45 protein-coding genes and 1 pseudogene (2 of these 46 cut by a window edge) are annotated in these 57,671 nt (G+C 56.0%); 10 read left to right on the top strand and 36 right to left on the bottom strand.

Features of this window, described 5'->3' with window-relative positions; genetic code table 11:
• The 5 genes in view from FLT43_RS06715 to FLT43_RS06735 are tightly spaced (at most 34 nt apart) and all read right to left on the bottom strand, a layout consistent with a single transcriptional unit that may run on beyond the window.
• A protein-coding gene (locus FLT43_RS06715; RefSeq protein ID WP_087442438.1) for a non-ribosomal peptide synthetase crosses the window boundary here: on the bottom strand, window positions 1–4,899 show its 5' portion. 864 nt of this gene lie to the left of the window's left edge; only the first 4,899 of its 5,763 coding nucleotides appear in the window; the start codon lies at window positions 4,897–4,899; the stop codon falls past the left edge of the window.
• Between the two features lie 26 nt (window positions 4,900–4,925).
• On the bottom strand, window positions 4,926–7,940 hold the full coding sequence (locus FLT43_RS06720) for a type I polyketide synthase (protein WP_087442437.1): 3,015 nt from the start codon (window positions 7,938–7,940) through the stop codon (window positions 4,926–4,928).
• A complete protein-coding gene (locus tag FLT43_RS06725) occupies window positions 7,937–14,515 on the bottom strand; it encodes a non-ribosomal peptide synthetase (protein WP_087442662.1) in 6,579 nt (2,192 codons plus the stop codon). Before FLT43_RS06725 ends, FLT43_RS06720 begins: the two co-directional genes overlap by 4 nt.
• A gap of 34 nt (window positions 14,516–14,549) precedes the next feature.
• On the bottom strand, window positions 14,550–17,924 hold the full coding sequence (locus tag FLT43_RS06730; RefSeq protein ID WP_087442436.1) for a type I polyketide synthase: 3,375 nt from the start codon (window positions 17,922–17,924) through the stop codon (window positions 14,550–14,552).
• Window positions 17,884–19,626, bottom strand: coding sequence for a fatty acyl-AMP ligase (locus FLT43_RS06735; RefSeq protein WP_244194195.1), 1,743 nt, complete (start codon window positions 19,624–19,626; stop codon window positions 17,884–17,886). Before FLT43_RS06735 ends, FLT43_RS06730 begins: the two co-directional genes overlap by 41 nt.
• A gap of 989 nt (window positions 19,627–20,615) precedes the next feature.
• Between FLT43_RS06735 and FLT43_RS30010 the strand changes: the two genes are divergently transcribed.
• Window positions 20,616–21,443, top strand: a complete 828-nt coding sequence (locus FLT43_RS30010; protein WP_244194184.1) for a helix-turn-helix transcriptional regulator — start codon at window positions 20,616–20,618, stop codon at window positions 21,441–21,443.
• On the opposite strand, the gene FLT43_RS06750 is transcribed toward FLT43_RS30010, so the two are convergent.
• From FLT43_RS06750 to FLT43_RS06770, 5 genes are all read right to left on the bottom strand, one after another.
• Window positions 21,380–22,618: an MFS transporter gene (locus tag FLT43_RS06750; RefSeq protein WP_087442434.1), complete on the bottom strand. Its 1,239-nt coding sequence runs from the start codon at window positions 22,616–22,618 to the stop codon at window positions 21,380–21,382. The two genes, FLT43_RS30010 and FLT43_RS06750, sit on opposite strands and share 64 nt — an antisense overlap.
• A gap of 97 nt (window positions 22,619–22,715) precedes the next feature.
• Window positions 22,716–23,462, bottom strand: a complete 747-nt coding sequence (locus FLT43_RS06755) for a hypothetical protein (protein WP_127510899.1) — start codon at window positions 23,460–23,462, stop codon at window positions 22,716–22,718.
• Between the two features lie 17 nt (window positions 23,463–23,479).
• Window positions 23,480–24,223 (bottom strand): fluoroquinolone export ABC transporter permease subunit, encoded by a 744-nt coding sequence (locus FLT43_RS06760; RefSeq protein ID WP_087442432.1) that lies wholly within the window; start codon window positions 24,221–24,223, stop codon window positions 23,480–23,482.
• The gene (locus FLT43_RS06765; protein ID WP_087442431.1) at window positions 24,220–25,074 is read right to left on the bottom strand and encodes an ABC transporter ATP-binding protein; all 855 of its coding nucleotides are present in this window, start codon (window positions 25,072–25,074) and stop codon (window positions 24,220–24,222) included. Before FLT43_RS06765 ends, FLT43_RS06760 begins: the two co-directional genes overlap by 4 nt.
• On the bottom strand, window positions 25,071–25,694 hold the full coding sequence (locus FLT43_RS06770) for a TetR/AcrR family transcriptional regulator (RefSeq protein WP_087442430.1): 624 nt from the start codon (window positions 25,692–25,694) through the stop codon (window positions 25,071–25,073). Before FLT43_RS06770 ends, FLT43_RS06765 begins: the two co-directional genes overlap by 4 nt.
• 329 nt (window positions 25,695–26,023) lie before the next feature.
• On the opposite strand from FLT43_RS06770, the gene FLT43_RS06775 reads away from it, so the two are divergent.
• Window positions 26,024–26,521 carry a copper amine oxidase N-terminal domain-containing protein gene (locus tag FLT43_RS06775; RefSeq protein ID WP_087442429.1) on the top strand — a complete coding sequence of 166 codons (498 nt, stop codon included), beginning with the start codon at window positions 26,024–26,026 and terminating at the stop codon, window positions 26,519–26,521.
• Window positions 26,522–26,830: 309 nt separating this feature from the next.
• Entirely contained in the window at window positions 26,831–28,537 is a 1,707-nt protein-coding gene (locus FLT43_RS06780; protein WP_164776254.1) for a peptide ABC transporter substrate-binding protein, read from the top strand.
• Here the strand turns inward: FLT43_RS06780 and FLT43_RS29255 are convergent.
• Window positions 28,513–28,656 carry a hypothetical protein gene (locus FLT43_RS29255; RefSeq protein WP_164776257.1) on the bottom strand — a complete coding sequence of 48 codons (144 nt, stop codon included), beginning with the start codon at window positions 28,654–28,656 and terminating at the stop codon, window positions 28,513–28,515. The two genes, FLT43_RS06780 and FLT43_RS29255, sit on opposite strands and share 25 nt — an antisense overlap.
• Between FLT43_RS29255 and FLT43_RS06785 the strand changes: the two genes are divergently transcribed.
• The 4 genes from FLT43_RS06785 to FLT43_RS06800 are packed head-to-tail and all read left to right on the top strand — an operon-like array spanning window position 28,655 to window position 32,505.
• Window positions 28,655–29,593, top strand: a complete 939-nt coding sequence (locus FLT43_RS06785; protein ID WP_087442427.1) for an ABC transporter permease — start codon at window positions 28,655–28,657, stop codon at window positions 29,591–29,593. The two genes, FLT43_RS29255 and FLT43_RS06785, sit on opposite strands and share 2 nt — an antisense overlap.
• Window positions 29,590–30,537, top strand: a complete 948-nt coding sequence (locus FLT43_RS06790; protein WP_087442426.1) for an ABC transporter permease — start codon at window positions 29,590–29,592, stop codon at window positions 30,535–30,537. The genes FLT43_RS06785 and FLT43_RS06790 overlap by 4 nt, the downstream gene beginning before the upstream one ends.
• Window positions 30,538–30,556: 19 nt before the next feature.
• The gene (locus FLT43_RS06795) at window positions 30,557–31,549 is read left to right on the top strand and encodes an ABC transporter ATP-binding protein (RefSeq protein WP_087442425.1); all 993 of its coding nucleotides are present in this window, start codon (window positions 30,557–30,559) and stop codon (window positions 31,547–31,549) included.
• Window positions 31,546–32,505 carry an ABC transporter ATP-binding protein gene (locus FLT43_RS06800; protein ID WP_087442424.1) on the top strand — a complete coding sequence of 320 codons (960 nt, stop codon included), beginning with the start codon at window positions 31,546–31,548 and terminating at the stop codon, window positions 32,503–32,505. Before FLT43_RS06795 ends, FLT43_RS06800 begins: the two co-directional genes overlap by 4 nt.
• A 112-nt stretch (window positions 32,506–32,617) precedes the next feature.
• On the opposite strand, the gene FLT43_RS06805 is transcribed toward FLT43_RS06800, so the two are convergent.
• Window positions 32,618–32,815: a hypothetical protein gene (locus tag FLT43_RS06805; protein ID WP_127510900.1), complete on the bottom strand. Its 198-nt coding sequence runs from the start codon at window positions 32,813–32,815 to the stop codon at window positions 32,618–32,620.
• 15 nt (window positions 32,816–32,830) lie between these two features.
• Window positions 32,831–33,517 carry an HAD family hydrolase gene (locus tag FLT43_RS06810; protein WP_087442423.1) on the bottom strand — a complete coding sequence of 229 codons (687 nt, stop codon included), beginning with the start codon at window positions 33,515–33,517 and terminating at the stop codon, window positions 32,831–32,833.
• A 475-nt stretch (window positions 33,518–33,992) separates the two neighbouring features.
• On the opposite strand from FLT43_RS06810, the gene FLT43_RS06815 reads away from it, so the two are divergent.
• Genes FLT43_RS06815 through FLT43_RS06825 form a run of 3 tightly spaced genes read left to right on the top strand, consistent with a single transcriptional unit; the run spans window position 33,993 to window position 35,582 of the window.
• The gene (locus tag FLT43_RS06815) at window positions 33,993–35,018 is read left to right on the top strand and encodes a polysaccharide pyruvyl transferase family protein (protein ID WP_244194183.1); all 1,026 of its coding nucleotides are present in this window, start codon (window positions 33,993–33,995) and stop codon (window positions 35,016–35,018) included.
• A 43-nt stretch (window positions 35,019–35,061) separates the two neighbouring features.
• The gene (locus FLT43_RS06820) at window positions 35,062–35,349 is read left to right on the top strand and encodes a hypothetical protein (RefSeq protein ID WP_087442421.1); all 288 of its coding nucleotides are present in this window, start codon (window positions 35,062–35,064) and stop codon (window positions 35,347–35,349) included.
• A 26-nt stretch (window positions 35,350–35,375) separates the two neighbouring features.
• Window positions 35,376–35,582, top strand: a complete 207-nt coding sequence (locus FLT43_RS06825) for a hypothetical protein (protein WP_087442420.1) — start codon at window positions 35,376–35,378, stop codon at window positions 35,580–35,582.
• A gap of 117 nt (window positions 35,583–35,699) precedes the next feature.
• On the opposite strand, the gene FLT43_RS06830 is transcribed toward FLT43_RS06825, so the two are convergent.
• From FLT43_RS06830 to FLT43_RS06940, 23 genes and pseudogenes are all read right to left on the bottom strand, one after another.
• Window positions 35,700–35,954 carry a DUF2164 domain-containing protein gene (locus FLT43_RS06830; protein WP_087442419.1) on the bottom strand — a complete coding sequence of 85 codons (255 nt, stop codon included), beginning with the start codon at window positions 35,952–35,954 and terminating at the stop codon, window positions 35,700–35,702.
• 55 nt (window positions 35,955–36,009) lie between these two features.
• Window positions 36,010–36,201 (bottom strand): hypothetical protein, encoded by a 192-nt coding sequence (locus FLT43_RS06835; protein ID WP_087442418.1) that lies wholly within the window; start codon window positions 36,199–36,201, stop codon window positions 36,010–36,012.
• Window positions 36,202–36,276: 75 nt separating this feature from the next.
• A complete protein-coding gene (locus tag FLT43_RS06840; RefSeq protein WP_244194182.1) occupies window positions 36,277–36,765 on the bottom strand; it encodes a ribonuclease FAU-1 family protein in 489 nt (162 codons plus the stop codon).
• Between the two features lie 209 nt (window positions 36,766–36,974).
• Window positions 36,975–37,799: a hypothetical protein gene (locus FLT43_RS06845; RefSeq protein WP_087442417.1), complete on the bottom strand. Its 825-nt coding sequence runs from the start codon at window positions 37,797–37,799 to the stop codon at window positions 36,975–36,977.
• Window positions 37,800–37,816: 17 nt separating this feature from the next.
• On the bottom strand, window positions 37,817–38,569 hold the full coding sequence (locus tag FLT43_RS06850; protein WP_087442416.1) for a vWA domain-containing protein: 753 nt from the start codon (window positions 38,567–38,569) through the stop codon (window positions 37,817–37,819).
• Window positions 38,570–38,616: 47 nt separating this feature from the next.
• Window positions 38,617–40,569: a serine/threonine-protein kinase gene (locus tag FLT43_RS06855; RefSeq protein WP_087442415.1), complete on the bottom strand. Its 1,953-nt coding sequence runs from the start codon at window positions 40,567–40,569 to the stop codon at window positions 38,617–38,619.
• A 127-nt stretch (window positions 40,570–40,696) separates the two neighbouring features.
• Window positions 40,697–40,972, bottom strand: a complete 276-nt coding sequence (locus FLT43_RS06860; RefSeq protein WP_087442414.1) for a WXG100 family type VII secretion target — start codon at window positions 40,970–40,972, stop codon at window positions 40,697–40,699.
• Between the two features lie 107 nt (window positions 40,973–41,079).
• Entirely contained in the window at window positions 41,080–41,382 is a 303-nt protein-coding gene (locus FLT43_RS06865; RefSeq protein WP_087442413.1) for a DUF4176 domain-containing protein, read from the bottom strand.
• 42 nt (window positions 41,383–41,424) lie between these two features.
• Entirely contained in the window at window positions 41,425–42,618 is a 1,194-nt protein-coding gene (locus FLT43_RS06870) for a WXG100 family type VII secretion target (RefSeq protein WP_087442412.1), read from the bottom strand.
• A gap of 5 nt (window positions 42,619–42,623) precedes the next feature.
• A complete protein-coding gene (locus FLT43_RS06875) occupies window positions 42,624–43,469 on the bottom strand; it encodes a hypothetical protein (RefSeq protein ID WP_087442411.1) in 846 nt (281 codons plus the stop codon).
• Between the two features lie 18 nt (window positions 43,470–43,487).
• Window positions 43,488–47,486 carry a type VII secretion protein EssC gene (gene essC, locus FLT43_RS06880; protein ID WP_087442410.1) on the bottom strand — a complete coding sequence of 1,333 codons (3,999 nt, stop codon included), beginning with the start codon at window positions 47,484–47,486 and terminating at the stop codon, window positions 43,488–43,490.
• A gap of 25 nt (window positions 47,487–47,511) precedes the next feature.
• Complete coding sequence (locus FLT43_RS06885; RefSeq protein ID WP_087442409.1) at window positions 47,512–47,844, bottom strand: hypothetical protein; 333 nt, start codon at window positions 47,842–47,844, stop codon at window positions 47,512–47,514.
• Between the two features lie 1,327 nt (window positions 47,845–49,171).
• The gene (locus FLT43_RS06890) at window positions 49,172–49,534 is read right to left on the bottom strand and encodes a DnaJ family domain-containing protein (protein WP_087442407.1); all 363 of its coding nucleotides are present in this window, start codon (window positions 49,532–49,534) and stop codon (window positions 49,172–49,174) included.
• Window positions 49,535–49,623: 89 nt separating this feature from the next.
• Window positions 49,624–50,574, bottom strand: a complete 951-nt coding sequence (locus FLT43_RS06895) for a phosphotransferase enzyme family protein (RefSeq protein ID WP_164776259.1) — start codon at window positions 50,572–50,574, stop codon at window positions 49,624–49,626.
• Between the two features lie 89 nt (window positions 50,575–50,663).
• Window positions 50,664–51,668, bottom strand: a complete 1,005-nt coding sequence (locus tag FLT43_RS06900; protein ID WP_087442405.1) for a BadF/BadG/BcrA/BcrD ATPase family protein — start codon at window positions 51,666–51,668, stop codon at window positions 50,664–50,666.
• A gap of 42 nt (window positions 51,669–51,710) precedes the next feature.
• Window positions 51,711–52,310: an HD domain-containing protein gene (locus FLT43_RS06905; protein ID WP_087442404.1), complete on the bottom strand. Its 600-nt coding sequence runs from the start codon at window positions 52,308–52,310 to the stop codon at window positions 51,711–51,713.
• Window positions 52,311–52,408: 98 nt separating this feature from the next.
• Window positions 52,409–53,047 carry a class I SAM-dependent methyltransferase gene (locus FLT43_RS06910; RefSeq protein WP_164776261.1) on the bottom strand — a complete coding sequence of 213 codons (639 nt, stop codon included), beginning with the start codon at window positions 53,045–53,047 and terminating at the stop codon, window positions 52,409–52,411.
• A gap of 414 nt (window positions 53,048–53,461) precedes the next feature.
• Window positions 53,462–53,761 (bottom strand): annotated as a pseudogene (locus tag FLT43_RS06915) (GNAT family N-acetyltransferase); the annotation flags it as partial.
• A 98-nt stretch (window positions 53,762–53,859) separates the two neighbouring features.
• Window positions 53,860–54,825 (bottom strand): alpha/beta hydrolase, encoded by a 966-nt coding sequence (locus FLT43_RS06920; RefSeq protein WP_087442401.1) that lies wholly within the window; start codon window positions 54,823–54,825, stop codon window positions 53,860–53,862.
• Between the two features lie 64 nt (window positions 54,826–54,889).
• Window positions 54,890–55,267, bottom strand: coding sequence for a DUF2500 domain-containing protein (locus FLT43_RS06925; RefSeq protein WP_164776262.1), 378 nt, complete (start codon window positions 55,265–55,267; stop codon window positions 54,890–54,892).
• A 158-nt stretch (window positions 55,268–55,425) separates the two neighbouring features.
• Entirely contained in the window at window positions 55,426–56,598 is a 1,173-nt protein-coding gene (locus FLT43_RS06930; RefSeq protein WP_087442399.1) for a GNAT family N-acetyltransferase, read from the bottom strand.
• Window positions 56,599–56,628: 30 nt separating this feature from the next.
• Complete coding sequence (locus FLT43_RS06935; protein ID WP_087442398.1) at window positions 56,629–57,153, bottom strand: DUF2569 domain-containing protein; 525 nt, start codon at window positions 57,151–57,153, stop codon at window positions 56,629–56,631.
• Window positions 57,154–57,275: 122 nt separating this feature from the next.
• On the bottom strand, window positions 57,276–57,671 hold the 3' portion of the coding sequence (locus tag FLT43_RS06940) for a DUF2569 domain-containing protein (RefSeq protein ID WP_087442397.1). The gene runs 132 nt beyond the window's last position; the window shows 396 of its 528 coding nt (coding positions 133–528); the start codon falls outside the window, past its right edge; it ends in the stop codon at window positions 57,276–57,278.

Below are 57,671 nucleotides of genomic sequence, written 5' to 3' on the forward strand. Positions count from 1 at the left end.
GAATTCGTATGCCTTCTCGTCCAGCCCTAGACGCGCTGCACCCAAATCTCCGATTACCGCCGTAACCCGCGTCTCGTACTCGTCCTTCCATAGCCCATACTTTCTCATCCCCTCGGCGATCCTGCGCATGCCTGTCTCCCGATCCGCAGCGCGTACCAGACAATAGACGTGCCTAGCGGAATCGGGCTGCAATAACTCATGCAGCAGGAACGCCCCGAAGAATCCCGTGCTTCCCGTCAGAAGCACGGCTTCATCCTGTGCCATGCTCACCGCCTGCGGGATGTCCGCAGCCTGAATGGCCGGATCGAGCACGATCCTGCTTGCCAAGTCCAGTCCTTCCCCAGTTTCTTCCTGCGCCAACACCCTATCGATTTGCGAGGCAATGCTCTTGATCGTCGGCTCTTGCATCAACTGTACTAGCGGAATCTGCACCTGGAACTGCTTCCGAATCTGGAACATCATCCGGCTGATTAGCAGCGAGTGGCCGCCCATATCGAAAAAGCTATCCTCTAATCCGACATGCTCCACATCAAGCAAGCCTAGCCACATCTCGCGCAGCGCCTGCTCCGTATCCGTGAAGTGCTGCGCAACATCTGACGCCGTCTCTTTATCCGCCAAGTGCCTGCCGGGCTTCAGCTCGCGCAATTTTGCGCGCTCGATCTTGCTGTTGGCCGTAAGCGGGAATTGCTCCAGTACCACGAATTGGGACGGAATCATAAAGTCCGGCAGCCTTTGCTTCAGCTCTTCTCGAATGCTGGCGGCCAGCCTTCCTTCCACCTCCTGCTGCATCGGAATGCTTGCCAGCTCCAATGAAGCCTTGTGTGCACCCGTGTATCTGCAAGGCGTCAGCTTCTCCTCCCCGTAAGGCATGAAGATCGCGTCCAAGCCTTTCTCATCATCGGACAACAGAAGTTCCACACGATGGCTCTGTCCGCCCCATTGCAGAATGTCCGCCGGATCTGTCCATTGCCATGAGGGCGACTCCTGCATGAGATGCCTGCGGTAATCCGCGATCGTGTCCGCCGGATCGGCCTGGCGCCGCCAGCGCATGAATTCCCACTCCTCCGCAAGGCGTCCATTCGGGATTCCCGTCACGAGGAAGCAGGCGGACGAATGTTCGGCGCACAACTTGCCTTCACGCAGCTGCCGCTTGATATCGGGACTCCATTCATAGAGAGCATCGGTCTCCCATACCGGTTTATCGCCGACATGCAGCACCGCATCGTATCGGAATTTGTTCATCTCATTGCGATAGATGCCCTTTTTATAGAGCACTTCAACCGTTCGGATGGAGGTCAGTTCCCGCTGCAATTGCGCGAAATAGCCGGTATCCAGCATCAGTTCGCTGTGCTGCTTCATTTTGCGAAGCACGCGCCGGTCGAACTCCGGCAGTGAAAGCCGCTCGTCCACGCCATTCAGCACGACGGAGCAATGGAACGCTTCTCTGAACATAAGGCCGCAAATGTCGCCGAGAAAAATGCATCCTCCCGGCTTCAATTTGCCGGCAACATGCTGCAGAACCTCATTCAGATACGAGACATCCGGGAAATACTGCACCACCGAGTTCAATATGACCATATCGACCTGCTCCACGTCGGGAAGCTCGTGGGCATTGCATTTGAACAGCGAAACCTTATGGCGATTCTCTCCCAGCAGGTGCAGATGCGAACTGACATATTCGATCGCGTTCTCGGATAAATCGGTGCCGATATAGGACTCGCACGACGGGGCGATCCGGAACAGCAGCAAGCCGGTACCGCATCCGATTTCCAGCACCCGTTTTGGCCTGTACTTCAGAATCCGTTCGACCGTTTCGCTGGTCCATTCCTCCATCTCGACCGCCGGTATGGGCAGCCCCGTATAGGTGTCATTCCATCCGACGATATGGAATGTCTTGTCGTCATGTTCATTGCCTTTGGCGTAATAACTGTCGAATACCGTTTCCCATCGATCGACCAGTTCGCCTTTGAACTGCCGAAGCGTGCCGTGCGCATGCAGTTCATTTTTGTGCGGGATCAAATAACATGTTAATTTGGCATCTCCGTGCTCATTCCGTTCGGCAACGACCACGCTTTGGGACACCAGCTCGTGATCGCTCACAGCGCTCTCGATCTCGCCAAGCTCAATGCGATAGCCGCGAACCTTCACCTGCTCGTCACGGCGGCCCAAATATTCGATCTCTCCCGCCGCCGTCCATCTGGCCAAGTCCCCGGATCGGTACAGGCGAGCCCGGGGTCCATTCGCCGATACGGAAGCGAACGGATTCGCGATGAACCGCTCCCTGGTCAGCTCTTCGCGCTTCCAGTATCCGCGGGCTACGCCTCTCCCGCCAATATACAGCTCCCCCGGAACCCCCAAGGGAACCGGCTGGCCATGCTCGTCGAGTATGTACGCTTCCAGATCCGGCAGCGGCACGCCGATGACACTGCCCGCCCCGGCATCCAGATCCTCCAGCGTAATCGGACGGAACGTCGCGTGTACCGTAATTTCGGTAATGCCGTACATATTGATCAACTGAGGCCGACGATCTCCATGCAGCCGGAACCAAGGTCGCAGCGACTGCAGCTCCAGCGCTTCCCCGCCGAAAATAATGTAGCGCAGCGACAGTTCCCCAGCCTCCTCGAACCCGTCATGCTGCTCGACATGGATCAATTGCTTGAAGGCAGACGGCGTCTGATTCAGTACCGTTACCCGCTCGCGCACGAGAAGCCGATAGAAGTCCTCGAAGGAACGCGTCACGCCGGCAGGCACAATCACAAGGCTTCCTCCATGCAGCAGTGCCCCCCATATTTCCCAGACAGAAAAATCGAAGGCGCATGAGTGATACAGCGTCCATACATCTTGCGCATGGAAGCCGAACAATCGCCGCGTCGCTGCGAACAATCGGTTCACGCTGCCATGCTCGACAAGCACTCCCTTAGGCTTCCCTGTGGATCCTGACGTGTAGATCATGTAGGCCAATTCGGATTCATTGACGAATACAGACAGATCGCTCGCAGAATCGCTTGCCGGATCCTCCTGCAGCGCCGATGCATTAATACGCGTGCAAGAACGGACTGCCATCAAGTCCCGGGTCTCTTCATCCACCAGCAGCAGCGCGCATCCCGAGTCGCTCAGCATCCAGCGGATGCGTTCTTCGGGATACGCCGGATCGAGAGGTACATATGCGCAGCCGGCTTTTAAGATGGCCAGGATTCCGGCAATCAGATAAGGGGAGCGGTTCATGCACAAACCGATGAATTGCCCGGGCTCAGCCCCCGACTGCAGCAGATGGCGGGCAAGCCGGTTCGCATAAGCGTTGAGCTCCCGGTATGTCCAAACCGCTTCATTCCACTTCAACGCTGCATTGTTCGGATACAGGGCCGCATTGCGCTCGAATTGCCGATGAATGCCTTCCGATGCCGTCGCAATTGCCTCTATTGCACCGGAGCGCTGCAGCATGCTCTCCCGCTCGCCCTCCTCCATCAAGTCCAGCCGGTCAATAGGCCGATCAGGCGCAGACAGCGCCGATCGAATGAACTGAATAAAGTGATTGACGAAGTTCCGCATCGACTGCGGAACGAACAGATTGGCGTTATATTCAAGCCGCCCGGTGATTTTTCCTTGCAATTCCGCCATCGACAGCAGCACATCCGACTTCGACGTGCCGTTAAACAGTCTGATGCTCTCCGCTCGCGCTTTCGGAAGCTGGATATCGACGGCCGGCGTATTTTGATAGACGAACAGATTTCGAACTAGCGGGATGGCCCATCCTTGGCGATCCGGCTGCAGTTCCTCAACGATGCGGTCGAAAGGGAAATCCTGATGATCGTATGCTTCGGCCGCCGTTGCTGCCACTTGTCGCAGCAGTTCGCGGAATGTCATGTCCGCGCTTATGTCCACGCGAAGCGGCAATAAATTGACGAAGTAACCGATGAGACCTTCGATTTCGGTATCGTTGCGATTGGCAACAGGCGTCCCGACCACGAGCGTGCGCTCATGAGTATAGCGGTAGAGCAAGCCCCCGAACAGGGCGATCAGCGCCATGAACATTGTCGCGTCTGCTTCGGCGCAAAATGCTTTGAGTGCATGAGCCAGATCGTCCGGGAGTTCAAAGGACACCTCTCCGCCCCGGTTTCCGGCCCAATCCGTCATTTTTTTGTCCGGTGCGAGCGCAATGCTCGGGCAATGCTCCAATCTGTCCTTCCAATAACGCAAATGCTTCTCCCATGCCCCCGAATTTAGCTGCTCCGTCTGCCAATGCGCGAAATCGCGATACTGAATCGGCAAGGAAGCAAGGGCGGGCGTATTGCCTTCTGAATAAGATCGGTAACACGCCACCCATTCCTTTGCCAGCACGCCCATGGACCAGCCGTCGGAAATAATATGGTGCAGGCATATCGCGAGCATATGCTCCCGCTCCTTCAACCGGATGACCTGCGCACGCATCAGAAGCCCTCTCTCCAGATCGAAAGGCGAAGAAATGACGCGCTGGATCACCGCGTTCGCTTCAGCTTCAGCTTCTGTCCCATGCCGTCCGCTAACATCTTCGATGGGCAATTCCAGCGTGAAATGCTCCATCCGCCGCAGTTGCGGCCGACCGCCGGAATTGATGAAATTGATGCGCAGTGACTCATGGCGGTCGATAATATGCTGCAGCGCCCGGCGGGCTGCCTCTATGTCCAGCTCTCCGCGGAACCTCACGGCAAAATACATGTTGTAAGCAGACTTATCCGCCAGCATTTGATCCATGAACCAAAGCCTTTTCTGAGCCGGAGACAGCACCAGGCCATCTTCTTCCGGTCTGGGAACAATCCGCGGTTGCTTCCTGCCTCGTCCCAGCTTCCACTGCTCAAGCAGCTCGCGCTGCTTGTCCGACAAAAGTGAACGTCGCGTTTCCAATTCATTTTTGTTCGTCATAAGCACCCACCGTTCCACCGGAATTTTTATCGCTGATCATTGCCTGCCAAATGCTCAATCATCTGCAGTTCCAATTGCTCGGCAATCTCCTCAATCGTCGGATACTTGAAAATGCGCTCCAACTTGATGTCTATGTCCGGCAGCAGATTCCGCACGCGCGATATGAGCTGGGTCGCCATCAAGGAATGGCCTCCCAGTTCAAAGAAATTATCCTTGATGCCGATCGGGCGTACGCCAAGCACCTGCTCCCATATCTCAACCAGATTTTCCTGCAACCCGTCCGCAGGAGGGACGTACATCGTTGACAGGTGCGCCCTTTCGTCCTCCAATCGCCCATGGCCCGCGCCTACTGGCGCAGCGGATTCTTCATGGCCCGCGCTTGCTTGGCTTTCCCGCCTGTCGCCGAACCAGCATCTCGTCCCCTCGAACGGATACGCAGGCAGCGGCACGCGTCCGGGCTGTCCATCATGAGTATGCTTCCAATGGATATCTGCTCCGGATAGCCAGCATTGCGCCAAGCCTTTCCATAACGCGGCAACGTCGGATTCCTCCTCCTTGCCATGCCGCATCAAGTTGATCGCATGAACCTTGCGCAATTCATCGTCACGCTGCCGCACCAATTGGGCCAAGCCTCTCCCTGGTCCCACCTCCAGCCAGATGGCATCATCTCCGAAGCTCCGCATAAGCGTGGACACCCCTCCTCCGAAGTTGACAGGCTCCCTCATATGGGCGCTCCAGTACGCGGCGCTCCTGGCCTGGGCCTCCGATATGTAATCACCGCTTACATTGGAGATGAAAGGGATGGAAGGGGCTGACAGCTCGTACTGGCGAAGCAAGCGTTCGAATTGCTCCGCGGCCGGCTCCATGAACGGGCTGTGGAACGCATGCGATACGGGCAGAAGCTTGTGGCCGATACCGCCGGATTCCAATCGCGCCGCCAAGTCAGCGATGGCTTCGCGCTCGCCCGCAACCGTGCATGAATCGGGGCTGTTGACGGCCGACAAGTACACGGCTTCGTCCGCTAAGCTCCGGATCTGCTCATAGGATGAAGATACGGCCATCATGCCGCCGGCTGGGCTCTGCTGCATGACCGCCCCCCTTAGAACGATGATCGCAAGCGCCTCTTCAAGCCGGATGACGCCCGCGAGGCAGGCGGCGACATATTCGCCGAGGCTGTGTCCGATCATGGCACTGGGCCTCAGTCCCCAATCCATCAAGCAGCGGGCAAGCGCATATTCGACAATGAACAGCAGCGGCTGCGCTATAGCGGTCTGCTCCAACGTTTGCGGTTCTCCGGCTCCGTTCGTACGGAACATCGCCTGCGATATCTCGGTGCGCATGCTCCCGTTCAGGACGGCAATGCACTTGTCCGCCCAACTGCGGAACAAAGGGATCTGTTCATACAATCCGGCCGTCATGTTCAAGTACTGGCTTCCTTGTCCCGGAAACATAAAAATGATGCTGGCCTTGTCCTTGCTCGCAATGCCCCTGCCAATGACTTGCAGACTGCCGTCCCTGCCGGATATTGCCGCATAACGATAAGGGAATGCCTTCCTGCCGACTTGAAGCGTATATGCGACCTTGTCCATGGAAGCGTCCGGGTGATGCCGGAAATACCTATCCAGAGCATCCTCCATTGAACCGAGAGCGCTAGCCGTTCGCGCAGACAGAAGCAGCGCCTGCTCTCTCTGCTCCTTCCGGCATCCCGCGGCGCATTCCGCAGGTATTGGAGCCTCCTGCAAGATGAGATGCGCGTTCGTTCCGCCAATCCCGAACGAGCTTACCCCGGCGCGACGGGGATGATCCGAGGCCGGCCAATCCCGCAAGGCCGTATTGACATAGAAATGACTGGCCGTGAAGTCAATGGCCGGGTTGGAATCCTCATAATGCAGGCTCGGCGGAATTTGCCGGTGATGCAGCATCAATGTCGTCTTGATCAACCCCGCAATGCCCGCGGCAGCGTTCAAGTGGCCGATATTCGTCTTCACGGAGCCGATCGCGCAGCGCTGCCTGGCGCTGTCTTCGCCAGTCTCGCCGAATGCCTCTTGAAGCGCGGCTATCTCGATCGGATCGCCCAGCGCCGTGCCTGTCCCATGTGCTTCGATATAGTCGATTGTCTGCGGTTCTGCCCCCGCCATCATGAGCGCCTCCGCCACGACGCGGCGCTGGCCTTCGATGCTTGGCGCCGTGTACCCCACCTTGGCGGCACCGTCATTATTCACGGCGCTGCCAAGAATAAGGGCATAGATATGATCGCGATCGGCCAGAGCGTCCTCCAGGCGCTTAAGCGCCACGATCCCCGCTCCGCTGCCGAAGAGCGTCCCCTGCGCCTTAGCGTCAAACGCCCGGCAATGCCCGTCCGGGGAGAAAATCCCCCCTTCCTGGTACATGTATCCTTCCTGCTGCGGAACCCGGATGGAGGCGCCGCCTGCAAGAGCCAGATCCGACTGATACATGAGAAGGCTCTGGCAGGCATAATGGACGGCAACGAGCGATGTCGAGCACGCCGTCTGAATCGTGACGCTCGTTCCGCGCAAATTCAGCTTGTAGGAGATTCTGGTGCTTCCATAATCGTTGCTGTTCGCCTGCAGCACCATTTGCAGCTCCTCCTCCGAAAGTTCATCGCGACGCGGCAATATTTCGTTCACCAAGTAACTGTTGAATCCGCATCCGGCAAACAGACTGACCAAGCCCTGGTACGACTCCGCGACATAGCCCGCATCCTCAAGCGCTTCCCATGCGCACATCAGCAGCAGGCGGTGCTGCGGATCGAGCAGGTCAGCCTCGCGCTTGCTCATGCCGAAAAATTGATAATCGAACTTGTCGATGCCATCCAGGAGCGGGGAAGCCTTCACATAGTTCGGGCTGCGCAACTTCTCCTCTGCAATGCCGGATTCTCGCAGCATGTCATCGGTGAAAAAGGTGATCGTCTCCCTGCCATGCTTCAAGTTATCCCAATACTGCCCCATATGGCTGGCTCCCGGGAATCTCCCGCTCATCCCGATAATGGCTATCGTGTTCTCTGCCTCGCTCGCCGTCATTGACGCTCCCCCTTTCGCCGTAATTTTTGCGCTTGTTGCGCGGCTCGCTGCTTGCTTTTGCGCTGTTCGTCAACACCAACGCCGCGTTGCGCCTCCGTTCCGTTTCCGTTTCCTTCGAGATAGTGCGCCAACAAGGAAATGGTCGGATATTTGAACAGATCGACAACATGGATCGGCCTTGCCAATTCCGCTTCGAGTCCTTGCTGGACGCGAAGCAGGAGCAGAGAGTGGCCGCCCGCATCGAAAAAGTTATCGTGAATGCCCACTTCCTCTACCTTCAAATGGCGCTTCCATACCTCCGCAATTTGCCGCTGCAGCATCGTCTCCGGCAGTACCGTGCCCTGTCGGCTCTCCCTGAAGTTGAACGCCCCCGGCTCAGGCAGTCTGGCCGTATCTGCCTTCCCGTTGCGGGTCAGCGGAATCTGATCCAGCTCCACATACGCCGCAGGCAGCATATATTCCGGCAGGCGGTCTCTCAGATGAAGCTGCATGCCGGTCGGGTCGAACGACTTCTCGGCCGGAACCACATAAGCAATGATCCGGTCGTCCCTGTCCGCTTGGCATACCGTTAAGCAATCGGCGATCGCGGAGTGCCGCAGAATCGCCTCTTGAATTTCGCGCAGCTCCACCCGATAGCCGCGAATTTTGACAAAGTCCCCCCGCCTGCCGATGAATTCAACGTTGCCGTCCGGCAAGTACCTCCCTAAGTCGCCCGTCCTGTATATTCGATCATGCTCCATGGATGTATAAGGATTGGGGACAAACGCGGGGCGACCTTGTTCCGCTTCCGCGTTCCCGATATAACCGGAAGCCAGATAAGGCGAGCGAATGCAGATTTCGCCCGTTTCTCCAATCCCCTTCATGCCCAGATCCGAATCCATCACGAGCAATTGCACGCCTTCTCTCCCTTTGCCGATCGGGATCGACGGCCCTGGATCCGCGGGAACGGAATAGATCCCCATAATTTGCGGCGTCTCCGTCGCCCCATACCCGTTCAGACAGCGAACCTGCGGAGCGATCGCCCGGATATTCTCAATGTGGGACGGCATCAGCACATCACCGCCAAAAAAGGCATACCGCCATGCCCCCAGGTCGCACCTCTTTTGCCCAGAGCTGTCTCCGCCCGCGATCACCATGCCCATCGCAGGGGTTACATGGGTAATCGTTATCCGGCGGCGTTCCATCCATTCCGTCACATATTCGGGAATAATCATCCGGCTTCCGTCCGGAATGCAGATCGCGGCCCCGATGGACAGCGGCACGAATATGTCCCGCAGCAATGGATCGTGTCCCAAGCCGGAGAACATGCTGAACCGGTCCCGCCAATCAAGCCGGAATTCATTCACATGCCAGCGAATGAAGTTGGCAAGCGGCTCGTGCGTGCATTGAACTCCCTTCGGCGCTCCCGTCGTGCCCGAGGTAAACAGCACATAGGCCGGATCCTCCAAGGAGCATCCCTTCTCGAGCTGCGCCAGCATCGCTCGGACTGAGTCTTCTTCATCAGCTGCATCATCGCCGTTGATGCCGTAAATGCAGAACGATACATGCCTTGCCCATTCATCGAGCAACCCGCCCAGTCTCTCCCGCTCCGCGCTGAGAAAGACGATGCCGTCCGCCTTGGACGCCTTGAGCAACTCTGTCGCCCGGATCGCCGGCTGCGCCGGATCAATCACCGCAAATGCCGAGCCGCTCTTGAGCACGGCGAGCATGGCGACGATAAGAGACGCGCTTCGTTCACCGTATATGGCTATCACTCCTCGCCGCTGGCGGGCGAAGCGAATCAACTTCGCGGCCAGTCTGTCGCTGCGTTCCTCCAGATCGCGATACGTGTATTCGGCATCATCGCTATCGATGACCGCAATAGCCTCTGGACATTGCGCCGCCTTGTGCCTGAACATCACATGAACCGGCTGCAGAAGCGGATCGCGCGCCTCCCTTAGCGGCATGCCCGGATCGGGCAGAACCGCGGCCGAGCGTTCGGTGAGGAGCGAATACCGCTCAATCGGCCAATCGGGATCATTCACGATCTGGCGGCACAGACATTCGAATTGAGCCAGCATTTCGGTTGCCCTTTCCTCCTGGAACAGGTTGGAGGCATACGTCATCGTTAGTTGAATCCCTTCGGCTTGCTCCAGTGCGTACAGCGTCAGCTCGCATTTGGAATCGGGCTCGTCCAGCTCGATGATCTGCGTAGTCAGTCCGCTCAACTGAGCCGTAACCGGCGGAATGTTAAGCATATTGAACATGACCTGGAACATGGAGGAGCGGCTGAGATCCCGATCCGGTCTTGCCATCTCCACCAGCTTATCGAAAGGCATGTCCTGATGCGCATAAGCATTGATGGCTGCGTCCCTTGCAGACAACAGCAGCTGGTTAAAATCAGGATTGCCGGATAAATCAAGCCGGAGGAGCAGCGTGTTCACGAATAACCCGACGACTTGATCCAAATGACGGTGATGGCGGTTCGCAACCGGAACGCCGACGGCGATGTCGGAGGTTCCGCTCAATCGGTACAGCAGCGCATTGAAAACAGTGACTAGCGTCATGAACAGCGTGCAATTGTGCCGTTGCCCCAGCTCTTTCAACTCCTCGCTGAGCGCTTGCGGAAGCTTCAAGCTGACCTGCTTGCCCCGATAGCTCGACGCAAGCGTCCGAGGGCTGTCGGTCGGCAGCAGCAGGGGCGGAATCGGCTGCTGCAGCACGCCTGCCCAATATTGAAGCTGCTTGCAATAGGAGTCGCTTCCTATCCATTCTTGCTCCCAGCGGGCATAATCGGAATACGTCAGCGGCGGATTCGGCACAGTCTGCCGGGATTGCCCGACCCGGATCGCATAGAGCTGCCGAAGCTCGTTCAGGAGTATGCCTGTCGACCAGCCGTCCGTGATAATATGGTGCAGCACTAGCACCAAGTAGTGGCGGCGTTCTCCCGTGCGGAGCAGCGTCATCCGGTACAGCTCGCTATCCGACACCCGAATCGGACGACGGCACTCCTCTCTTATCCATTGCTGTGCCGCTTCCTCCGTGCATGTCTTGATTGCCAGCCGGAACGCCTTTTCCTCCCTGACTAAGGAGAAGGGGATACCTCCCTCTTGATGAATGGTCGTCCGGAGAGAATCATGCCTGCGAATCAGCTCTTGCAGAGCTTGCTCAAGAGCCTCCACGTCCAGCGGTCCGTCAAGAGACAACGTGCCGGGCAGCAAATAAGCCGTCTGATCCTCATCCAGCTTCTGCAGGAACCACATTCTCTGCTGGGCGCTCGTGAGCGGAGCCCGGTAATCCCCGGCCAGCTTCAGCGGAACGATGTCCGCCTTGTCCGTTCCGCCCTCCGCCTTCTGCAGCATTCGGCGGATTTCGTATGCCATATCGCGCAGGGCGGGCTTGGCGAAGACCGTGCCGATCGGCAATTCGATGCCGAACACGTCATGAATGGCCGTGATGAGCCGGGTTGCCAGCAAGGAGTGGCCGCCAGCCTCGAAGAATTGCTCTTCTGGATGCACCTGCTTTTTCCCAAGCAATTGCTTCCATATTTGTATCATCACTTCTTCGACCATATCACTGCCGAAGCTGTTATCTTCCGGCGCGTCATGCATCCCGTAAGCCTCTTCGGCCTCCTCTGCAAGCAAGGAGCACAATGCTTTGCGATCCACCTTGCCATTGGGCGTCAAAGGCATGTCGCCTAGTACCACAAAGCGGGACGGAATGTAATGGCCCGGCATGCGTTCTTGCAGAAATTTCCTTACATCCGTCTCCTCCCACGCTGATTGCGGCTTCATGACGACAAAAGCGACGAGCGAAGCCTGATCGGGAGCCTCTCCGGCGACAATGACGGCACAGTGGGCAATGTCCGCACGCTCTGACAAGTGGGATTCGATTTCGCCGAGATGAAGTCTTACCCCCCTGACCTTGACTTGATCGTCCCGTCTGCCAACGAACTGGAGCCTTCCGTCGGGCAGGCATCTTACCAAATCGCCTGTTCGATATAAGCGCCCCGGCTCGTGTCCATCGCCGGCCGAAGGCGCAATGAATTTGGCCTCCGTCAATTCGGCATCGTTACAATACCCGCGGGCAAGCCCGATTCCGCCGACGTACAATTCGCCAATGCCCCCAGGCAATGGGCGCTGCATGTAGTCATTGAACACGTGCACCTCCACATTCGGGATCGCTTCTCCGAGATCGATGATCGATTCATCTGAACCGCATTCCTTGACCGTTACCCAGACGGTTGCTTCTGAAGGACCGTATGCGTTGTAAAAACGCCTTCCCGGAGCCCAGCGTGCCACGATATCGCGGGTGCACGCTTCGCCCGCCGATATGAGAACCTCCAATTCCGGCAAGTCCGCATTCGGAATCAGGGTTAGAACAGATGGAGGAAGCACCGCATGAGAAATCCGCTTTTCCCTCATCCACCGTGCCATTGCCGCGCCGGGCATCAGCGTATCCCTGTCGGCCATGCACAGCGTTCCCCCGCTGCGAAATGCCATCACGACCTCAAACACCCAGGCATCGAAGCTGAAGGATGCGAACTGGAGCACCTTGCTTCTATCGCTAAGATTGAAATATTGACGCTGCGCCTCTGCCATGTTCCATATGCCGCAGTGCTCAATCATGACAGCCTTCGGCTTGCCAGTGGATCCGGACGTGAAGATGACATAAGCCAGGTCGCGGATTCCGACGTCCAGCCCGGTCGGCCTCGAGCTCTGGCCAGCAATGTCCGCCTCGTCCCGATCGAGCAGCGCCAGTTCGATGCCTTCTCCGAACGAACCCAGGCCGATCGGCGAAGTGCTGATGATGACCCTCATCTCGACCTTGTTCGCCATATAGGCGATGCGCTGCGGCGGATATGAGGGATCGATCGGCACAAAGACCGCGCCGAGCTTCAAGACGGCAAATACCGCTGCGACCATGTCCGGCGAACGACGCAAGCACACTCCTACAAATTGGCCCTTCCGTACGCCTTTGCCGGACAGCCACCAAGCGATGCGATTCGCCCTATGCTCCAGCTCCAGGTAGGTCAACGTATCGTCCATGAACGTAACGGCCGCCGAGTCCGGCCGCTGCGACGCTTGATATTCGAGCAAATGATGCAGGCAGATGTGAGGCAGCGGCGCGGACGGGAGCTGCAACCGCCGGCCATGGTCAGATCGCGCATTCAGCCTCAGCGTGCCGATCCGCTCCTCCGGATTCCGCACGACCCCCTCGACCAGCTCCGTATACAAGCGCGCCATTGTCTTCATGAAGGCGGCACTGAACAAATTCGAGCGATAGATGAAAGAACCATGGATGAACGCGTCCGTCTCCTCCACCATCAAGACGAGCTCGAACGGCGTATCCTTGGTTCCCAGCGGCACCGGCCGCCAAATCATCCCCCCGAGCTCTGTCAGATCCTGATCATCGCTTATGAATAGCGGAGAGCGAGTTCCATCCCCGCTTTGGGCCCGTTCCATGACAAACGCAACCTGAAACACGGATGAAATCTTGGCATCGCGCTCCGGCTGCAGCCGTTCCGCCACCAAAGGGAACGGATAATCCTGGTGCTCCAGTGCCGCCAGCATTGATCGCTTGACCGAATCCGCGAGCTTCCCAAATGGCAATTCGCCCGAGCACTCGAGGCGCAGGGCAACCGTGTTGACCAAATAGCCGAAACCCTCCTCGAAGCCGGCTTCGTTCCTTCCGGAGACGAACGTGCCGATGACGACTTCCTCTTGCTCCGTATAGCGATACAGCAGCGCAGCAAAGGAAGATAGCAGCAGCGTATTCACGGTAACACCGAGCTCCCTGCTTAATCGGATCACTTCTTGGGACAAGGATTCACTGAACCTGAAGAGACAGTTTTCCCCTCTATGATCGTACGCGGAGGCTCCGCCCCCGACTTTGTCCGCGACCAGCGCGCAGATGGGCAGCGGCTCCGCAAGCGTACGCTCCCAGTAGTTCCGGTCTTGTTCTGCACGCTCACTCTGCAAATAACGCTGCTGCCAATCCACGAATGCGCTGTAGCTGCGGCTCTCCCGCAATCGATCCCGAACCGGAACGCCATGCTGGTACTGATTTGCGAAATCGCGCAGCAGCATGACGATCGACCATGCGTCCGCAATTATGTGATGCATGGATATCAATAGTCGTGGCGGACGATCGGGAGCATAGAACAGGAAAATGCGGAACAGCGGGCCATCATGCAATGAGAACGGCTCCCGCATGCAGCGCTGGAACAATTCTTCCGCTTCGGATCCCCAAGATGCGAGCCGATGCACCCGAAAATCAACTTCTCCGTCCGGCCTTACATGACGTTTGATCTCTCCGTCTTCTATAGAAAACACAGTGCGCAAAGAACTGTACGTATCATATACACTTTGAAAGGATAAGCGCAGCTTATGCTCATCCACAGGCGTTAACAGATCCCATGCCGCTTGCATATGGTAGGCGCAATTGTCCGGATGGGCCTGCTGCAGCAGCCAGAGCGCCTTCTGCCCGTAAGATGCCATCGTATCCCGCTTCACCTGACGCTGCTGCAGGAGCTGGCGGATCAGCCTTTCTTTGTCCTGGCGGGATAAGCCTGCAGTGACAATCGAATCGTTCATCTTGTTCATCTCCTGTCATTGATGTGAAGCACGATCATGACCCCTTCTCTTGCGTTAACAGCAGAAGCAGCCGTTCCATGTCTTCGTCGGACAACTCGCCCAGATCTCGCTCCATGTCGCCGGAATTCAGCAAATCGTCGATGCGCGATCGTTCTTCGTTGCTCTGCCTATCCCGGGCATCCAGCAGGATGCCGTGCAATTTCGATGCGGCCTGGCGGGTAGTGATCCCTTCCAATAACTGAACAATCGGCAAAGATACTTGGAATTGCTGTTCGATCGCATGCTTCAGCTGCAGCGCCATTATGGAATCCATCCCGAGCATGACCAGCGGACGATCCAGGGACAGGTCGGACGCGGGAATTATCTTCAGCACGCTGGCGAACATGCCCTGCAAGTGCTCCTCGAGCAGTGGCAGCGTTTCCACGCGATCGCGTACGGCTTGAAGGATATGCTGAACTGAGGAAGCGTTTCTAGAGCTTTCCCTCGCCCGGTCCGTTTGCGATTCGGGCACCGCTCCAATCGTTCCTCTCTCCAGCGCCTCCGGATCGTCGATCCACAGCCGTCTCTTCTCCCAAGGATAGGTCGGTATGGCAATGCATTGTCCCCGGCTGCCGACGGCATTCCAGTCCAGATCCGCCCCATACCGGTATAACCTGGCCGCAGCCTCCGGCATGCATGCTCCGTCATCGCCCCTGCGCATCGAGAATGCCGCCAGCTTGACTTCTCCATCCTGACCGCATTCTTCTACATGCTGTGTGAGGACCGGATGAGGGCCGAGCTCTACAAAGGCATCGTATCCGTCCAGCATGGCCGCATGCAGCGCGTCCGCAAATCGAACAGGCTTGCGCATATTGTCGGACCAATGCTCCGCCCCCAGCCTCAGCCCATTCTCCATCCGCCCCGTCACCGTCGAATAGATGCGCAAGCGGGCCAGCCGGTGGCGAACCGGGCCAAGCTCGGTTTGAAGACGATCGCATAACGGCTCCATCAAGTGGCTGTGAAAGGCAAACGAGCTTGAAAGGAAATGGGTTTTAACCGTATCGGGCAGGTTCCTCAGCAAGCGCTCCACTTCATGTGCTTCTCCGGCCACGACAACGGATGAGGGCCCGTTCACCGCCGATATCCCTACGCCCGGATATTCGCCGAGGCGCTGCTCGATATCGGCAAGCGGCATGCGTATGGAGACCATGGCACCTTGTCCCTTGGTCGATTGCATGAGCGTGCCGCGCCAATATACGATACGCATCGCATCTTCCAAGGTGAGCACGCCTGCCGCGTAGTGCGCGGAAATTTCCCCAAGACTGTGCCCGATGACCGCCTTCGGTTCAATTCCCCAGCTCCTCCATAGAGCGAGAAGGGACGCTTGAACGGCAAAGACGAGCGGCTGAGCCGCATCGGTGCGATCCGCCCAAGCATCGTCAGCTCCGCGGTGAAGTTCGTCCCACAACGACCATCCGGCATACTTGCTCCATATCGCATCGCATTCCAGGAATGTTCGTGTAAATGCGTTATCCCCGGATAAGTATTGCAGTCCCATTCCGTTCCATTGATTGCCTTGGCCGGAGAAGACGAACACAAGATTGGACGGATCGGCGCTCGCGCAAGTCGCAGTAAGTCGCTCCAACCCAAGAGCGAGCTCCTCGCGATTGCTCCCGAGAACGGCTGCGCGCCAGGCACGGTGCGTACGCCTCTGCTGCGCCGTGTAGCAAATATCGTCCAACGAAGCATCAGCGCGCTCCTGCAGGTATCGTTGCATGTCGGCAGCAAGACGCGTTAGGGAGCCGTGGCTATTGGCGGACAAAGGAAGAATATGTAATGAAGGAGGTGCCTGCTGCGATGTCTGCGCCGGCGGCATCAACGAAGTTGCATACTGCTGCAGCACCACGTGAGCATTCGTTCCGCCGAAGCCGAATGAGCTCACCCCGGCCACCGAAGGTCTGCTTCCTGACGACCAGCTTACCGGATCCCGCACGATCTGGAGCGGAAGATCGCGAAGCGGGATGTATGGATTGATCTCTTCCAGGTTCAAGTTCGGAACCCATTCCCGGTAGTGCAGGCAAAGCACGGTCTTGATGAAGCCGGCAATGCCGGCAGCCGCCTCCAGATGACCGATGTTGGTCTTGACCGAACCGATATAGCACTTGCTCGCAGCGGATCGGTTCCTAGACAGCACCCGCCCTATAGCCTGAACTTCGATCGGGTCTCCCAAAGCGGTTCCCGTCCCGTGCGCTTCGATATAGTCGATTTCCTCTCCGGATAAGCCCGCGATGCGGTACGCATCCTGCAGCACCTCTTCCTGGGCCTGACCATTGGGTGCAGTTAAGCCGTTGCTTAAGCCGTCCTGATTGATGGCACTCCCCCTGATCACGGCGTATATGCGATCACGGTCGCGAAGGGCAGCAGCCAGCGGCTTCAAGATGACCGCGCCAGCTCCTTCTCCCCGTACGTAACCGTCAGCGCGCGAATCGAACGTTTTGCACCTGCCGTCTGCCGAGAGCATTCCCGCTTCGCGGAAAGCTTTGCTGATGGCCGGATTCAATATCACGTTCACCCCGCCCGCGATCGCCATATTCGTCTCGCCCGTTTTCAAACTTTGGCAAGCCAGATGAACCGCGACGAGAGAGGAGGAGCAGGCTGTATCCACGGCCATGCTGGGGCCCCGCAAGTTCCATATATACGAAATTCGATTGGCGGCAATGCAATTGGAATTTCCCGTCACCGTATAAATGCCGCTTCGCTCGTAATCGGACAGCTTGCCGCAGCCGTAATCGTTGCTGGAAATGCCGACGAACACGCCCGTCCTCGAGCCGTTCATCGCTTCGTTCGTCAATCCCGCATCCTCGAGCGCCTCCCATACCACTTCCAACAGCATGCGCTGCTGCGGATCCATCTGCTCCGCCTCGCGGGGAGATAAGTGGAAGGCTTCATTATCGAACAGGTCGATTTCTTCAACGATACCGGCACGGTGCATACCGTCCTGCGCGAACCGTGACGAGCGCAGCCCGGGCATCTCCGTGATGCAATTTTCTCCGCTGCGGAGATGATGCCAATATTCGTCGATGCTGCGCGATTTGGGAAATCGGCAGCCCATGCCGATGACAGCAATCGCGTCCTCTTGCTCGGCTCCGCAGTCATCTCGCGCTGCATGCCCATTCTCCCCTCCGAACGCAAAATGCCGAGCCACGGCTTGGATGGAAGGATAGTCCCAGAACAGGGTTGGATCAACGGAACGCTTAACGAACGATTCCAATTCACCGGATAAAGACACCAATTCCTTCGAGTCAAGGCCATATCGGGAAAATGGAAATTCGGCCTTGATTTCATGTTGCGATATTTGCTTCAGCGCGCTGATTTGCTGCACGAACCAATTACATATGTCCTTGTAACGCTTGTCCTGTCCCTTGTCCATTTAGTCCACCCCACACGAATAAACTTCCGTTCAGATACATCTCTTTGCACTTGCGGCGCTGAATCTTGTTACTGGTCGTTTTCGGGAGATTCAAAGGCTTGACGAGCTTGACATCATAGGCATATAGCTGGAGCTGTTCGGCAATGGCTTCGCGAATTCGATGAGCAATCCCGCTGCAGCAAGCTTCCCAATCGAGTTGCTGGCGCTGCACGGCATGCTTGAATTCCCGGTTCATTTCGCACACTACGACAAGTTCCTCTCCGCCCTGCACCTCTATCGAAAATGCGGCCAGACTCGCCCCGTTAATATCCGGATGACAGCTGGCGGCAATCTCCTCGATATCCTGAGGATAATAGTTCTGTCCCCGAATGATGATCAAGTCTTTCAGCCGTCCGGCTATGTATAATTCGCCACCGTGAACAAAGCCGAGATCACCGGTGCGCAAGAACGGACCTTCCTCCGAATCCAACAAATAAGCCGCAAATGTCGCTTCGGTCTCGACCGGGGCATCCCAATAGCCTTGGGCGACGCTTTCTCCCTTAATCCATATTTCGCCGATTTCGCCCGCCTCACATTCGAGCTGGGTGGACGGGTCTACGATTTTAATCTGATGATCCGAAAAAATCGAACCGCAGCCGACCTGGGCACGCGCCGCATCCCCGTGGGCTTTGACTGGGGCGACATTGTTCTGCTGGAGCGCCTTATCGTCCAGATAGAGCAGCTTCTTTTGCGCCTCTTTGGCCGCAACGGTCACGCACAGCGTCGCCTCGGCCAGGCCGTAGCTAGGCAGCAGCGCTTCATCGCGGAAGCCGCATACTCGGAAGCTATCGCAAAACTCGCGGATCGTTTCTGCCCGAACCGGTTCGGAGCCGTTGAAGGCGATCGCCCAAGGGCTCAGATTCAGTTCTTGTTTATCTTCATCCGTTATTTTTTGGACGCATAGCCGGTAGGCAAAGTCGGGGGCTCCACTGAAGGTAGCTCGATATTTCGTGATCGTCCGCAGCCATCGAATCGGCTTTTGGATGAAATCCATGGGCGACATCAGATAACAGCTTCCGCCATTGTATACGTTTTGCAGCACATTCCCGATGAGCCCCATATCATGGTACATCGGCAGCCAAGACACCATAATCGTGTCATTTGAATGATAGAATCGTTTCTTCATGATTTCGAAATTGTGGAGTAAATTGCGATGGCTTACCATTACGCCCTTCGGAGTGTTGGTAGATCCGGACGTATATTGAAGAAAAGCGATATGGTCGCTCGGGATTGTTTGTGCCCGATAGACAAATTCATCGTCACGCTGCAGAATATCGTCAAGCTTAATGGAGTAGGCATTTCTCATCTTCTCTGGAAGCTTCGTGGAATCAAGGGGAGATTGCGTAATAAGCAGGGCAGGCTTCGCATTCTCATAGATCGCTGTGATTCGCTGCCCATTGCGCGACTTGCCGGGAGGAAAGGATGGCACCGGCAAGGCGCCAGCCTGCAAGCATCCGAAAAAAGCAATGATATAGTCGATCCCGCTCGGCAGCAGAATCATGACTCTCTCGCCGGCCAAGTTCAGAAATTGAAAATACGCGGCAAGCTTCTGGGAACGGAGGCGCAGCTCATGATAGGTGCAGCTTTCACTCTCGAACTCCCCATTTTTCAAATAAATAAACGCTTTGCGATTGGGATAGTGATACGCCGTATAATCTAGCATTTCTAACAAATTTTTATACATCCTCGACTTCCTTTCTCATTCGGAAAATTACACAAAAAAAAGAAGACAGGCGTGTTATACATAGCGACATCAACGGCTATATTGTCTATTTTTACACAAGAAGAGTATGGAATTTGAGTTTTGGCCGGTAAGGGGTCAAAAAACGAGTTCAGTAGTTCTTTCATATCATCCAGAAAACGACTGTAAAAGCGTGGCATGATGAATGCGAGCGTTATCCAATACCATGACGGTTTGGCCCGTCGGATAGGGAGCAACTACCTGTAAGCAAACTGGTGCACCCTTTTTTGGAAAAAGGAGGTGATTCTCTTGTTTCGTATGCGCTCGTTGACACTTCGGTGGAGTAATTGAGGCCGGAGTCCAGTTAAAATGAAAATGCAAAGCCTGTTAACGTTCATACATGCAAAGTTTTTTCTTTACATATGGCTAGAGTGACTTCTTCTAATTTTGAATTCCATCTTGATTCCCTGCCTATTTGATTATGGTTTCTTTAGTTATTCGACAAACAGGCATGAAATCCATTTCCATAGTTTATAATTTTAAGTTCAATTTATATAAACAACCTTAAAATACCACTATATATTCTTGGTGTCAATACTTCAATAATCATGTTATTGTTCTTCTGTTATAATGTTATCCTATAACTGTTCTGGGATAATCTCACTATGGGACAGAGGATAATTGCATTGAAGAATGCCGCGACAAAGAAAATTCTGGTTGTGGAAAAGTATCGAGCTTAGTAGCGCCTGCACTCCTGTTCTCTATGAAGTTTAGGAAAAACAACTAATATCATCTTACTATAGAAAGCTTATTTTTCAACATATTTCCACATTCTCATGCAAAAAAATAGCGTGCAACGCCTTGCACGCCATCCGGCTCCCATAGATAAAAGATGGAATTGCCGGCAACTTCTTAGGACTCCCATATGGTATAATTTTTTGTAAAACGCATGATCGAAAGGAGGGCATTCGGTGAGCGCAAAGAAAGTACTGGAAACGGCAAATGGACTTTTTTTATTCAAGCAAGAGGTCAATCAAGAAAGCAATTGGCGCTCAGATCATTGTTATAAATTTATTTATTCCGCAAATGGCTCGATGACTTATCAAACGAATCGGAACCAGATTTCTCTTGATGAGCAGCAATTTCTATTGTTGAATCCATATGATGAACATAAACAATTAGCTTTGGAGAACACAAAGTTTCTAATTGAAATAGAACCAGCCTTTTTGAACCGGGCAGCCAGAGCGATATCGTCTCTTCATTTTGATGTTCAATTTGCTTCTTGTACACAAAGACACCCTTCGTTGACGAAATGGGTTCATTTTGTTTTGGACTATGTGCAGCTTGAAGAAGACGGAAATTCGGAATCCATGGAACTTTTTTTAGAGCATAGTTTTAGTCAATTAGCTTTAATTTTGGTAAAAAACGCCATCGGAACACAATCACACGATATCCACTTGCCGGCTTATAAAACGATTCATCCACAACTCTATAAAACGATTGAGGCCATGAAAGAGAATTTTCAACACCCATGGACGTTAGATGAAATGGCGGATCTTTCATACGTCAGTAAATTTCAATTTGCTCATTATTTTAAGGAAATTGTCGGGATATCCCCATACTCATGGCTACAACTTTATCGAGTCATTCGCAGCCAAGACATGCTGATACACACAAATAAAACCGTATTAAAGATCGCCATCGAGTGCGGTTTTTCTTCTGTTTCCGTTTACAATCAGCTGTTTAAACGATTATACGGCATAACCCCCCGATCTTTTCGAACAATGGCCCGTAAATAAACGCCTGAACCGAGAATCATCATCATGCCGCATCCCAAAAATAAAATATGAGTGGATACAAACGAAGAAATGAATCCGAATATCCCAAGTGAAATTACATTTGAAAAATATAATAGAAATGCATTAAAACTGAAGCCGAGACCTAATTGGTCTGCGGGTAAATAGCGCTGTAACAAGTACACCCGTGACAAACCAGATATGGGCAAACCAATTGCCGCTGCCAACACGCCTATAAAATAGAATGGGAGATGATATGCAAAACCTAAAAGAAAAATACCTGCTCCCCACATCAAAGAGCCAAATAGATAAATTTTCAAACTTAACTTCTTCCATAATAGCGGAATCATTACATTGACCGCGATAACAGCCGCACCGTACCATCCCAGGAGAATACTATACCATTCTTCCCCGTCGGGAGTCGTATTGATTAGCTGCATGAATAGACCAACCTGCCATACCCAGGTATTCAAAAAAACAATCATGACGGTGACCATAAATAAAGTGCGGATAGTATGCTCGTTCTTTGCCCAATTCGTAAATTTTTGAATAGAAATCAAGATATCCTTCATCTTCTTCGGCTTGGCATTTATTTGTGTTTCTGAAAATTGGATGTGATAAATGAATAACGCGCTGAGCAGGTACGTGAGTGCATCAAATGTAAAAAAATGAATAATGCCGATTGTATTTATGAATCCGGCGCTTACAATGGGACCTAATACCGTAACCCCCCTTGTAAACGTATCGAGTAAGCTATTAACAGCCGTTCTTTCTTCTTCTTTCGTAATCATGGGCAACATTGCCCGATGAGCGGGGTTAAAGAAACAGCCCAGACATTGAATCACAAAGCTGATTACAATTAAATGCCAATAGGTTAACATTCCAAATTGATCAAAGATGACAAGGGAGACCATCAGAGGTCCCCTTATCAGTTCAATCGCTATCAATAATCTTTTTTTGTTCACCCAATCCGCAATTACGCCTCCAATTAATCCGAAAAAAAGATACGGCAAAACTTGTGAAAAGGCAACACCCGTCGTATAAAGACTTGATTCCGTCAGCTCATACGCTAAAAATAAGAATGCCAGCCCCGAAATCACATTGCCTAAATTAGAAGCCCCTGCCCCCAGCAAGTAAAGTAGAACATTCCTGTTCGTCTTTATAACTTTTACGTACATATCGTTCACCTCATGTCCATCGTACATGGGAGTGAGGTGTTTTTCTGTTGAAAAATTGCTGGCTTTGACAGCAAGATATGAGTAGTCGCCAGTTCTCTTATTCCTCTGCCCGATTGCGGTACCGCTTGTAAGCGAGCGCCAGACAGAGAACGTGAAGGGCCACGCCCCAAGCGATGCTTCCTGTCGTCCCCCACGGCTCCGTAAGGGGAAATCCGGCTGCGGGCTCCGCCGTAAACAGATGCGCGACCCAATAGGTCGGCAGCCAGGCGAATGCGGGCGACCAGGAAGCCGGGAGCACGTAAGCAAGCACCGGGAGGAAGACCGCGATCCCGCCCAGCTTGGATAGCGCCAAGCCTTCCACCTTGTTGGAGGCGCAGCCGGTCAGGAATAGAGCCATCAGCGGAACCTCCAACATGAGCATCGGCATCGCGCCCAGGACGGCCGCCGGGCTTAACGGCATCCACCCGATGCTGACAGCCGCCAGCGCGAGATAGAGACCGGCCAGCGCCAGCGGAACAACCATGCGCCGGAGCAAATAACCGCTCTTCCGGAGCGGAGTCGCCGCAAAGTAGTGCAGCACCCGCTCGTCCCGCTCATCAAGCATGAGCAGGCCAGCCATGACGCCGATAACGAGCGGAATAAGAAGCAGGCCGATACCGGATAGGATGCCGGCATGCTCCATCAGACGGAGTCCGGCCTGCCGTTCGAGCAGCGCGGCGGTCCACGGGACGCCATATACCATCGCCGCGATCAGCAGGGCCGGGGCCATCACGATGAACAGCATCATCGGGTCGCGGCCCATATGCAGCAGGTCATAGCGAAGAAATTGCATCATTCGACTCATCGTTTACCTCCTTGCGTTCACGAACGGTGCCGGAATAATTGAAGCGACCGAAAGGCCCATGCATACGCCGCGCCGATCCAGACGATGAGGCAGGCAGCACCGAAGAGCAGCTCCCCGTCCGGCACAGGCCGGAAGGCCGACTGAAGCAGCAGCAGCGATCCCGTTGCTGGCAGAGCATGGAGCAAGCCGCCTCCGTACAAGCCAAGAACCTCTGCGACAGGCAGCGTGAAGATGGCGCACACAGGAACGGAGCAGAAGAAGAAACCGTTCATCGTGCGGCAGCGGGCGGCCAGCCCCAGGCCGACCAGCATAAAAAATGCGGAGGTCAGCGCCACCCCGAGCAGGAACCAGCCCAGCCCCCGATGGAAGCCGAAGGTGCTGATATGAATCAGGAGGCTGCTCCCCAAGGACAGCAGCATAAGGGATACCGTCTTCGATCCGATATAAGCGGACGGCGAATGCGGCGTGACGAACAAGGCTTCGTGAATATCCTGCCCTTTCTCCAGCAGGACGAGACCGCCGATGAAGAAGAAGCCGAGCATGCTCGGGTCGGAGAAGGTCAGGAGCAGGTTCGCCGTCGCCCTGTACTCGGCCGGCAGCTGATGAAGCAGGACGATATAGACCGTGCTCACCAGCGCATATGCGGTGTAGAACTGGTGGCGCACCTGCAGCCGGATATCGCCTGCCAGCGCATGGCGGAAGCGGCGGGCGGCACGCCGGAGCGGGGAGATCTCCCGGTGCGGTACGACAGGCTGATTCATGTCAAAGCCCTCCCGGTTACTTCTATGAATAACTGATCAAGGGACGCTTCCTGCGTGTGCATCGTCTCTATCGCCCCGATCCGGAGCAGCCGCAGAAATTCCGCATTGCCATCCAGACCGGCCAGCCCGAACTCGGCCCGCTTCCCGGATCCGGCCTCCCGATACTCGACCCGGACCGTGCGCTTGCCGGCTCTTACCTTCAAAGCGCGAGGGGAATCGATGAGGCGAACCTCGCCGTCGACGATGAAGGCAACCCGATCGCAGAGCTCTTCCGCTGCGGTCATATTATGCGTCGTAATAATGATCGTCTTGCCCGCGGCTTTCTGCTCCAGGATAAGCTCCTTCACCAGGGCCGCATTAACCGGATCGAGCCCGGACGTCGGTTCGTCCAGGAAGAGAAGGCGGGGACGATGCAGCAGAGCGCGGCATAAATTGAGTCTCATCTTCATTCCCTTGGAATACTGGCCGACCTTCATGCCGGCATAGCTGTCGAGCCTGACCCGTGCCAGCATGCGCATCGGATCCTCGGTCTCCACGTCATAGAGCGAGGCGAACAGACGCAGATTCTCCAAGGCGGTGAACCGGCTGTAGAAATTCGGGAATTCAAAGGCGACCCCGATGCGATTGTAATAATCCCGGCCGTGCTGTCTGAGAGGCCGCCCCATAACCCGGACGGTCCCTTCATATTGAGGCAGTGTGCCGATCAGCACTTTTTGCGTCGTGCTCTTGCCTGCTCCCGAGGGGCCAAGAAAGCCGAAAATCTCTCCCTGGGCAATCTCAAAGTCAATCCCCTTTAACGTATAATCAGACTGGCCTGGATATTGATACCGAAGCTCCTTCACTTCAATCATCCGTTCTCCCTCCGATCCGCCTCGATAATTAGCCCTTCGGCCATTAACTCGATCAGGAGCTCCATCGTCTGTTCATAATGAGCTTCCCCGATCCGCTTCTTCTGCAGCGAGAACAGGACGAATGATCGAATCAGACTGACCATCGCGTCAGGCGAACCGTCCCGCATCCAGCCTTGCCGCTGCCCCTCGGCCAGAAAGGGGTACAACTCGTCGTAATCATCGCCGTAATGCCGCTCCAGTGTCTCGGGGGACAGCTTGCGGAAGAGCGATGCCACCAGTTCCTCATCATACAGCTGCTGCAAAAACGCATTCTCCTCCAGCATGTGCAGCGATTCATGCAGAAAACGGCGAAACCGGTCCCGGGTCATCGGGGAATCCGTCTGCAGATAGGCAGCGGACAAATGCCGGCGGACCGCCTGCTCTTCTTCCTCCAGCAGCTCGAAATACAGTTCTTCCTTCGAAGGGTAGAACAAATAAAACGTGCCCTGTGCCACGCCGACCGCTTTGGTCAGATCGGCGACGCTTGTCTTTTTCAAGCCGAACACCGTGAACAGCTGCTTCCCTTTTTCCTTCAGTTCCTGTCTGATTTTTTCTTTTTCCTGCTTACTGAAGCGCGGCATGACAATCTCTCCTCGTGAATATATGAATATTTTTATTTTATATTCATAATTAAACGGTAATTCTTTCCTCTTGTCAACCCGGCAGTTCCACTCCATTCCATCTGCCTCATCTCCGAGCATGGGCGATTCCGATCTGCCGTCACTTCCCTCCAGATTAAGCGCTGATGCGTGACTCATAGGTCTCCATTCCGGGTAATTCAGAGTAAAATGTTCACTCAATGCTGCAGCGTCGACATTTTTTTTGGAGAAAGGCAAGAAAATTGAAGAAACATGTAACTTTTTCGGGTTATCCACGTTATAAACTAGTAGTAAAGGAGGTTATCGGTTCTATGCAAGCTACTCTTCGTACATTGGGCATGATTATGTTAATAGGAGCTCTGGTGGCGTCGTTCACCCTTCCGGCATCGGCCGCCAAGGAGGAAGACCAGCCACGGGCCGTGAAGCTCACGCGCGATCCTGTCAGCGTTCTGGTCGTCGATAAGGACGGCGAACCGATAACAGAGAACGGACTTCTTATCGACAGCAAGACCTATGTGCCCATCATGGATATCAGTGAAGCGTTCCAGTTCAAGGTCCGGTGGGAAGCCATCAGCCACACCGTATATATCGATGGTCCCGAGGATGATATCGCCTGGAACTCACTTACCAATAAGATGAAAGTCAACGGCAAGGATACGAAGCTGACCACGCTTCCCAAAGTGATCAAAGGCAAGACCTATGTGCCGATTCAGCTGTTGCACGACGTATTTCTGTTCGACTTCACCTGGGAAGGCAAGTCGAGAACCGTTACGCTCTGGCTTGATCCCCAGCCTTATAATACCGAATAATTGCATATGCCGTACCGTCAGCATGACGGCGGACGCTGAACGGGACCGGGCTCTTCCGGTCCCGTTTTTTGGCGTGCTCTTCGCCTGACATGAACCGAAAGACCCGCTTCTGCCGCCGCGCTTGGCGGGAAAACCGTGCACCCCAAGACTTTCATCATGAAAATTTATCGCAAATGGGAATAAATAGAGACGAGTTGGCATTTTTATAGAATGATAGGGTATACACCGATGGCCGCATCGAATCTGCTTCATCATCTCGCCGCCGGCCAGGTGGACCACTTCATACCAAGAGAGGGGTACGCTATGCGAATGAGACGTAAATCTATGCTGGCCGTGCTGACACTATTACTCGCTGTAAGCGCTTTTATGAGTGCCTGCGGGGGCAGCGGACAAGGCACCGACTCTTCCTCGCCTCCGGCGACGAACAACGAAAAATCCGCCGAACCGGCACCTGGCGGCGGCAAAACCGAAGCGCCGAAGGAGCAAGTCTTCCGCTTCAATCTCCACTCGAACCCGCCGACGCTCGATCCCGGACTGTCGCAGGACACGGTGGCGCATGCCGTGCTCAACGGACTGTTCGAAGGGTTAACACGGAGCAGCGAGAACGGAGAAGCCGTCCCGGGCACCGCCGAGAAGTGGGAAATATCCCCGGACGGTACCAAGTACACCTTCCATTTGCGGAAGGACGCGAAATGGTCGAACGGAGATCCCGTGACTGCGGAAGACTTCGAGTTCTCCTGGAAGCGGGTGCTTGATCCGAAGACCGAGCCGGCGCCGCCGTACGCTTATCAGCTGTACTATATCAAGGGCGCCGAAGCATATAACACCGGACAGAGCACCGACCCGAGCTCGGTCGCCATCAAGGCTGTCGATGCCAACACGCTTGAGGTCGAGTTGGAGCATTCCACTCCGTACTTTTTAAGCCTGCTTTCTTTTCAGACCTATTTGCCGGTTCATTCCTCCGTCAAAGACAATCCGAAATGGGCATCAGAGGCGAGCACCATTGTGTCGAATGGCCCGTTCAAAATCAGCGAATGGAAGCAGCAAAGCTCGCTGGAGATGGTGAAAAATGAACATTACTACGATAAGGACGATATAAAATTCACCAAGGTGCAGATGTCCATGGTCGCTGATTCGGGCTCGGAGCTGAACATGTACGAGACCGACCAGATTGATTATGCAGGCATGCCGACTGGACGCGTTCCGAATGAACAAATTCCGATCTTGAAGGAAACGAAGCCGGACGAACTGGAGATCAAGGGCGTCGCCTCCACCTACTACTACTTGTTCAATAACCAACAAGAGCCGTTCAACAACGTCAACATCCGCAAGGCGCTGTCAATGGCGATCGACCGCCAATTGATTGTCGATAAGGTGACTCTCGGCGGACAGCTGCCCGCGTTTGGCATCGTACCTCCCGGCATCACCGGCTTGAAGGGCGAATTCCGCAACGAGCACAAGGACGATTTTTTCACAGAAAATATAGAAGAAGCGAAGGCACTGCTGCAAAAGGGGCTCGGCGAGCTGGGATTGTCCGCCATGCCTGAATTTACGCTCGCTTACAATAACGATGAGAACCACAAAAAGGTGGCCGAGGCGGTCGCTGATATGTGGAGCAAAAATCTCGGCGTCAAAGTGAAAATCGAGAATCAGGAATGGGGCGTCTTCCTGAAGAACCGCACCGCGCTCAACTATCAAATGGCCCGGTCCGGATGGTCATCCGATTACAACGACCCGATGTCCTTTATCGACCTGTACACGACCGGAAGCGGCAACAACGACATTGGTTACAGCAATCCGGAATTCGACAAGCTCGTCCGGGAGGCGAAGCAATCGTTGGATAACAAGGAAAGGATGGAATTGATGGCGAAGGCGGAGCGCATGATGATCGAGCAGGATCAGGCCATTCTTCCGCTGTACTACTATACGGGCGTCGGGTTGAAGAAGCCATACCTCAAAAACGTGTTTATCGACTATCAGGGAATGATCAACTACAGCCGGGGATACTTCGAATAACGGCGCCGCTCGCGCTCGCCCGGGATGAACGTCCGGGATGCACTTGCCCAATGGCCGGTGCGTCCCGCTTCTTCATATCCGTGGCGGAATGAACCTGACAAGGAGGAGGATGCATCCATGATTCGCTACTCCCTGACCAAGCTGCTCTATCTCATCCTATCGCTGTGGGTGCTGGCTTCCGTCACTTTTTTGCTCATGAAGGCCATTCCCGGCGATCCATTTATGTCGGAAAAAGCGGTTCCACCGGAAATTCGCGCCCGTCTGATGGCCCAATACGGACTGGATAAACCGCTGTATGAGCAATATTTCGTCTACTTATCCAACCTGGCGAAAGGCGATCTGGGGATTTCGATGAAAATGATGGACCGCGAAGTCGGCCAAACGATCCGCGATGCCTTCCCCTACTCCCTGAAGCTCGGCGTCGTCTCGATTATCGTCTCCATCGTCATCGGCATCAGCCTGGGCATGATTGCGGCGCTGCGGCATCGCAAGCTGCTCGACTCCGCCTCGATGGTCATCGCCGTTCTGGGCGTATCGGTCCCCAGCTTCGTGCTGGCCTCCTTCTTCCAATATATTTTCGGCGTGAAGCTGAAATGGCTGCATGTCGTCGGTCTGAACGGTCCGCTTGACTACATCATGCCGACCCTGGCGCTCTCCGCCCTGCCTATCGCCTTCATCGCGCGCCTGACGCGATCGAACATGCTGGAAGTCTTGACGGCCGATTATATTAAGACCGCCAAGGCTAAAGGCTTGTCCCGCGGCGCCATCATCCGCCGGCATGTGCTGCGCAACGGCATTCTGCCCGTCGTCACCTATCTCGGACCGCTCACAGCGAACGTCGTAACGGGCTCCTTCATCATTGAGCAAATTTTCGGAATCGGGGGACTCGGCAAAATATTCGTTACGAGCATCAGTAACCGCGACTACTCGCTCATTATGGGCATTACCCTATTCTACGGACTTATTCTGATGTGCGCCCGCTTCATCACCGACATCGCGTACGGAATAATCGATCCCCGAATTATGCTTGCCACGAGAAAGGAGAAGGCCGCATGATCACGTTCCATTCCTCCTCTGCCGAAGAACGCCCTCTCGCCCCGGAAGACTTCCGAAAGGCGGACGTCGGCGAACATGCGGCGGAAGCGATCGAACAGGAGAGCATATCCGCATGGCGCGACGCCTGGCTGCGGCTGCGCAGCAACCGGGTTGCCATGACGGGCCTTGTCTTCTTGCTGCTCATCATCCTCATGGCCATCATCGGTCCGATGCTGACGCCTTACGATTACTACTCCAATAATCTGGAGAAGACGAACCTGCCGCCTTCCGCCGAGCATTGGTTCGGCACGGACGATCTCGGCCGCGACATGTTCGCCCGCACGTGGATGGGGGCCCGCATCTCTCTTACCGTCGGCTTCTCTGCCGCGGCTATCAATCTCTTCATCGGCGTCATCTACGGCGGCATTATGGGATATATCGGCGGACGGCTCGACGAGGTGATGAACAAAATTTCCGAAATCATTTATTCCATCCCGGATCTGTTGGTTGCGATTCTGCTCGTTGTCGTCTTCGAACCGAGCCTGAGCACGATTATTTTGGCGTTGTGCGTGACCGGCTGGATCAATATGTCCTGGATTGTACGCGGTCAGATGATGCAGCTCAAAAACCAGGAATATGCCCTCGCCTCCCGTTCCCTTGGCTCGTCCGGCATGCGCATTCTATTCCGGCACCTCCTGCCGAACGCGATGGGCCCGATTATCGTCACCTTGACCTTGGCGGTGCCGGCAGCCATCTTCAGCGAAGCGGTACTGAGCTTCCTCGGGCTGGGCGTGCAATCGCCGGCCGCATCATGGGGGACGATGATTAATGACGCGCTCAAGGCCATGATCATTCATCCTTGGCGCCTTGCCTTCCCTGCGCTGTTCATCAGCTTGATGATGCTGTGCTTCAATCTGTTCGGCGACGGGCTGCGCGATGCGCTCGATCCGAAGATGAAAAAATAAGGACAAGGAGGGTTCGCCCATGCAGCGCTTGTTAGAAGTCCAAGATCTCCATGTCTCCTTCCATGTCCGCGGCGGCGAGGTGCAGGCCGTGCGCGGCATCGAATTCCATGTCCAGCCCGGCGAAGCCGTCGCCATCGTCGGCGAATCCGGCTGCGGCAAGAGTGTGACCGCCCAAGCGATCATGCGTCTTCTGCCGCATCCTCCCGCCCGCATTCATCAAGGGGTGATCCGGTTCCAGGGGAAGGATCTGCTGCGCGTGAAGGAGCGGGACATGCAATCCATCCGGGGCAAAGACATCGGGATGATCTTCCAGGATCCGATGACATCGCTCAATCCGACGATGACGATCGGACGCCAGATTACCGAAGTGCTGACGAAGCATCAGCGTATGGCACCGCAGGCTGCCAAGCGGCAGGCCATAGAGATGCTGGAGATGGTCGGCATCCCCCATCCGGCCACACGCTTCTCCCAATATCCGCATGAGTTCTCCGGCGGCATGAGGCAGCGGGCCATGATCGCCATTGCCTTGGCCTGCCGCCCGGCGCTGCTCATCGCAGACGAGCCGACGACGGCGCTCGACGTAACGATTCAGGCCCAGATTCTGCGCGTGCTCAAGCAGCTGCAGCGCGACTTCGGGACATCAATCATTCTGATTACGCACGATCTTGGCATCGTGGCGGATCTGTGCGACCGCGTCATCGTCATGTATGCGGGCCAAATCGTCGAGACCGGCACGAAGCGGGACATATTCAAGCAGCCGCAGCATCCGTATACCCGAGGGCTGCTTCGTTCCCTGCCGCGGATCGATCAGAGCAAGGATGAGCCGCTCGTGCCGATTTACGGCACCCCGCCCGATCTCGCCAAGCCGCCGGACGGCTGCCCGTTCTGGGCCCGCTGCAACGACGCGATGCGAGTCTGCCAGGAACGGCAGCCGGAATCGACCGCCATCAGCGGAACCCACAGCGCGAGCTGCTGGCAGCTGCATCCGCTGGCACGGGAGGTGGCCAGATGAGCACTGAGCCATTGCTCCGGATCAACCGGCTGAGCAAGCATTTCCACCTTGGGCGAGGCCAGACGCTGAAGGCCGTCCATAATATCAGCTTCACCGTTCGCAGAGGAGAAACGCTCGGAATGGTTGGCGAATCGGGGTGCGGCAAATCGACGGCGGGACGGACGATCCTCCGCTTATACGAGCCGACGGACGGGGAAGCCTGGTACGGGGGGACGAATATATACCGGCTGAAGCCGCGGCAGCTGAAGGCGTTCCGCCGCGAGATGCAGATGATCTTCCAGGACCCGTACGCATCGCTGAATCCGCGCATGACCATCATGGACATTATCGGGGAGGCGCTGGACATTCACAGGCTGGCCGACAGCCGTTCGGCGCGCAGGAAGCGGGTCGAGGAGCTGCTTCATCTGGTCGGGCTCAATCCGGATCATGCCACCCGCTATCCGCATGAGTTCTCGGGCGGCCAGCGCCAGCGCATCGGAATCGCCCGCGCGCTGGCGGTCGATCCGAAGTTCATCATTTGCGACGAGCCAATCTCGGCGCTGGACGTATCCATACAGGCCCAGGTCGTCAATCTGCTTCAGGATCTGCAGAAGCGTCTCGGCCTGACCTATCTGTTCATCGCGCATGATCTGTCCATGGTCAAGCATATCAGCGATCGGGTTGCCGTCATGTACTTAGGCCAGATCGTGGAGATCGCCGACAGCGGGACGCTGTACGCCGAGCCGCTTCACCCGTATACGCGCGCGCTCATGTCCGCCATTCCCGTCCCCGATCCCGACATCGAGGCCGGCAAGGAGCGGATCATGCTGAGCGGCGAGCTGCCGAGTCCGCTGCATCCGCCTAGCGGCTGCTCCTTCCGGATGCGATGCCCGTATGCGACCAGGACTTGCGCCGAGCGCAAGCCTGACTTCCAGGAAGCGAAGCCGGGACATTTTGTCGCCTGTCACCAGGCCTAAGCCAACTGCGATCCGCCGCAGGAGACAGAGCAGAAGATACAAGTAGAAGCTATACAAGAAGAAGATACAATATAGAAGATACAATATAGAAGATACAGGGATACGACAGAAGTTACGACAGAAGTTGTGATAGAAGATGTGACAGGAGGCCGAACGCGTTCCGTTCAGCCTCCCCTGCGGCGCGATCCGCATCATCCCGTTCCGGCTTGCGAAGCCGTCTGCTCCGCCCATCATCGGTTGCTACGCTTCGTTCCGCGCGGCGCCGAGCGGACAAGCCAATGAGCGGCATCTTCGCCGAACCAGACCTCATCCTCGCCCGCCGCGTTCATGCTTGTAGCAAATAAGAAGACAACTGAAACAGATCGCTGCAGATGAACCGGGTATGGGGGAAGCTGCCCCGCTTGTTCTTCCGGTTCAGCCAGACTGCATCGATTCCGACATTCGTTGCGCCCCCCACATCGCCGCTCAAAGAATCCCCGATATGCAGCACATCCGCCCCCTTTACGCCGAACTGCTCTAGAGCGGAGCGGAACATCTCCGGCCGCGGCTTGTAGGCGCGGACATCCTCGCTCGTAATGACCCCGTCCACCTGTAAAGCATGCAGGCGCAGAGCCGCCTCGATATCGGCCCGGTCCGTATTCGACAAAATATAGACCGGATAGGATTGGCGGGCCTGTTCCACGAACCGTCTCGCATCCTCGTACAGGTTAGGCTGCTCCCAATTGGCGTATTGCAGCGCCAGCAGATCGTCCGGCCGGCTGAACGAATCGAAATAAATCAGCGTCTCGGCCAGGCATTCCCACGCGAGCTGGCGCTGGCTCTGATAAGCGCTGCCGTAGCTCTCGAGAAGCAGTCTGGACAAGCTCTGCCACCAGTAAGTGCCAATCTCCTGCAGGCTGCATGCCCGGCGGGAATTCACCTGGATATTACGGAACACAATCTGCAAAATGTTCTCATCTTCCCATGCCAGCGTTCCATAGAAGTTAATAAATAGGGCCTTGTACTTCGCCATGAACGTCCCATCCCCTTACCCGTATGACTTCTGGCCGATGTTCCGTATGAATGCGCCTCGCCTGTACCTGCCCGCACGTTCCGGGCCTGGCTGCCTGCACTGAAGAATCCCGCCGAGAAGCGTCGAGAATACTTTCAGTATAGCAAACCCGTTCCGCAAGAAGAGAGTCATTTCCTGAAAAAGGGACTTGGGGCCTCCCGGATAGGCTGACTGACCTAGGAATGCGGGGCGGCTCTTTCTTCATTCAGCTCCTTCCGCCCCATCACTCCTTCCGCCCCGCCACGAAGATGAGCCAGAGCGCGGCAAGCAAGCGGCATGGCAAATATTGATTTTGCGCAACAAAAGGCGGAAGCGGAATCTCGATTCTATCAATCGCGCATATGGTAAGGAGGGGAGCGGCAAGCCAAAGCCAGTTCAACCGCGATCATTATCCGGGCTGAGCTGGCCGGTTCATGTTAAAGTAGAGGGAGGTGCAATGATGCATATTGCGGTATGCGGATATTACGGAATGGGGAACTTCGGCAACGATGTATGCCTGCGGACGCTGCAGAAGCGGTTCGACGGACATGCCGTCTACCCCTGGCTGCCGCAGATGAGCCCGGATGATACCGATGCCGTCATCATCGGCGGCGGGGATCTGATTACGCTGTATTCCTTCAACCCTTACTACTTCCCGGCGGCGCTGCGCAATCATCCGACCTGGGTGTACAGCGTCAGCATTGTCGACGCGTATCCGGAAGAAACATGGCCGAAAGATCAGGTTAATCGGTACCAGGAACGGATACAGCGGGCCCAAAAGGCTGTATTCCGCGACGCCCTTTCGCTCGCTATCGCTTCCCGGGCCGGATTTCACCCGTATCCAACGATGGCGCCGGACATCGCTTTCGGCTATCAAGAACCCCGCTTCCCCGTGAAGCGGTTGTCTGACAGGCCGACGATCGGCATCGTCATATTCGCCTATTCCTCCTTCCCGTTCGAAGCGATGCTCCGGCTCTTCCTCCGGTTGTCGGGCCAAGGCTACCATCTCGCCCTTATCCCCGTCATCAATCATCCGACCAACGGCTTCTCCGACTTCGGCATGTGCAATCGGCTGTACCAAGCCATGAAGGCTCGCGATCCCCGCGCCTCCGTCGAATCGCTGCCGCTGCTCATGGAGCTGGATGTCACCTATAGCATCATCCAGTCCATGGATATGCTGATCTCCTATAAGCTGCATCCGTCGCTCGCCGCGCTGCGCGCCGGGAAGCCCGTGTTCGCCTTCAGCAAGATGAACAAGGTCCGCAGTCTGCTCAGACAGTTCGGCATGGAGGAATATATCTGCTCCTATCAGGAGCCTGAGGAGGTCTATTGGCCGCGAATCGAGGACTTCCTCGAACACGGCCAGGCCAAGGCGCAGGCGGCGCTGCCCCGCATTCGCCAGGCCGAACGCGAGAGCGTGCGCCAGCTTCACCGACTGAAGGCGGATATAGAGCAGCAATGCCGGCAGCATCGCCGGTTCTGATAGCTCTCTGAACATGATGATCGTGGGAGAGGAGGAAGCAAAGATGTGGTTATGGTTCGGGTACGGCCGGCTTGACAGCAAGGTTCGTCATCTGGAGGAAAAAGTGGAGGAATTGGCTCATGGAGTAGACGAAGCGGCTTCTGGAGTCGTGCCTAATCAAGAATTAAGACGGTTCCTGGAGTTCAAGGTGGGGAGAGAGATCGTGGTCTACACCCCAAGCGCTGAAGTACGGGGCGTGCTCCTCTGCGTAGGGGCCGGAGTGCTACAGCTAAGGGAGACTGCCGGCGCCCGCGCGATCATTCCGTTTTCCAAAGTCACGTATATCCAATAATCGGCAAGAAGAGAGGAGACTTCGCGATGAACTTTCGCCAACTGCTGCGGGGGTATATCGGGACGGTGGTCGAAATCATTACCGCTCATGGCGTGACGGCGGGCAGAGTGCAATCCGTCGGCAGTTCCACTCTCACCCTCAAAGTTCCGCCAATTGTGGACGGGCCTTCCGGACAAATCGCCGCCATTCCGCTGCAAGCGATCGAATTCGTCCGCATTCCTGCAGACGGATGATGGTGCTGGGGCGCACGGGAAGGGAGCGTGCGCCCCGGCACTGCCGGTAATCGCTATGGCCATTCCCCTCCCAGTCCAGCGGGTGCCAAGCCCCCGGGTGCAGAGCTAAGCCGTTGCTTAACGATGTCCTTGGACGGGACGCTCCAGTGCGTACAGATCGTCTTCCAGAGCGGCCATCCGCTCGAGAAGCAGCTTCCTTGCATCCTGAACCGCCTGATTATACAAATGCGGGCCCAATTCCTTGATCATAAAATCAATGAGCTGCTCCGCTCCGATATCACCAAGCTCCTCCGAGCGTTCTTCCGCGAAATACTGCTTCACCTGCTCTATAATATGTTCCTTCCGTTCTCTGGGCAGCTTAATCGGATTCATGCCATACCTCCTTCGTTGCTTGCGTTGAACTTCAATCACAGCCATAGGGATCGCATCAGCGATCCGGCGGATAGACCGGAGGCTGTCCGATTCGGCTCTCCTTCTCGTGAATAGACAAGTCCAACCATCGGATTGTTCTGTGCAGCGCACGGATGACCAGAATACAGATGTAGACCCCAAGGACGAACACCACCATATAAATAAGAAGCGGGATAAATCCGAAAAATGAAAAAAATCCGATATCCATCGAACCTGCCTCCCTCTGTTATGATTCGCACTGCGCCATCCCCGCCAGCCACGGCCGGCAAGCTGCCCCACAACCCTATCCGTTCGGGTAAGGACGCAGCAGCAGCTTCAGCTGGCGGAAATCATCCATCCCGTTGCGCACGGCAGCCAGCTCTGTTATATGTTCCATCAAATGATGCGCTTCCTCGGACGCCAGCCGGTATTGTTCCTCCGAAATGCGTCCCAGGCGCAGCGCTTCGTCCAATTCCTCTTCATCCAGCAAGAACCTCTTCCCTGACGGGAGCAGGACGACGTCCAGATACAAATCGTCATAATACGGAATCCCGCGCTCATCCAATACGGGAGGCTCGCAGACGTCCACATACCACTGGACCACTTCTTCCTGGTCATTCAGCATCGTCGTCACGGAATAACGCTTCCCTTGCGGGAAATGCTGCATCCAATAGTAGCCGGCATCCGCCAGCACGAGCTTCCGTCCGTCCATTTTTTTAATAAGCGGCGCACGCACGGCATGGAAATGGAGCAGCGTCACATAGCCTGAGAAAGCATCGGTTTCCTGACGCATGATAGCAAACTCACGCGTTTCGATCCGTTTCCAGTCACTGCGGTCAGCATGTTTTCGTTTCATGAAGTCAACCTTTCTTCTCTCCAAATACACGTTCTCCGTAAATCTCTTCCATTATACCGTTAATCCGCCGGAAAATCTGCAAAAAAAAGAACATCGCTCCCGATGTCCTTTCTTGGCGTATGAATAGCAGACCAGCATACCTTACCTCACCACGACACCTCAATAAATGAGGCGTCATCCGTCAGCGCGCCGCCCTGCGGCTGATCCAGCATCCGCTGAAGCTCCGCATCTGATGGCGTCCCGCTGCAGCCGTCCAGCTCGCGCAACCCATCCGTATAACAAAGCAGCCGGTACGTCCCGGAACCGGGCAGCTCCATCGTGAACAGATGCGGCTCACCGCCGACCGGGCCGGTTAACGTAGACCAACGCTCGCCGATGCGTCTCTTATCCTGGAACGGCGCCTTCACTTCCGTGCCGTTCACCCACAGGCGCAGACGGCAGTCGCCCTGCCACGCCAGCCACAGTCTTCCTTTGCGAAGCCCGCTGCGGCTGGCACGCTCGATGCGGCCGCAGATGAACATCGATTCGCTGCCGCGGCAACGCTTCTCTTCAAGCACTTCCCTCAGCAGCCGCGGCGTGCCATGAGGTATCGGCAGACCTTCTACCGCCTCAGTCGCCGGGCCGGTCAGCCCTCCGATATAGGCATGGAAGGCCTGCTCGCTCAGCGGCGCTCCCAGGTCTGCGAGCCAGCTGAGCAGCCGCTCGCCCAGGAACCGGGCGGCGAAGTCGCCCTGATAGCTCAGGCTGACCCCGTCGCACAGCACGAAGCTGCAGCCGTTGCCCTGCAGATGCAGTCCGAGGAAGTCCTGCCCGTTCTCGCGCTGCTGGACCGTCTCCTCCGCCCGCGCATAGCCGTACCTGCACCGGTACGGGTGGTCAATGATCGTTACGGGATGCTCCATATGCTGGGAGCACAGGATTCGCTGTACCGCCGTATCATGTCGGGACGACTTTTTTCGGCCAATTCGCATGCGCAATCTCCCCATCCCTACCGAACCGGCGTCGCCGCCGACATCTGGAACCCGATGGACACGAGCTCCGCGCAGCTTCCGGGGAGCATCATGCGCGCGCCGGGAGCGAGCTGATAATCCGCCTCGACCAGCATCTCCCGGTAACTCTCCGGCAGGACGGAGGACATGTTGCGCAGCTTCCCGGCATGCTCATCCTTGAATGGCGTGTCCGCCATAATTCCTTTCCAGCGGCGCGGCTCCGCGATCGGCGAGCCCATAATATGATCGGATATGAAAATATTCTCCACCAGCACATTGCCGTCCGGCACGCTCATTTGCATAATCCGCTTCGCGATCGGCTCCGGGTCCTCCCCTGTCGCGACCCCGTCGGTCATATGGCACACAAGCGGAGCCGGGCAGTCCTGCATATTCGGCAGCTCCCCCTCAAGGATCCGCTCCGCCTGCCGGAACGCCTTGGCCGAATCGGAGAACCGGACCGGCGTCAGATCCGGCAGCGAGCCAAGACTGGCGATCTCGTCGATACCCTTGATGCCGTTCAGCAGATCGTATACATCGTCACTGTAGGCCAGTATAGCCAGGCGGTACCGGGGAGTCAGCCGGTTGCCCTTGGTGGAACGGAACACCATCTGCCGAATCGCCAAGGATAGCGCTTCGTATACAATGTCAATCCGGCGCTTCCCGTCCATCAGCATATTCATCGAAGCGCTAATGTCAATGAGATAAATAATGAGCGCCGGCGTCCGTTGGGAAGCTTGTATGGTATAATTCATCCGCTTCGGTGTCACCTCAGTTCTGTCATGCTTTTCGGATTCAATGATTAAATATCGGGAAGCTCATGCTCCCGATCTTTCAAATATTTATAAATATGTCCCGCCCGGGCGGACATGTCAGGCTTCTTATTGAAGTAATCGGGATCCTTCTCATAGCGATTCGCGAATTCCAGCGCTGTCTTTCGAGCCTTCTCATGATTATCCCGCTTGGCGGAATTATAGGTCTTGTTATAGGAGGCCACGAGCAGGACCGCATCCCGCTCCCGAATCCGCTCCAGTTCTTCCTCCTGCTCCTTGCGCTTGCGGGCCTCTTCCTCCTGCTTGCGCTTCTGCGCCTCGGCCTGCTGCTGCTTCCACTGGAGGTACATCTCATATTTCGCTTGCTTATCATACTTCTCCTGAAGCTTCTTCCGCTCTTCTTCCTTCTTCTTCTGTTCAGCCCGCTTCTGCTCAGCCAGCTTCTGCTGCTCCAGCTTCTTCCACTCCTGATCCTTCTTCGCCTCTTCCTCACGATGCGCCGCCAGCCGCGCTTCGTCCTCCTGCTTGCGGCGGGCTTCCTCCTCCGCCTGCTTCCGGGCCAGATCCGCCTCTTCCCGCTGCTTCGCGGCCAACGCCTCCTGCTGCTCCTTCGCCTTCATTGCATCGGCTTGCAGCATATTATACACAAGCGGACTCGCTCCCAGCAGCAGCATGACAATGCCGGCCGCCAGCAGCGCGGCGGTTCTGCGGCGCGTCCACGGGCGCTTCCCGGACGGAGCCTGCTCCGCGCGCAGCCGTTCCTGCAAGCCTGCGATAGCGGCCGCCAGTTCAACCTCCATCGGGCTTCCGGCAGAGACGAAATGATGCGCCGAACGGTATACATCAAGCGCGCTCTGCCATTGCCCCTTCTTCTCGAGCTCCCTGGCCTGGTTGAACAGACGATCCACCACGTTCGGATCGGACAAGTCTGCCGTCCCGGAAGTCGCAGACGGCGGAACCGGGTCTTGCCCGGCCGGCTCGGACTCCAGCCTGCTCTCTGGCGTCCCGCCAGCAGGCTCAGGCTGAGGCTGCACCGTGATCGGCTCGTCAGCGGACACGCCAGACAAAATAATGAGCCATTCGCCGAAGGTCGGGCAACTGCTCAAGTCTTGGCTCTCCCATGCCCGGACAAATAGCTCGGCAATCTTCGTCCCCCAGCGCTCCTCCAGCGAGCGCTTCATCAATCCGTACCGCTCGCAGGCGGTCTGCATTTCATGCTGATCGAAATAACTCTCGCCCCATGCGCGCCCGATGACTCTGTCATCGGACCAGCCGAGCATCTCGGCGAGAATGACCGCTCCGGCGAACCGATCCGCATACGCGCTCCACAATCCGCTTTGAACGGTGCGGTGGGCCGCATACCCTGGCGAACCGGCGAGAAGCACGTCCGGCCGGTCCAGCTTCGGGCTGTACATCTGCTCTACGTCGACGAGCTCGATCTTGGATCCGTTGCGATGCTTGTTAACTTCCGAAAAAAACGGAAGCAATACGTTCGGCGCAGACAAATCGCAGTGAGCCAATCCTTTTTGCTCCATCCCCGAGCAGATCTGCGCAAGGGATGTTGCCAGCTCGAGGCTTTCCCGACGGGTAAGAGCCCGCTGGGCTGCGATAATATCCAACCAGGTAGGGCCATGTACCCATGGCATCAGCACCGCATATAACAGGTCGGTATGCGCCTGGATGATTCCTCCGTTTTTTTCAGGAGTCAAGATGTGCCGCTTGCATACGCTAAGCCCGGGCAAGGCACTGTACGCATCCAGCTGATCCGACTGGTAGACCATGGCCGGTATGCGGTATTTCGGAAAGAACACCTTGAGCGCCTTCATCCCCTGCACGTCGCCGTCATGCGGGATCAATTGGTATACGATTCCTTGTCTTCCGGCCTGCGCGTAAGCCAGACCGGGAGCAGCCGGGTGCTCTCCAATGAGATAATCGGCTTCATACAGCCGGATCGAATCTCCCGGATTCGGCTGAAATGACATTCCCCATCCCCCCGTGGTGATTCAGGTTACCTAATGCGGCATACTGCAAGAAAACCGGGAGTCGCTACAACGCCCGGTTTTCTTATCAGGTTCATGCGCAGCGGCAGCACAGCCCCGCATTCAGATATTAGCGCTGTTGGTCGATAGTGCGGAACTTGTTCGCAATCACGCGCAGTTCTTCGCTGATGCCGTTCAGCGTCTGAACGAAAGCCTGCATCTGTCTGCTCGCTTCCTGGAACTCCTGGAAGAAGCGTTGTTTCGTCATCCCTTCCCATTGGCCTTCCATGCCTTGAATCGCTTGCGTCAGGCCGGAGACCACCTGTTGGCTTTGCTCTCCGCCCTGCTTGAATTGATTCGCGACCTGGTCCACTTGTTCAGGTGTTATTAAAATACGGCCTGCCATTATTAACTTCCTCCTTTGGAAATGGATAGGATAAATGCTAGGTCAATTGTACATGAAATCCATTCCTACTCGGTAAGAGGCCCTGGTCCTAATTTCCATATAACCTTTTACTTAGCTGTTGAGACTTCTTGAAGAACTTTTTGGAAAGCTTCTTCTTCATAGTTCGAAAAACCTACATGGGCGACAACGTCGATATCCTCATGATTGAATAAAAAGGAAAAGTTCTCATCTATGTATCCTTCCGGATAGACGACGCCCAAATAATCAAACAGACGATTTGTCTTGATTTGAAGCTGCTTGCGGCCATATATCATCAATTTCTTACTTCCGTCGCGCAGCAATACGATCGAGCCCAGCGGAAGTAACGTCTTGTCATGTGTAGGACGGAGTTGTTCTGCTTGATTCTTCAAATCGCACCCTTCCCTTCTCTGTTCAATTGCGTCTCTGACCCGTTAAGATCCGTTCCCGGGGGACCATTTGCCAAGCCCCCCGAACGTGTCCGAGACGGAATCGGCGATGCGCTTCGCTGTCTTCGTCGTTCCGCTCTTGACCGCCTTCACTCCATCGGCCACCGTGTCCGAGACGGATTGCACTTTCGTTGAGAGCGACTTCGTACTGTCCGACACCGAATCGGATGCGCCGTCCACGACGCTGTCTACCGCGTCCACCGCATAGGTTTTCAATGACTTGCCGTTAACCGTGACTTCCGAGGCCATGGAAATAACGGCACCTGCGGCCAATCCGACTCCGGCCCCGACGATCGTCCCTCCTACCGGAACGACGGAGCCGACATATGCGCCGACCGCGGCGCTGGCTGCCATCGTGCCCAGGCCGAGCGAGCCGTTCACGACGCCGCTTGCCACCGCGCGGCTGGCTCCCCCCGCTTCATAATCCGTCATCACGGCAGTTCCCGTGTCGTAGGCGAGGCCGGCATAGCCCAGCTTCGCGCTCCATCCATTGAGCGAGAAGGCTTCCTTCATCGCGATGCTCGGGTCGACGAACTTCCATACATTGCGGTGATTGGACGCGTTCGAAGCGGCATACCGTGTGCCGTGAATCCCTTCCGACATCGCGTAGTCGGATCGGGCCCCGCTAATCGTGACATAACCGTCTCCCCGCACATTGACGTTGAATTTGTCACGGTGCATGCGCAGCATATCATAGCCGCCCTTGCCGATGCCGTATAATTGGGCTTCCGTCGGCTTCCAGCTTAATCCGATGCTGGTTCCCCCTCCGTTCATCGCGCGAACGGCTGAATTCGGATTCGAGATCGTCCCGAGCCCCGGTGCAACCCCAGGAAGAATAAGAGACGTCCCCCCCATCATGATGCCGCTGAATATGGCCGTTGCCGATCCGATCTTAGCCCCAGGCGGCAAAATGCTGTTCGTCTGCTGATCAGCCGTCTGGAATTGCTCCGCTTTCGTACTGATTTGCTTGCCCAGCTCGAACAACAACTCGTGAATCTGGGAAGACAGACGCGATGCCTGCTGCCATTCTTCCATGACGGATGTCCTAATCGAAGACTCCCATGTCAACGTATGCAGCGCCTGACTCAGAGACGATTGAATAGTTTGTATTTGTTCCGCCGCAATTTGAAGCTGACGGCCCAAATCACGGAGCGCATCCGGATATACGAGAATACGCATCGTTGTCACCTTCCCTCATCTTTTGCGAGCTGCCGGTCCCACTGCACGAACATTTGGGCAAATTGCTCCTTTGTCGTCGGCGTGGCCGTCAACCAATCTTCGTCACCTTTAGAGCTTTTGCGGATCAGCCAGTTGCATGAATCGCCAATGATGAACGCCAGCCCCTGAACGTCCCAATCCTGCTCATTCCAGACCAGGAAGAGGAATTCTCCTTCCGCGACTTTATTTTTCATCGAGCGGGCCAGGGCGAGTGCCCCTTCTTCTTCTCCGTCGAACGTCATCAATTGGCATGTCATTTGCTCGACCGTCAGCTGGGGCGCCTGCTCATACAGCTTGTGAAAATGCCTTTTGGACAAGATCACCGAGGTCATCTCCGTCTCCGGCTGGTCGGCCCAGCGCATCCTCTCGATAAGCTCACGGCACGCCTCTTCTACCGATCCGATCTCATAGAGCGTATACCGATTCGGATCTTCATTGCACCGCACGCGCTGGATGACCATCTCATCCGTCATGTGCAGGTACCCTTCGAACGCCTCGCTTGCATGGGAGTACCTGACCCAGCATGATCGCTTGGCCAGCCCGGTAACGGCAACGCTCGAAAACACATGCGGGGGCATGGACAGCTCCACCCCGTTCGGCTCTTCCATCAAATATCCTTTTTTCAGCAGAGCTGACTTGGCCCGGTCCCATTCTTCCGCAATCTCGTCCGTCAAACATCCGCGAAACGGATCTTCGATGCCCAATAAACGGTCAGAACCGATAATACCGGTCAGAAAGTACAACTCCTTCGCATCCAGCGTAATGCTATCTCTCAACTTTTTCTCTTCTTTGTCAACGTCATCTGTCGTCATCAATTCATGCACCCCCCATCAGACCGGTACATTCCATCGTTCGCGAATTCGTTCTGACCATTCATTTGGAGTCCACGACTCGGTATATGGAAAAGCGGCTTTCAGTTTGGTAAATTTGCGTCGCATAAAATATCCTTGTCCCGGCGGCAGCATCTTCGTTCCGGAGCTGCCGCTGTTCGATTCGGAGATCGGCAAGCGCAGGAAGGACAGGTCGTTCGCGTCAATCGTTCCGAACAGGAATCCCGATTGGGATGCCTTCACATCGTTGAACCAATCGACGCCGAAGGTCGGGAATTCCGATGGAACTCCCGCCAGCACGACATGGACATTCCGGTCCCGGCCCTGCCGTACGATGGCTGACAGCTGATCCTTTACAGAAAAATCAGTCAACTGTTTGCATAAATCATCGGCATCGTCCATCACGAGCAAGAGGGCCGGTTCATGCGCTTCCTTCGTCCGGTTCTGTACTTGATCATATATCATCTGCACGAGGAATGGAATCTCTTCTTCTCGCACTGCGACTCCTTTGACATGAGGAAGACCGGACAATCGGCTGATTCCTTCCCCGCCGAACCGGGTATCGACCATATAGATATGAAGCCGCCCAGGCGAGACATGATAAGCCAACGACAGCATCCAGCTCGACAGGAATGACGTCTTGCCGCTCTCCATCGGACTGGCTGCCACGAAATGAGGGCCTTCCTTCAAATCGATCAGGAACGGCTCCAGGTCGTCCGAACGGAGACCGACCGGCACCCGGTACAAGCCTTCGGCGCCTTCCTGAGCCCGCCTTCCCGGCTCCTGGAGCAGCTCCGGCAGCCGGACCAGGTCAGGAAGCGGCCGGATCGGCGGTGCTTCCTTCCCGTTCCACGCCTCCTTGATCGACTTCATCTCGGCGCGAAGCCGCCGGATCCGCTCGGTCTCGTCCGGGCCGCTGGATGGCAGCGCCGTCTGGAATTCAAGCGGCGGCACGGCCCCCTTCACCAGCCCGCGCCCCGGCGGAAGCTGCGCCGGCGCCTTCGTCGGCCGTCCGACCGCGAAATAGTAGTCGCTCGGATCGGCAAGCTCGAACGACACCGCCTGCGGAATATTGCTGCGCACCTTCTCGAAAATATCGGTTACGCGGTTCGCCGTAATCACGAACGTAATGGCGAGACTTCCGCCCTCGCGCAGCAAATATTCCAGCAGTTCATTCTCCTCCGGATAGGTCGACCGGAAGTTCAAGTATCCGTCAATGACGACGACGATGTGCGGCACCTGTTCGCGGGCCGCTCTCCGGTAGGAGGCGATCGTCTTGACTCCCGCTTCCGATATCCTTTCTTTGCGCTCGCTCAACTGCTGCCCCAGGTAACGGAACAGCCGCTTGATGCGGTCTTCCTCCTCCGCCAGCATGACCGAACCGATCTGAGGCAATTGGGCCACATCCTTCATCATCCGCCCCATGTCCACGACATAACCATGCCACCGTTCCGGCGTGAATTGCTTCGCCAGCGACATCAGCAAGGACTGGACGAAGGTCGTCTTCCCCGTGCCCGGCATGCCGTATACGGCAAGATGTCCCTGCTCCATGCTCATATGGAGCGGCTCCTGCCGCTGCTGCATCAGATCGTCGACCAAGCCGATCGCGGCACAGAGCTCGGTCTCCGGATGCTCCGCCTGCCATGGTCCTGCCGGTTCTTCCCCGCGCAGCGCCAGAACCTCATCCAATTCCAGATGCTCCGGTAGCGGCGGGAGCCAAGGGCCCGGAAGCCGCTCAATCCCCTCGCGGCGGGCCGTCTCGGCCACATGGCCGATGAACACTTGCAGCTGCTTCGGCGGTTCCTTCTCCATCAGCGCGGAGGAGAGTTCCTCTCCGGTCAGCAGCGGTTCCCGCTTGCCATTCAGCCGGACCTCATAAATCTGGACAGGCGAGGCCTCTTCATCCTGGCGCTTAACCAGATAGGGCGCCCCGCTCCAGGCGAACTGCATCTCTTCGAACACTTCATCGCTGCCAACCTGGAAGTAGCCTCTCCCGGGATTGGTAATCCAGGCGGCATTCGGTATTTTGAGCATATCCCGGCTGTCCCCTTCACTCTGAACCCGCAGGCAGATGCGGAAGCGGGTGTTGCTCCATATTTTCTCGTCAACGACGCCAGCCGGCTTCTGCGTGGCCAGGATGAGGTGGACACCGAGCGTCCGGCCGATCGTCGCGATGCTGATCAGCTCATCCATGAACTCCGGCTGATCCTTCTTCAATTGGGCGAATTCATCGATAATGATGACCAAATGCGGAAGCGGGTGCTCCGCCCGCCGGTCCGATCGGTAATATTCATCGATATGCTGCAGATTCCCGGCATCATTCAAGATGCGCTGCCGGCGGATCAGCTCCGCCCGGAGCGACACCTTGGCCCGCTCGATCAAGCTGTCGTCCAGATTCGTTATCGTGCCTACGACATGCGGCAGATCGACGAAGGTGTTCGACATGCCGCCACCCTTGTAGTCAATCAGCATGAACGCAAGCTCATGGGGATGGAACTCGGCGGCAAGCGAAGCGATGAGCGACTGGATAACTTCGCTCTTCCCCGAACCGGTCGTTCCCGCGATCAGGCCGTGCGGCCCATGTCCCTTGCGCTCAATCTTGTCATGAAGATTGAGCATGATCTTCTTGCTTCCCGCGCGTACGCCGACCGGAACCGGCAGCGTATCGGGATAACGGTTCTTCCGCCAGCGCGAAGCTGCGTCCAACTGGCCGATCTCCTTCACGCCCAGCATCTCGAACAGCGTCAGGACGGTAGGAATGTCGGACGCGGCCGAGCGCTTCAGGCGGATTGGCGCCATAAAGCGGGCCAGCGTGTCCATCCCTTCCAGAGACATAAGATCGGCGGAAAAGGCATTCCGAACGATGCCTTCTTCTCCCGTCTTATGCGTATAGGTTTCTTCGGATTCGCCCACTTCCACGATAAGCTGGCACTGCATCGGCAGGAGCTCCTTGCTCTCCGAGAGCACAATCGTGCAAGCGTCGATTCGGCCAGCATCCTCCAAAAGGAGCGGATACAGCGGCTCCTCTTCCACCAACTGCGTATCGGACAGCAGGACGACATAACAAGGGAGATGCTGCTTCTTCTGACCGGATGTCTGGAAGCTCTTCCTCCGGTTCAGCAGGCTGAACAGCTGGTCCGCCAGCTGATGCGCCCCGCTGCGTCGATCCGCCAAATACCGCTGCGTCCGTTCGTCATCCCATGTATGCGGCAGCCATCTCAGCCAGCTCCATTCCTCGGCTTCGCGCTCATCATAGAAGGCAGCCAGCTTCACTTCATCTGGCGAATGCCGGGTGGACAGCTGCGCCGTGATGACGCGGATCGCATTCATTACCGCTTCCCGGCCACCGACGATGCCGATGACCTTGGCTGGATACAAAGGGAGCGTGATAGGCGCCTGCTCCACCCGCTTGAACTCTTCCGCGACTTCGCGGGCAGCGTCAATCAACGGATCGCGCTCATAGCCGTCCACGCGCGGCACTTCAATATCCATGTAGAATGGCACCATGCCAGTGCCGATTCGCACATGCATGAAATCGTCATCCGCCGGACCGCGCTCCCACAGATTGCTGCTCCGGTTCTTGACGATCTGATAGCATACTTCGGGATCGCCATGGATCGCCTGCATGGCCTCCAATTGCTCCCTTGTCTTCTCCTGCAGTTCTTCCCGATGCTTATCCAATTGGGTGCGGTACATCCGATCGCGTTCCACCTTGCGGCGATCGTACACCTTCTTATTGTTCAAATACATAAAAAATGGAAGAGTATACGACGTCAGCATCATAAAAATGGTCAACATCTGGAACATCATATAATTGCTGTTGCCCATCTTGCCTGATATTGACATATATATGTAAAAACCGACACTGACCAACGTCATAATAATCGTAATGATCGAAAATGTAGGACGGGTCGGTTCCGCTGGCGGGCGCAAAATCTCAAGCTTGTCCCTGCGCAGCGTCGGCTTGATTCTAGGTGATCTCTGGTACAGTACGTTCACGGCGAACAACTCCTCGTCTGAATCGCTACTTATTCGCTACCCTGTCCTTCTCTGGTTGAAACAGCATTCGTCTTCCATATGCAGGAAGCGAGTCGGTTGTCGTGGAGTAAGCCCGTTGGATGCGGATATGTGCGCCTTCGCGCAACCCGGCTTCCGCAAGCCGCTGTTGTTCCTGTACTACGAACCACAACCCTTCCGGTTGCTTCGCTTCGAGAATATATTGCACATCATTGCGCGGCGGCTCACCGAACAATTTCAATCCGAGAATAGATTTCAACTGCAGGCCCGTGCAATCCTCCGACACATCAATGTCGAACCACTCCTGGCCCTGCCTTCCTGAAGATACGGTCAGCATCATCGCAAGCGCCCTCCTCTTCCCGTGCGGATGCGAGCCGCTCCGGCTCTGCCTGTCTCATTTCACTCTACACCCGCAGGGGGAGAGCGGTCAATCCGGGGCGACTGCGGCGCCGGTTGCGGGGGACCGGACAGGACTGGACTGCTTCTACGACAGACTAGTATACATGATAATACCATATCCGTACTTAGTATATATTGGAATTACCCGGTTGCAATGAGCCATAAGAACGGAATTCGTGACAGAGTTCCAAAAAGAATGCCTCGCCACCCGGGGTCTGACTTTTGCTAATTTCTGGCATCTGGCTGGCTAGGCTGGAGCCGGGCCTAGGAAGGTTCCAGGTTCCTGCTCATTCCTGTTCAGATTCCCGCTCAAGTCTGTCCAGGTTCCAGCCCAAGCCTGCTTACGTTCACTATCCCAACTATTCAGGCTCTTCCAGTTGCAAAGTCAGACCGCTTCTTGCCATCGTCCTTCCGATAGGCTGACCGGATCACTTCTTCCTTTCATTCCCCGGAATGGTCAATCGGCTCCATCAACTTACTCATTCTCCCAGATAACTCAAAATCCGTTCCTTCTTATGTTCGCTATCCCTATCATTCAGTCCGTCACTTCTTATGTTCGCTATCCAATCCGTCAGTCCGTCACTTCTTATCTTCACTATCCCAGTCAGTCAGTCCGTTACTTCTTCTCTTCTCTATCCCAATCAGTCAGTCCGTCACTTCTTATGTTCGCTATCCCAATCAGTCAGTCCATTCCTTCCTTACCATCACTATCCCAATCGGTCAGTTTAGCAGCAGTCCTTCTTCTTCACTCTCCCCGTCGTTCAGAATGCTTCTCACTTCATTAGCCCTAATATAACAATTTACTATTCAACCATTCGATTTCCTCCTCGATCACACGAGGGTCTAGTCCGTTCCTTCTCCTTGAACCGGGGCCATCATACATGATGAATAAAGTGTAACATCGCTTACTGACTAGATGGGAGACTGCGCAAAAGGAGTTTCCATTCATACTCTTCCTGACGAGTTGGGATATTGGACAAAAGGGGTTCCATCTATACTCTTCCTGACGAGTCGGGATATTGGACATAAGGAGCTTCCATTCCATACTCTTCCTGACAAGTTGGGAGATTGAACAAAAGGAGTTGCCATCCATACTCTCTTCCTGACGAGTTGGGAGATTGGTCAAAAGGAGCTTCCCTGCATATTCATTTTCCTGACTCCATGGGAGATTGGACAAAAGGAGTCCAGGGACTCCAGGGACTCCAGACATCTCCAGACATCTCCAGACAGCTCAAAAAGCTCCCGTATCGCGGAAGCCCAAGCAGCGATTATTCCCATTTCGTCCATTGCGTCCGAATGTTTTCCTTCGTGACGATACCTTTTTGCAGCAGCGCATTCGGCACCATCGAATTGTAGGTCCGGATGCTGCGATTCAGTTCCTCGAACGCCTGATCCACGGGCTCGCTACCAAGCTCCTCCACCTGATGCAGCAGTTGTTCAAGCTGGCTTCGAATCTTTTTTTGAAGCTCCAGCCAGGAAGGGAGCACATTCGCTTCCTTCATGACGCTCTGGAGCGCATCCCCGCTTGCCACATCAAGCGGCTTGCCCTTGCCGGGCAGTTCGTCCATGCCGCCCGACTTCGCATAATTCGAGAAAATCTCATCCATCCAGTCCCCATGCCGCTCACTCATGTCCGCTCCTCCTCTATTCGGCTTCGATCCTCTGCTCTGCTTCCGCCGGCTTCACTGCCGGAGCCAAGGGCGTAGTCCGGGCAAGCATCTCATACATATGTTGCTCCGCTCAGGATATCCTCCCGCATGCGTGCCAGAATGGCCTGCTCCTGAGCGCTCCATTCCTCCGGCCGCTTGCTCGTCCGGTGATACAGATACGAATAGATAGTTCGATAACGGAGGAAAAAGGGAACCCGCCCCCATTCCTCGGCAGGCAGCTTGTCCGCCTCCGCATACCCGCCCGCAAACGCATCCAAAAACCGGGTTACGAAGGCCGGCCGTTCCTCCCGGTTCCGCACACTCATCGAGGCCGCCTGCGCGGCAATCGCGATATCATACGCGTACCAGTGGCGCATGCTGTCACCGAAGTCCAACACCGCCAACCGGTCTCCAACCCGCAACAGGTTGCCCGGATGCAGATCGTGATGGATGAGGCCGTAGCGTTCGGCCTCCTTAGGGAATCGCTGCGCCTCCTGCACACACTCGAGCCACAGATCCCAGACAGGCGCATCTCCACCGAGGCGGCCGCTTCCGGCAGGATCCAGCGCCTCCCGGACGAGCCGGTCGTCCGTCCAATCCTGGAACGGCGGAGCCCAAGCGGCCGTATAGTGCCGTGCCGCCCGGCGCAGCGTTCCCATCGTTTCCCCCCATTGGCGGAAAAGCCATTCGTTCCACTGCTCCGGTTCCCTCGGATGAATGGCAGTCCCGTTCAGCTTCTTCGTGACGACGGCGAAGCATTCCCCATCCAGCCTGGCCGTCATTCCCCCGTTCTTCGCCGGCACCGGCTCCGGCACCAGCAGGCCGGCTTCCATCGCCTGCTTCATCCAGGCAAGCTCGGCCTCCACGAAGGCCGGGTCTTCGCGATCGAATCGGCAGCATTTGATGACCATAGCTCCGTCAGACGTCTCGAATACATGGTTATAGTACCCTCCGAGCAATCTTGAACCTCGCGCATCGATGCCGTAAGCCGCTTCAATAGCGGGCAGCAAATTTTGGATCAATGCCCCTCTCTCCCTTCCCCCGACCTCAATTTAATGGTCAAAATCGCCCGCCGCTCCTCGAGTCTGAGCATCCAATGATACCTATCCGTCTAATCCGACGATTGTGAACGCGGATGCCGCTGCAAGCGTGCGAGTATATCAGGCGTAATGGCGACGCCTATCGATTGCAGCGCCAAGACGATTGCCCCAGCCACGGGGGACAGCGCCGGCTCGATGACCCGGAAGCGCTTTCGACCGCACGCGGGCGTGGACGCGGCAGCCTGCTGCAGCCGTTCGGCGACGATTCGGCGGATATACGGATCCCGAATGACACTGCCTACGAACGCGACGGATAGAGTCTCCTCGCTGAAGCGCGAGCCGACGATGCGAATCCCTTGCTCGAGCGCTGAGGCAGCCTCGTCGCAGACGAGCCGGGCCAACGGGACGCCGGCCCCGGCTGCTCTCGTAACATAAGGCGCCATCTCGCCAAAGCGCCGCATTCGTTCATGCTCGTCGCAGACGAAGCCGCGGGCGGCTCCCAGCTCGCTCAGTTCATCAACGCTCGCGGCACCCCAGTAACGGAGTATCTCGCCTACCCAAGCCTGATCCGCCTCAGCCGCGTAGCCGGCAATGATTTTGTACACCGCTTCATAGGATAAAAATCGGGCGGCCGTCGCATAGTGATGAAAATCCTGATTGCGCACGATGCGGCCCGCCTCATTCACCCCGAACACGACGGAACCGGTTCCGGCCACAGCCATAATTCCCGGCTCTCCGAGAAAGGCTCCCGCATGTGCTACCATCCCGTCATTGACATGCCGCCGCACGATTGAAGCGGTTGCAGCGCCGAACGCGTCGGTGAATTCCTCGGCCCATGCCATATCTTGCTCCGATTCCAGACCGGCCAGGCCGGCGCACAGAGCAGCAATCGGGGCCCCGCCGGAACGTGCCGCCGCCTCCTGCAGCGCATCTCTGACATGCTGCTTCGCCTGCACATCCTTGTTCGGATTGCAGCAGCCGTTCTCGGCATAAGCGATGACCGCACCATCCAAGGAAGCCGTCATAACCCGCGTCGTCGTTCCCCCACCATCGATGCCGATGACGATGTTGCCCATTCATGCATCCCCCATATTCAAATGATGAAGCGGCAGGACCGCTTATTTGGCCAAATAGCCACGCTCGACCGCTTGCTGGACCAGCTTTTCCGCGAACCTGCCCAACTGCTGCGATCCTTCCTTGATTCCCCCGATGCGGGCCAGAACCCGATCGCTGGTGATCCCATGCTCCTGCCATGATTTCCCTTCTGTCGTATAGTTATGAATCAGAGGCTGCAGCCGGTCCAGCGCTGCCGCATATTGGGCCTCTGGCGTCTGGCGCTGCTCGAATTCCATCCAGAGCTGCATCATTTCATTTTTCTGTTCCTCCGGCAGCATGCCGAACAGCCGCTTCGCAGCCTTCGACTCCCTGGCGAATTTGTCTTCATGCCCCTGCGCATCATAGGCGAACGTGTCTCCGGCGTCAATCTCCACGATATCGTGAATGATAAGCATCTTCAGCACGCGCAGCAGGTTCAGATTCCGCTCGTTGGCGTACTCGTGCAGCAGTATCGCCATCACTGTCAAATGCCATGTGTGCTCGGCGTCATTCTCATGCCGGCTCCGATCCAGCAGATACGATTGCCGGAAGACCGATTTCAATTTATCCACTTCTTTGATGAACTCGATATGCATTTCCAGTCTATCCTGCATGGATGCCATTCGTCCAACCTCCTTCAGCCTGTATTTCCCCGAAAGAGCGGTTCACGTCCGCGATCCGCCCCTTGGGATCGGTTGGCCCCCCTCAGTGCTCCGCGCGCTTACCGTTCCTCCCGATGAATGACAGCGACACTGGTCTGGCGGTTATTGAACGGATCATAGCCGTTCAGTATGCGGCCATGAATGATGCCGTAGCGGCCCAGACGCCGATGCAGCCACACTTCCGGCTCTTCGTAAGCTCCGGTCTTCAGCAGAAGCAGCTTGCCTTGCGGCGTCACATGATGCTGTAACAGGAAATGAATATACTCTTCTTCGTACTTCTCCGGCACAATATCGAGCATCGTCGCCACATAATCGAACTGCCGCTCCGGAATCCAGGCGAAGGCGTTACCGACATAGAAATGATCCGCATAGGCGGGCAGACGTTCCTTCGCTAGCTCAATCAGCTTCTCGGAAATATCGAGCCCGTAAGGATCGATCGCAATGCCGCGCTCCTTCGTCCATTCGATGACAGACTCCAGCAAATAACCGTTGGCGCACCCGATATCCAGGAAGGATCCGGAATGCTCGACGGCATCGGCTACCGGCTTGCGCAGCGCCTTCCAGCGCTGTTCCGGTCCTGACATACCCGATTGCTTCCAAGGTTCATCCGCACCGTAAGACAAATAAGCCGTTTCGGTATCCAACTTCACTTGCTCGCACCATTGCTCCAATTCTTCGGGAATCGCTCTGTAGGGCATATGCAGTCCTCCTCTAATTAAAATAATGGCGGCTGCGCCTCGCATTGATCCATAATGGCCGGATAAGGAGCAGCCGCCCAACCTGTACGACGGACGATGTATCTTTTCTTGACAAGAAGCATCGCATATTTCATCCCTCGGCGTCAACTGACGCCCTGCTGCCGTTCGCTAAGGTGAGTCGGAAAGGGAAACGGCGGCAAAGCGGGACAGGGCGATGATAGAGAACGAGAAGAGATGAGAAGGGAAGCTTCCACGCTCCGTTAGGCATGAGCGGGAAGCGGCAGCGGTCTAAGGCGTATCGCAAGCCAATGCGATTGAAGCGGCAGATGGCCGTTCGGAGCCGGTCCGCCACCCCGGTTAAGTCCGGCCGCTGCGGTGAGGTCCGGGCCGGGACTCGGGCGGCAAGGCTAGGCCTTACCGTGAGCGCGGAATGATATAGCTCCGAGCGGAACGGATGAATCCGGCCTTCAGGAAGAAGGCTTCGGCTTCGGGAACAGAGATGAGAATAAGGGATACTTCATCGCTCAGCTTCCGCTTCAGCCGTTCCAGCAGTGTCTTCCCGACGCCCTGCTTCTGGTACGAGCGGTCGACGGCCAATTCGGACAAATAACAGCAGTAGGAAAAATCGGACACCGCTCTGGCGACGCCCATCTGCTGCCCCGCCCAGGCCGTAATCAGCAGGCCGCTGTGATCGATCATCCTCTGTAGTCGCGGGAGATCGTGGAACGGTCTGCGATACCATTCGTTATCCTCTCCTCATCTGAATGGTCATCGCCGCTCCGCTGCCGGACGGAGCCATGCGGCCGACAATCTCAGCCTTCCACCGCAGCCGAGCTCTCGGGCAGCCTTTCCTGGCGCTCTTGCTCCCGCACCTCGGCGAGGAATTCGCGTACAGCCTCACGATACCCCTCCGGATCGGTGGGATAGGCTCCCGCATGCACCGCGTCGTCGACGATATGCAGCCGCCGGATGCCCTTCGTCTTCGCGTGATACAATTCTACGCTCATCGAGGTAGGCACGAAATCGTCCTTGCCGCCATGGATGAGCAGCAGCGGAACTTCCTGCTCCCGAATCCGTTCTACAGGCTTGACGTCGCGCATGGAGAAGGCCGCCTGACGCCGCAGCCTCCGTTCTAGCATGCCCATGAAAGGAAAAATCGGCACCCGGTTCAAATCCTTCAGCTGGTATCGCATCAGCTTCTCCAGATCCGAGTATGGACAATCGGCAATGATGAAGCGGATTTCCGGGTCCGTCCCGGCATGCATCAGCACGGTGCCCCCGCCCATGGATTGCCCGTGGAGGCCGATATACGCGTCTTCGCCTACACGGTGCCGGACCCATTCGATCCAGGCGTCAAGATCTTCCCGTTCATAGAAGCCATAGGTTGCGTAACGCCCTTCGCTCCGTCCGTGACTGCGCTGGTCGATAAGCAGCACATTGAAGCCTTCGTCTGCGAACAACGGGATGAATTGGGACGAAAAGCCGTGGTTCGCCGTATATCCGTGCACGATAATGACAACCTTCCGGCCGCCGGGATGCGGCTCGATATAATATCCCCGCAGCCGGAACCCGTCCTTCGATAAGATGGAGGCTTCCTCCTTCGGCAGCGCTTCGAAGTCGTCCCTTGACATCAATCCCATGCCTTCCACCATGGCGAACGCATCTTCGGGAAGCGAGCGCTTGCCCAGGATCATGCGCCGGAACACATGACTTCCCAGCAAATTCGCACTTACGATAACGATGAACAAGATGCATCCCGCCACTACATAACTCCACATACGATCATCCCTTTTTCTGCAACGATATCATGATGAACTTGCTACAATACCATGCGGAGCGCCGTTACTGCCGTTCGAAACGGACATAGCGCGTTCCTCGCACCAACAACCGCCCGGCCGCCCCTTCCTCCAGCCGGTGGAATTCATCACGGCTTACCTTGTACTCTACGCACTCTCCGTCTTCCAGGCGAAATGCGACGTAATGGACAGCAAGCGAATGATGATGAACATACCCGTCATGATGCATGCGTTCGTGGCGCAGCTCCATCCGCTTGCCCGCGACGGCAGAAGCTGCCGAACGAACCGGCTGGCGGCAATGATGAAGCCACTGCACGGTCCCCCGCAGCACGGCGTAAGCGATAATGCAGACGGCCAGGAACAGCAGCAGCCCGAAAAAGGGACCGATGAAGCCATCAGCCGAAATTAGGGATAAGGTGTCCATCGTCTCCCCCCGCTTGCATAATCCGAATCTCATTCATGACGGATTGCCTTTACTCCATATTATAACCGGAGCACGGTGGCTATGAGCAACCTATTTTTCCACTTCTACCCAGGTGAAGCGAAAAATACCGTCCTTGCCGACGCCAGGATTACCCCTCTTCAGAGTGCAATCCAATATTTGCAGATACCGTCTCCAGTCCCGGCCAAGCGGCCGCCGTTCTTCTCGATGACACGCCTCGAAGCCGTATTGTCTTCATCGCAGGTAAGAAGCACTTCCTGCAGGCCGATCCGTCTCGCCTCGGCGAGCAGCAGCCGCAGCATGACTGTTCCGTATCCCCGCCGGCGCGCTTCGGGACGAATTGCGTAGCCGATATGGCCGCCCCGCTCCCGCAGCGCATCAGTCAGCGCATGCCGCAGCTTGCCGATGCCGACCGGCCAGCCTTGGACATACAGCCAATACACGTTCTGGGGAACGAGATGCGCGGGGAGGCGGCGCCCTTGCGACATCTGTATGTAGGATTTTAGATAGGATCGGAACTGTGTCGGGCGAATGCCGTATCCGCTGTTGGAGAACCCGTTCTCCCCCGGCCCCATCTTCTGCAGCATCTCGTAAATATCGCTGCCGTCCGTCAGCGCCAGCGGACGAAGCTCAATGCCTGAAGCTTCCATGAACTGAGGATACATCCGCATGATGGTGCGCATCGATTCGGAGTCTGGCACATGCAGTCGGGTATCCCGCTGCAGCGGGACCGCTTCCGTTATCGTACAGCCGTGAGCCAGCGCTTCGGACAGCGTCACGCCCTGCTCTATCTCACCCCAGCTCCCGATCGGGACAGACAACAGCGCCGCGACATCATCCCCAGGGGCGAGCGGCTCGGATTCATCCGCTTCGGCCGCATAGATGCCGTAATAGATGTAGGGACCGACAGGCAGACCCTGCTTATACGGCTGATCCGGCGCCGGATTCGTCGCGCGCTGAAGCAGGAACGGCGCCAACTCGTCACGCACTGTCACTGGGCGTACTACACCAGTGTCCAGGTCGTGAAAATATGTTACTGGCGACGACTTCAACCGCACCCGGTCGGTTGCCAGCTCCTCCCTCGTTTCCCGCAGCGCGCAGGCGGGCATTGTCTCGCCCAACTCCTGACCGCCTCCGACGCCCCCGATGCGCAGGACCTGATCGGACATCACAGCCTGGCCATCCAAGGCGCCCATGTCCGCATTGAGCGTCATGACGACGCGCTCCTCCCGGACGAGGATGACGCCGGCGCAGAACGGTTGATTGAACGTCAGCGCTTCGATATGGAGAGGCTCCTTCATCAGGATAGACATCGTCTTTCCCCCCTTTAGCCGCAGCATGTTTTAATTCACGAAGGTCGCCTTGACGCGCTTCGATCGGATGAAATAAATGATCCAGGTGATCTTGAAGAAGGGGCGCAGCACCAGAAGGCTGAAGATTTTCATGCGGCTATAATCTTCCAGTCCCCCCGGAGTCAGACTGACCAAATAAGTGTCGGCAAAGGTCCATAAAATGCTACATATGTAGAAGACGATCAACATCTTTGGCAGCAGCTTCGTTTTGCGATAGAACAGAATGAGTACCATAATCAGCATCATCGATATCAAGAGATTGGCTACCGTCTCGAAAATAATAAGCACCGGCAACACCGAGTTATCCGATTCAGGCGTCGTGAGCAAACTCCATGTATCAGATTGGAAGAATGGAATAATTTCTGAAAACAGCGAGATAAGCATGCTTATAAACGACCACCACAGCGCAATCTGAATGACAATCAGCCAGCCCGACAGCCCTTGATAGGAGGGCCCCAGCGGCTGAAGCGGGCGCGGCGGTTCGCCGGATGAACCGGCGGGAGGATTCCCGTTCATTCCATCCCTTCCTTTCGTTCTTGAATAGGGGCTGGACCAGCAGTTCAGCCTTGTCTAGTCCAATCCGTATTGCTTCATTTTCAGGATAGACATCGTCCGTCCCCCTTTAGCCGCAGCATGTTTTAATTCACAAAGGTCGCCTTGACGCGCTTCGATCGGATGAAATAGATGATCCAGATGACACTGAAGATGGAGCTCCGCACCAGAGGTTTGAGCGCTTCCAGGCTATCAGCGTCCTGTCCCCCCGGAATCAGACTGGCCAAAGAATAGTCGGCAAAGAACGATAAAATGTTCCATATGTACAATACGATAATCATCGTCGGCAGCAGCTTCTTTTTCCGATAGAACAGAATGAGCACCATAATCAGCAGCATCAATGTCAATAGATTGGCTATCGTCTCGAAAATAATAAGCACCGACCACATCGAGTGATAGTATTCCGATTCAGGCGTCGTGAGCAGACTCCATGTATTCGATTGGTAGATTGGAAAAATTTCTGTAAACAGCAAGTTGAGAAT

This window comes from Paenibacillus thiaminolyticus (genome assembly GCF_007066085.1).
Taxonomy (GTDB): Bacteria; Bacillota; Bacilli; order Paenibacillales; family Paenibacillaceae; genus Paenibacillus_B; species Paenibacillus_B thiaminolyticus.

Excerpts from the sequence above, each read along its gene's own strand:
- FLT43_RS06830 (WP_087442419.1), bottom strand. The coding sequence starts at position 35,954 with ATGAATCCGATTAAGCTGCCCAGAGAACGGAAGGAACATATTATAGAG.
- FLT43_RS06780 (WP_164776254.1), top strand. The coding sequence starts at position 26,831 with ATGAGACGTAAATCTATGCTGGCCGTGCTGACACTATTACTCGCTGTA.
- FLT43_RS06840 (WP_244194182.1), bottom strand. The coding sequence starts at position 36,765 with ATGCGTCAGGAAACCGATGCTTTCTCAGGCTATGTGACGCTGCTCCAT.
- FLT43_RS06795 (WP_087442425.1), top strand. The coding sequence starts at position 30,557 with ATGCAGCGCTTGTTAGAAGTCCAAGATCTCCATGTCTCCTTCCATGTC.
- FLT43_RS06805 (WP_127510900.1), bottom strand. The coding sequence starts at position 32,815 with ATGAGGTCTGGTTCGGCGAAGATGCCGCTCATTGGCTTGTCCGCTCGG.
- FLT43_RS06860 (WP_087442414.1), bottom strand. The coding sequence starts at position 40,972 with ATGGCAGGCCGTATTTTAATAACACCTGAACAAGTGGACCAGGTCGCG.
- FLT43_RS06760 (WP_087442432.1), bottom strand. The coding sequence starts at position 24,223 with ATGAATCAGCCTGTCGTACCGCACCGGGAGATCTCCCCGCTCCGGCGT.
- FLT43_RS06875 (WP_087442411.1), bottom strand. The coding sequence starts at position 43,469 with ATGACGACAGATGACGTTGACAAAGAAGAGAAAAAGTTGAGAGATAGC.
- FLT43_RS06935 (WP_087442398.1), bottom strand. The coding sequence starts at position 57,153 with ATGAACGGGAATCCTCCCGCCGGTTCATCCGGCGAACCGCCGCGCCCG.
- FLT43_RS06850 (WP_087442416.1), bottom strand. The coding sequence starts at position 38,569 with ATGAATTATACCATACAAGCTTCCCAACGGACGCCGGCGCTCATTATT.
- FLT43_RS06785 (WP_087442427.1), top strand. The coding sequence starts at position 28,655 with ATGATTCGCTACTCCCTGACCAAGCTGCTCTATCTCATCCTATCGCTG.
- FLT43_RS06775 (WP_087442429.1), top strand. The coding sequence starts at position 26,024 with ATGCAAGCTACTCTTCGTACATTGGGCATGATTATGTTAATAGGAGCT.
- FLT43_RS06800 (WP_087442424.1), top strand. The coding sequence starts at position 31,546 with ATGAGCACTGAGCCATTGCTCCGGATCAACCGGCTGAGCAAGCATTTC.
- FLT43_RS06855 (WP_087442415.1), bottom strand. The coding sequence starts at position 40,569 with ATGTCATTTCAGCCGAATCCGGGAGATTCGATCCGGCTGTATGAAGCC.
- FLT43_RS29255 (WP_164776257.1), bottom strand. The coding sequence starts at position 28,656 with ATGGATGCATCCTCCTCCTTGTCAGGTTCATTCCGCCACGGATATGAA.
- FLT43_RS06930 (WP_087442399.1), bottom strand. The coding sequence starts at position 56,598 with ATGTCTATCCTGATGAAGGAGCCTCTCCATATCGAAGCGCTGACGTTC.
- FLT43_RS06790 (WP_087442426.1), top strand. The coding sequence starts at position 29,590 with ATGATCACGTTCCATTCCTCCTCTGCCGAAGAACGCCCTCTCGCCCCG.
- FLT43_RS06755 (WP_127510899.1), bottom strand. The coding sequence starts at position 23,462 with ATGAGTCGAATGATGCAATTTCTTCGCTATGACCTGCTGCATATGGGC.
- FLT43_RS06920 (WP_087442401.1), bottom strand. The coding sequence starts at position 54,825 with ATGTGGAGTTATGTAGTGGCGGGATGCATCTTGTTCATCGTTATCGTA.
- FLT43_RS06890 (WP_087442407.1), bottom strand. The coding sequence starts at position 49,534 with ATGAGTGAGCGGCATGGGGACTGGATGGATGAGATTTTCTCGAATTAT.
- FLT43_RS06905 (WP_087442404.1), bottom strand. The coding sequence starts at position 52,310 with ATGGCATCCATGCAGGATAGACTGGAAATGCATATCGAGTTCATCAAA.
- FLT43_RS06815 (WP_244194183.1), top strand. The coding sequence starts at position 33,993 with ATGATGCATATTGCGGTATGCGGATATTACGGAATGGGGAACTTCGGC.
- FLT43_RS06730 (WP_087442436.1), bottom strand. The coding sequence starts at position 17,924 with ATGGACAAGGGACAGGACAAGCGTTACAAGGACATATGTAATTGGTTC.
- FLT43_RS06825 (WP_087442420.1), top strand. The coding sequence starts at position 35,376 with ATGAACTTTCGCCAACTGCTGCGGGGGTATATCGGGACGGTGGTCGAA.
- FLT43_RS06750 (WP_087442434.1), bottom strand. The coding sequence starts at position 22,618 with ATGTACGTAAAAGTTATAAAGACGAACAGGAATGTTCTACTTTACTTG.
- FLT43_RS06845 (WP_087442417.1), bottom strand. The coding sequence starts at position 37,799 with ATGCGAATTGGCCGAAAAAAGTCGTCCCGACATGATACGGCGGTACAG.
- FLT43_RS06885 (WP_087442409.1), bottom strand. The coding sequence starts at position 47,844 with ATGATGCTGACCGTATCTTCAGGAAGGCAGGGCCAGGAGTGGTTCGAC.
- FLT43_RS06835 (WP_087442418.1), bottom strand. The coding sequence starts at position 36,201 with ATGGATATCGGATTTTTTTCATTTTTCGGATTTATCCCGCTTCTTATT.
- FLT43_RS06810 (WP_087442423.1), bottom strand. The coding sequence starts at position 33,517 with ATGGCGAAGTACAAGGCCCTATTTATTAACTTCTATGGAACGCTGGCA.
- FLT43_RS06720 (WP_087442437.1), bottom strand. The coding sequence starts at position 7,940 with ATGACGGCGAGCGAGGCAGAGAACACGATAGCCATTATCGGGATGAGC.
- FLT43_RS06910 (WP_164776261.1), bottom strand. The coding sequence starts at position 53,047 with ATGCCCTACAGAGCGATTCCCGAAGAATTGGAGCAATGGTGCGAGCAA.
- FLT43_RS06820 (WP_087442421.1), top strand. The coding sequence starts at position 35,062 with ATGTGGTTATGGTTCGGGTACGGCCGGCTTGACAGCAAGGTTCGTCAT.
- FLT43_RS06765 (WP_087442431.1), bottom strand. The coding sequence starts at position 25,074 with ATGATTGAAGTGAAGGAGCTTCGGTATCAATATCCAGGCCAGTCTGAT.
- FLT43_RS06900 (WP_087442405.1), bottom strand. The coding sequence starts at position 51,668 with ATGGGCAACATCGTCATCGGCATCGATGGTGGGGGAACGACGACGCGG.
- FLT43_RS06870 (WP_087442412.1), bottom strand. The coding sequence starts at position 42,618 with ATGCGTATTCTCGTATATCCGGATGCGCTCCGTGATTTGGGCCGTCAG.
- FLT43_RS06925 (WP_164776262.1), bottom strand. The coding sequence starts at position 55,267 with ATGGACACCTTATCCCTAATTTCGGCTGATGGCTTCATCGGTCCCTTT.
- FLT43_RS06770 (WP_087442430.1), bottom strand. The coding sequence starts at position 25,694 with ATGCCGCGCTTCAGTAAGCAGGAAAAAGAAAAAATCAGACAGGAACTG.
- FLT43_RS06725 (WP_087442662.1), bottom strand. The coding sequence starts at position 14,515 with ATGAACGATTCGATTGTCACTGCAGGCTTATCCCGCCAGGACAAAGAA.
- FLT43_RS06735 (WP_244194195.1), bottom strand. The coding sequence starts at position 19,626 with ATGCTAGATTATACGGCGTATCACTATCCCAATCGCAAAGCGTTTATT.